Annotated in this window: 67 protein-coding genes, 3 pseudogenes and 2 other annotated features (1 of these 72 only partly in view); of the genes and pseudogenes, 43 read left to right on the top strand and 27 right to left on the bottom strand. The window is 41.1% G+C overall.

Translation table 11 applies throughout. From position 1 onward, the window contains the following. From LF822_RS21260 to tyrS, 4 genes are all read left to right on the top strand, one after another. Window positions 1-918, top strand: a 918-nt coding sequence (locus tag LF822_RS21260) for an HYR domain-containing protein (protein WP_253926102.1), incomplete at its 5' end; no start/stop codon positions are given. A 181-nt stretch (window positions 919-1,099) separates the two neighbouring features. Beyond that, on the top strand, window positions 1,100-1,912 hold the full coding sequence (locus LF822_RS21265) for a GNAT family N-acetyltransferase (protein ID WP_253926103.1): 813 nt from the start codon (window positions 1,100-1,102) through the stop codon (window positions 1,910-1,912). Window positions 1,913-2,043: 131 nt separating this feature from the next. Beyond that, window positions 2,044-2,718: a hypothetical protein gene (locus LF822_RS21270; protein WP_253926104.1), complete on the top strand. Its 675-nt coding sequence runs from the start codon at window positions 2,044-2,046 to the stop codon at window positions 2,716-2,718. A gap of 53 nt (window positions 2,719-2,771) precedes the next feature. After that, window positions 2,772-2,993 (top strand) — a binding site (T-box leader). A 41-nt stretch (window positions 2,994-3,034) separates the two neighbouring features. Then, complete coding sequence (gene tyrS, locus LF822_RS21275; protein WP_253926105.1) at window positions 3,035-4,279, top strand: tyrosine--tRNA ligase; 1,245 nt, start codon at window positions 3,035-3,037, stop codon at window positions 4,277-4,279. 349 nt (window positions 4,280-4,628) lie between these two features. Here tyrS and LF822_RS21280 read toward each other — a convergent pair whose 3' ends face one another. Beyond that, window positions 4,629-5,156 carry a DUF2179 domain-containing protein gene (locus LF822_RS21280; RefSeq protein ID WP_253926106.1) on the bottom strand — a complete coding sequence of 176 codons (528 nt, stop codon included), beginning with the start codon at window positions 5,154-5,156 and terminating at the stop codon, window positions 4,629-4,631. A gap of 245 nt (window positions 5,157-5,401) precedes the next feature. On the opposite strand from LF822_RS21280, the gene LF822_RS21285 reads away from it, so the two are divergent. Both LF822_RS21285 and LF822_RS21290 read left to right on the top strand, forming a co-directional pair. Then, entirely contained in the window at window positions 5,402-5,950 is a 549-nt protein-coding gene (locus tag LF822_RS21285) for a TetR/AcrR family transcriptional regulator (RefSeq protein WP_253926107.1), read from the top strand. Window positions 5,951-6,004: 54 nt separating this feature from the next. Continuing rightward, a complete protein-coding gene (locus LF822_RS21290; protein WP_253926108.1) occupies window positions 6,005-7,156 on the top strand; it encodes an MFS transporter in 1,152 nt (383 codons plus the stop codon). Between the two features lie 518 nt (window positions 7,157-7,674). Here the strand turns inward: LF822_RS21290 and LF822_RS21295 are convergent. Together LF822_RS21295 and LF822_RS21300 are read right to left on the bottom strand one after the other, a co-directional pair. Continuing rightward, entirely contained in the window at window positions 7,675-8,436 is a 762-nt protein-coding gene (locus tag LF822_RS21295; RefSeq protein ID WP_371925987.1) for an HAAS domain-containing protein, read from the bottom strand. 3 nt (window positions 8,437-8,439) lie between these two features. Next, window positions 8,440-8,781, bottom strand: a complete 342-nt coding sequence (locus tag LF822_RS21300) for a PadR family transcriptional regulator (protein WP_253926110.1) — start codon at window positions 8,779-8,781, stop codon at window positions 8,440-8,442. 371 nt (window positions 8,782-9,152) lie between these two features. Here LF822_RS21300 and LF822_RS21305 point away from each other — a divergent pair, with 371 nt between their 5' ends. From LF822_RS21305 to LF822_RS21340, 8 genes and pseudogenes are all read left to right on the top strand, one after another. Beyond that, on the top strand, window positions 9,153-9,530 hold the full coding sequence (locus tag LF822_RS21305; RefSeq protein ID WP_253926111.1) for an iron chaperone: 378 nt from the start codon (window positions 9,153-9,155) through the stop codon (window positions 9,528-9,530). A 165-nt stretch (window positions 9,531-9,695) separates the two neighbouring features. Next, complete coding sequence (locus tag LF822_RS21310; RefSeq protein WP_256522596.1) at window positions 9,696-10,265, top strand: GNAT family N-acetyltransferase; 570 nt, start codon at window positions 9,696-9,698, stop codon at window positions 10,263-10,265. 82 nt (window positions 10,266-10,347) lie between these two features. Beyond that, a pseudogene (locus LF822_RS21315) lies at window positions 10,348-10,505 on the top strand (GntR family transcriptional regulator); the annotation flags it as partial. 188 nt (window positions 10,506-10,693) lie between these two features. Then, entirely contained in the window at window positions 10,694-12,004 is a 1,311-nt protein-coding gene (locus LF822_RS21320) for an MFS transporter (RefSeq protein WP_253926112.1), read from the top strand. Between the two features lie 107 nt (window positions 12,005-12,111). Continuing rightward, a complete protein-coding gene (locus tag LF822_RS21325) occupies window positions 12,112-12,276 on the top strand; it encodes a hypothetical protein (protein WP_253926113.1) in 165 nt (54 codons plus the stop codon). A 204-nt stretch (window positions 12,277-12,480) separates the two neighbouring features. Continuing rightward, window positions 12,481-12,798 (top strand): SRPBCC family protein, encoded by a 318-nt coding sequence (locus LF822_RS21330; protein ID WP_371925988.1) that lies wholly within the window; start codon window positions 12,481-12,483, stop codon window positions 12,796-12,798. Window positions 12,799-12,933: 135 nt separating this feature from the next. Continuing rightward, window positions 12,934-13,198: a binding site (T-box leader), on the top strand. A 61-nt stretch (window positions 13,199-13,259) separates the two neighbouring features. Continuing rightward, entirely contained in the window at window positions 13,260-14,501 is a 1,242-nt protein-coding gene (locus LF822_RS21335; protein WP_253926115.1) for an MFS transporter, read from the top strand. Between the two features lie 150 nt (window positions 14,502-14,651). Next, the gene (locus LF822_RS21340) at window positions 14,652-14,951 is read left to right on the top strand and encodes a hypothetical protein (RefSeq protein WP_253926116.1); all 300 of its coding nucleotides are present in this window, start codon (window positions 14,652-14,654) and stop codon (window positions 14,949-14,951) included. Window positions 14,952-15,064: 113 nt separating this feature from the next. On the opposite strand, the gene LF822_RS21345 is transcribed toward LF822_RS21340, so the two are convergent. The 7 genes and pseudogenes from LF822_RS21345 to LF822_RS21375 all read right to left on the bottom strand — a co-directional run bounded on the left by LF822_RS21345 (window position 15,065) and on the right by LF822_RS21375 (window position 21,156). Further along, window positions 15,065-15,874: an ABC transporter permease gene (locus LF822_RS21345; RefSeq protein ID WP_253926117.1), complete on the bottom strand. Its 810-nt coding sequence runs from the start codon at window positions 15,872-15,874 to the stop codon at window positions 15,065-15,067. Continuing rightward, entirely contained in the window at window positions 15,864-16,844 is a 981-nt protein-coding gene (locus LF822_RS21350) for an ATP-binding cassette domain-containing protein (protein WP_253926118.1), read from the bottom strand. The genes LF822_RS21345 and LF822_RS21350 overlap by 11 nt, the downstream gene beginning before the upstream one ends. A gap of 199 nt (window positions 16,845-17,043) precedes the next feature. After that, window positions 17,044-17,967: a S66 peptidase family protein gene (locus tag LF822_RS21355; RefSeq protein WP_253926119.1), complete on the bottom strand. Its 924-nt coding sequence runs from the start codon at window positions 17,965-17,967 to the stop codon at window positions 17,044-17,046. 231 nt (window positions 17,968-18,198) lie between these two features. Next, window positions 18,199-18,348: pseudogene (locus LF822_RS21360) on the bottom strand (DUF6440 family protein); the annotation flags it as partial. A 52-nt stretch (window positions 18,349-18,400) separates the two neighbouring features. Further along, window positions 18,401-19,150 carry an ABC transporter permease gene (locus tag LF822_RS21365; protein WP_253926120.1) on the bottom strand — a complete coding sequence of 250 codons (750 nt, stop codon included), beginning with the start codon at window positions 19,148-19,150 and terminating at the stop codon, window positions 18,401-18,403. Next, window positions 19,147-19,998: an ABC transporter ATP-binding protein gene (locus LF822_RS21370; protein WP_253926121.1), complete on the bottom strand. Its 852-nt coding sequence runs from the start codon at window positions 19,996-19,998 to the stop codon at window positions 19,147-19,149. The genes LF822_RS21365 and LF822_RS21370 overlap by 4 nt, the downstream gene beginning before the upstream one ends. A 162-nt stretch (window positions 19,999-20,160) precedes the next feature. Continuing rightward, window positions 20,161-21,156 carry a LytTR family transcriptional regulator DNA-binding domain-containing protein gene (locus LF822_RS21375; protein WP_253926122.1) on the bottom strand — a complete coding sequence of 332 codons (996 nt, stop codon included), beginning with the start codon at window positions 21,154-21,156 and terminating at the stop codon, window positions 20,161-20,163. Between the two features lie 153 nt (window positions 21,157-21,309). On the opposite strand from LF822_RS21375, the gene LF822_RS21380 reads away from it, so the two are divergent. From LF822_RS21380 to LF822_RS21400, 5 genes are all read left to right on the top strand, one after another. After that, complete coding sequence (locus LF822_RS21380) at window positions 21,310-21,765, top strand: NUDIX hydrolase (protein WP_253926123.1); 456 nt, start codon at window positions 21,310-21,312, stop codon at window positions 21,763-21,765. Window positions 21,766-22,370: 605 nt separating this feature from the next. Further along, window positions 22,371-22,571, top strand: a complete 201-nt coding sequence (locus tag LF822_RS21385) for a hypothetical protein (RefSeq protein WP_253926124.1) — start codon at window positions 22,371-22,373, stop codon at window positions 22,569-22,571. 39 nt (window positions 22,572-22,610) lie between these two features. Further along, entirely contained in the window at window positions 22,611-22,880 is a 270-nt protein-coding gene (locus LF822_RS21390; RefSeq protein WP_253926125.1) for a hypothetical protein, read from the top strand. Window positions 22,881-22,997: 117 nt separating this feature from the next. Further along, entirely contained in the window at window positions 22,998-23,579 is a 582-nt protein-coding gene (locus LF822_RS21395) for a hypothetical protein (RefSeq protein ID WP_253926126.1), read from the top strand. 119 nt (window positions 23,580-23,698) lie between these two features. Beyond that, window positions 23,699-24,370: a DUF4937 domain-containing protein gene (locus LF822_RS21400; protein WP_253926127.1), complete on the top strand. Its 672-nt coding sequence runs from the start codon at window positions 23,699-23,701 to the stop codon at window positions 24,368-24,370. Window positions 24,371-24,565: 195 nt separating this feature from the next. Here LF822_RS21400 and LF822_RS21405 read toward each other — a convergent pair whose 3' ends face one another. Further along, window positions 24,566-25,171 (bottom strand): hypothetical protein, encoded by a 606-nt coding sequence (locus tag LF822_RS21405; protein WP_253926128.1) that lies wholly within the window; start codon window positions 25,169-25,171, stop codon window positions 24,566-24,568. A gap of 136 nt (window positions 25,172-25,307) precedes the next feature. On the opposite strand from LF822_RS21405, the gene LF822_RS21410 reads away from it, so the two are divergent. After that, window positions 25,308-25,850 carry a hypothetical protein gene (locus tag LF822_RS21410; protein WP_253926129.1) on the top strand — a complete coding sequence of 181 codons (543 nt, stop codon included), beginning with the start codon at window positions 25,308-25,310 and terminating at the stop codon, window positions 25,848-25,850. Window positions 25,851-26,266: 416 nt separating this feature from the next. On the opposite strand, the gene LF822_RS21415 is transcribed toward LF822_RS21410, so the two are convergent. Together LF822_RS21415 and LF822_RS21420 are read right to left on the bottom strand one after the other, a co-directional pair. Then, window positions 26,267-26,452 (bottom strand): hypothetical protein, encoded by a 186-nt coding sequence (locus LF822_RS21415; RefSeq protein ID WP_253926130.1) that lies wholly within the window; start codon window positions 26,450-26,452, stop codon window positions 26,267-26,269. A gap of 102 nt (window positions 26,453-26,554) precedes the next feature. Then, entirely contained in the window at window positions 26,555-26,749 is a 195-nt protein-coding gene (locus tag LF822_RS21420) for a hypothetical protein (protein WP_253926131.1), read from the bottom strand. Window positions 26,750-26,833: 84 nt separating this feature from the next. On the opposite strand from LF822_RS21420, the gene LF822_RS21425 reads away from it, so the two are divergent. The 7 genes from LF822_RS21425 (at window position 26,834) to LF822_RS21455 (ending at window position 31,919) form a co-directional block, all read left to right on the top strand. Further along, the gene (locus LF822_RS21425) at window positions 26,834-27,322 is read left to right on the top strand and encodes a GNAT family N-acetyltransferase (protein WP_253926132.1); all 489 of its coding nucleotides are present in this window, start codon (window positions 26,834-26,836) and stop codon (window positions 27,320-27,322) included. A 740-nt stretch (window positions 27,323-28,062) separates the two neighbouring features. Next, entirely contained in the window at window positions 28,063-28,281 is a 219-nt protein-coding gene (locus LF822_RS21430; protein ID WP_253926133.1) for a hypothetical protein, read from the top strand. Window positions 28,282-28,420: 139 nt separating this feature from the next. After that, the gene (locus LF822_RS21435; protein ID WP_253926134.1) at window positions 28,421-29,164 is read left to right on the top strand and encodes a hypothetical protein; all 744 of its coding nucleotides are present in this window, start codon (window positions 28,421-28,423) and stop codon (window positions 29,162-29,164) included. 4 nt (window positions 29,165-29,168) lie between these two features. After that, window positions 29,169-29,696: a GrpB family protein gene (locus LF822_RS21440; protein ID WP_253926135.1), complete on the top strand. Its 528-nt coding sequence runs from the start codon at window positions 29,169-29,171 to the stop codon at window positions 29,694-29,696. Window positions 29,697-29,707: 11 nt separating this feature from the next. Beyond that, on the top strand, window positions 29,708-29,908 hold the full coding sequence (locus LF822_RS21445; protein WP_253926136.1) for a hypothetical protein: 201 nt from the start codon (window positions 29,708-29,710) through the stop codon (window positions 29,906-29,908). After that, complete coding sequence (locus LF822_RS21450; RefSeq protein WP_253926137.1) at window positions 29,905-30,678, top strand: aminoglycoside adenylyltransferase domain-containing protein; 774 nt, start codon at window positions 29,905-29,907, stop codon at window positions 30,676-30,678. Before LF822_RS21445 ends, LF822_RS21450 begins: the two co-directional genes overlap by 4 nt. A 206-nt stretch (window positions 30,679-30,884) precedes the next feature. Further along, entirely contained in the window at window positions 30,885-31,919 is a 1,035-nt protein-coding gene (locus tag LF822_RS21455) for a zinc-binding dehydrogenase (RefSeq protein ID WP_253926138.1), read from the top strand. Window positions 31,920-32,061: 142 nt separating this feature from the next. Here LF822_RS21455 and LF822_RS21460 read toward each other — a convergent pair whose 3' ends face one another. Beyond that, the gene (locus tag LF822_RS21460) at window positions 32,062-33,102 is read right to left on the bottom strand and encodes an NAD(P)-dependent alcohol dehydrogenase (protein WP_253926139.1); all 1,041 of its coding nucleotides are present in this window, start codon (window positions 33,100-33,102) and stop codon (window positions 32,062-32,064) included. Between the two features lie 227 nt (window positions 33,103-33,329). Here LF822_RS21460 and LF822_RS21465 point away from each other — a divergent pair, with 227 nt between their 5' ends. Together LF822_RS21465 and LF822_RS21470 are read left to right on the top strand one after the other, a co-directional pair. Further along, complete coding sequence (locus tag LF822_RS21465; RefSeq protein ID WP_253926140.1) at window positions 33,330-33,734, top strand: MerR family transcriptional regulator; 405 nt, start codon at window positions 33,330-33,332, stop codon at window positions 33,732-33,734. 507 nt (window positions 33,735-34,241) lie between these two features. Continuing rightward, the gene (locus LF822_RS21470) at window positions 34,242-34,877 is read left to right on the top strand and encodes a hypothetical protein (RefSeq protein ID WP_253926141.1); all 636 of its coding nucleotides are present in this window, start codon (window positions 34,242-34,244) and stop codon (window positions 34,875-34,877) included. A gap of 98 nt (window positions 34,878-34,975) precedes the next feature. Here the strand turns inward: LF822_RS21470 and LF822_RS21475 are convergent, their stop codons facing one another. From LF822_RS21475 to LF822_RS21490, 4 genes are all read right to left on the bottom strand, one after another. Next, window positions 34,976-35,875, bottom strand: coding sequence for a sensor histidine kinase (locus tag LF822_RS21475; protein ID WP_253926142.1), 900 nt, complete (start codon window positions 35,873-35,875; stop codon window positions 34,976-34,978). A gap of 20 nt (window positions 35,876-35,895) precedes the next feature. Then, window positions 35,896-36,645, bottom strand: a complete 750-nt coding sequence (locus tag LF822_RS21480; RefSeq protein ID WP_253926143.1) for an ABC transporter permease — start codon at window positions 36,643-36,645, stop codon at window positions 35,896-35,898. Then, window positions 36,638-37,561 (bottom strand): ABC transporter ATP-binding protein, encoded by a 924-nt coding sequence (locus LF822_RS21485; protein ID WP_253926144.1) that lies wholly within the window; start codon window positions 37,559-37,561, stop codon window positions 36,638-36,640. Before LF822_RS21485 ends, LF822_RS21480 begins: the two co-directional genes overlap by 8 nt. 93 nt (window positions 37,562-37,654) lie before the next feature. Beyond that, a complete protein-coding gene (locus tag LF822_RS21490; RefSeq protein WP_253926145.1) occupies window positions 37,655-38,335 on the bottom strand; it encodes a response regulator transcription factor in 681 nt (226 codons plus the stop codon). Window positions 38,336-38,640: 305 nt separating this feature from the next. Between LF822_RS21490 and LF822_RS21495 the strand changes: the two genes are divergently transcribed. The 4 genes and pseudogenes from LF822_RS21495 to LF822_RS21510 all read left to right on the top strand — a co-directional run bounded on the left by LF822_RS21495 (window position 38,641) and on the right by LF822_RS21510 (window position 41,285). Further along, window positions 38,641-39,216, top strand: a complete 576-nt coding sequence (locus LF822_RS21495) for a LysE family translocator (protein ID WP_253926146.1) — start codon at window positions 38,641-38,643, stop codon at window positions 39,214-39,216. An 18-nt stretch (window positions 39,217-39,234) separates the two neighbouring features. Continuing rightward, complete coding sequence (locus tag LF822_RS21500; protein WP_253926147.1) at window positions 39,235-40,032, top strand: AraC family transcriptional regulator; 798 nt, start codon at window positions 39,235-39,237, stop codon at window positions 40,030-40,032. Window positions 40,033-40,047: 15 nt separating this feature from the next. Continuing rightward, a pseudogene (locus tag LF822_RS21505) lies at window positions 40,048-40,311 on the top strand (hotdog family protein); the annotation flags it as partial. 113 nt (window positions 40,312-40,424) lie between these two features. Then, a complete protein-coding gene (locus tag LF822_RS21510; RefSeq protein ID WP_253926148.1) occupies window positions 40,425-41,285 on the top strand; it encodes a PhzF family phenazine biosynthesis protein in 861 nt (286 codons plus the stop codon). A 44-nt stretch (window positions 41,286-41,329) separates the two neighbouring features. Here the strand turns inward: LF822_RS21510 and LF822_RS21515 are convergent, their stop codons facing one another. From LF822_RS21515 to LF822_RS21545, 7 genes are all read right to left on the bottom strand, one after another. Next, complete coding sequence (locus tag LF822_RS21515) at window positions 41,330-42,223, bottom strand: ABC transporter ATP-binding protein (RefSeq protein WP_253926149.1); 894 nt, start codon at window positions 42,221-42,223, stop codon at window positions 41,330-41,332. After that, complete coding sequence (locus tag LF822_RS21520; protein WP_253926150.1) at window positions 42,224-42,913, bottom strand: ABC transporter permease; 690 nt, start codon at window positions 42,911-42,913, stop codon at window positions 42,224-42,226. It abuts the gene before it with no gap. Between the two features lie 31 nt (window positions 42,914-42,944). After that, window positions 42,945-43,229, bottom strand: a complete 285-nt coding sequence (locus LF822_RS21525; protein ID WP_253926151.1) for a hypothetical protein — start codon at window positions 43,227-43,229, stop codon at window positions 42,945-42,947. Beyond that, window positions 43,229-43,525 carry a DUF2089 family protein gene (locus tag LF822_RS21530; protein WP_253926152.1) on the bottom strand — a complete coding sequence of 99 codons (297 nt, stop codon included), beginning with the start codon at window positions 43,523-43,525 and terminating at the stop codon, window positions 43,229-43,231. The genes LF822_RS21525 and LF822_RS21530 overlap by 1 nt, the downstream gene beginning before the upstream one ends. Before the next feature lie 162 nt (window positions 43,526-43,687). Continuing rightward, window positions 43,688-44,083 carry a hypothetical protein gene (locus LF822_RS21535; protein ID WP_253926153.1) on the bottom strand — a complete coding sequence of 132 codons (396 nt, stop codon included), beginning with the start codon at window positions 44,081-44,083 and terminating at the stop codon, window positions 43,688-43,690. Further along, window positions 44,067-44,300, bottom strand: coding sequence for a helix-turn-helix transcriptional regulator (locus LF822_RS21540; RefSeq protein WP_253926154.1), 234 nt, complete (start codon window positions 44,298-44,300; stop codon window positions 44,067-44,069). Before LF822_RS21540 ends, LF822_RS21535 begins: the two co-directional genes overlap by 17 nt. Window positions 44,301-45,030: 730 nt before the next feature. Continuing rightward, entirely contained in the window at window positions 45,031-45,252 is a 222-nt protein-coding gene (locus LF822_RS21545; protein ID WP_253926155.1) for a helix-turn-helix transcriptional regulator, read from the bottom strand. Between the two features lie 461 nt (window positions 45,253-45,713). Here LF822_RS21545 and LF822_RS21550 point away from each other — a divergent pair, with 461 nt between their 5' ends. From LF822_RS21550 to LF822_RS21565, 4 genes are all read left to right on the top strand, one after another. After that, entirely contained in the window at window positions 45,714-45,908 is a 195-nt protein-coding gene (locus tag LF822_RS21550; protein ID WP_253926156.1) for a hypothetical protein, read from the top strand. 74 nt (window positions 45,909-45,982) lie between these two features. Then, window positions 45,983-46,744, top strand: a complete 762-nt coding sequence (locus LF822_RS21555) for a class I SAM-dependent methyltransferase (protein ID WP_253926157.1) — start codon at window positions 45,983-45,985, stop codon at window positions 46,742-46,744. A 106-nt stretch (window positions 46,745-46,850) separates the two neighbouring features. Further along, complete coding sequence (locus LF822_RS21560; RefSeq protein WP_253926158.1) at window positions 46,851-47,273, top strand: GNAT family N-acetyltransferase; 423 nt, start codon at window positions 46,851-46,853, stop codon at window positions 47,271-47,273. A gap of 152 nt (window positions 47,274-47,425) precedes the next feature. Beyond that, window positions 47,426-47,797: a hypothetical protein gene (locus LF822_RS21565; RefSeq protein WP_253926159.1), complete on the top strand. Its 372-nt coding sequence runs from the start codon at window positions 47,426-47,428 to the stop codon at window positions 47,795-47,797. A gap of 295 nt (window positions 47,798-48,092) precedes the next feature. Here the strand turns inward: LF822_RS21565 and LF822_RS21570 are convergent, their stop codons facing one another. Further along, the gene (locus tag LF822_RS21570; protein WP_253926160.1) at window positions 48,093-49,817 is read right to left on the bottom strand and encodes an ABC transporter ATP-binding protein; all 1,725 of its coding nucleotides are present in this window, start codon (window positions 49,815-49,817) and stop codon (window positions 48,093-48,095) included. Then, entirely contained in the window at window positions 49,810-50,532 is a 723-nt protein-coding gene (locus LF822_RS21575) for a CBS domain-containing protein (protein WP_253926161.1), read from the bottom strand. The genes LF822_RS21570 and LF822_RS21575 overlap by 8 nt, the downstream gene beginning before the upstream one ends. Window positions 50,533-50,719: 187 nt before the next feature. On the opposite strand from LF822_RS21575, the gene LF822_RS21580 reads away from it, so the two are divergent. The 6 genes from LF822_RS21580 to LF822_RS21605 all read left to right on the top strand — a co-directional run. Further along, window positions 50,720-51,049 (top strand): helix-turn-helix domain-containing protein, encoded by a 330-nt coding sequence (locus LF822_RS21580; RefSeq protein ID WP_253926162.1) that lies wholly within the window; start codon window positions 50,720-50,722, stop codon window positions 51,047-51,049. 168 nt (window positions 51,050-51,217) lie between these two features. After that, entirely contained in the window at window positions 51,218-51,985 is a 768-nt protein-coding gene (locus LF822_RS21585; protein WP_253926163.1) for a tyrosine-protein phosphatase, read from the top strand. A gap of 292 nt (window positions 51,986-52,277) precedes the next feature. Then, on the top strand, window positions 52,278-52,613 hold the full coding sequence (locus tag LF822_RS21590) for a helix-turn-helix domain-containing protein (RefSeq protein WP_253926164.1): 336 nt from the start codon (window positions 52,278-52,280) through the stop codon (window positions 52,611-52,613). A 172-nt stretch (window positions 52,614-52,785) separates the two neighbouring features. Further along, window positions 52,786-53,550 (top strand): tyrosine-protein phosphatase, encoded by a 765-nt coding sequence (locus LF822_RS21595; RefSeq protein WP_253926165.1) that lies wholly within the window; start codon window positions 52,786-52,788, stop codon window positions 53,548-53,550. A 287-nt stretch (window positions 53,551-53,837) separates the two neighbouring features. Continuing rightward, complete coding sequence (locus LF822_RS21600; RefSeq protein ID WP_253926166.1) at window positions 53,838-54,608, top strand: tyrosine-protein phosphatase; 771 nt, start codon at window positions 53,838-53,840, stop codon at window positions 54,606-54,608. 35 nt (window positions 54,609-54,643) lie between these two features. Next, window positions 54,644-56,316: the 5' portion of a polysaccharide biosynthesis protein gene (locus tag LF822_RS21605; protein ID WP_253926167.1), read on the top strand. It continues 184 nt past the right edge of the window; only the first 1,673 of its 1,857 coding nucleotides appear in the window; it begins with the start codon at window positions 54,644-54,646; its stop codon lies beyond the right edge, outside the window.

Consider the following 56,316-nt stretch of genomic DNA (forward strand, 5'->3'; position numbering starts at 1 on the left):
GACAATTGTCCAGACGCTACCTCCACCTGCACTCCAGCATCAGGGAGTTTCTTTCCAGTGGGGACGACACTTGTCACGTGTATAGCGACCGATGCCTCAGGAAGTGAAAGTGACCCATGTTCATTTGAAGTCACGGTTAATGATACGGAACCTCCAATGATCACCTGTCCGGATAATATCACTGTCCTCGTCATACCCGGTGAAACGGGAGCCGTAGTGAATTACCCTGATCCGGTGGTTACCGATAACTGTCCAGGTGTGATAAGTTCCTGTTCTCCTGCCTCGGGATCTTTTTTTCCAGTAGGAACGACAGAGGTCACTTGTACGGCTGAAGACGCCTCAGGAAATATAGCTTATTGCACATTTAACATTGAAGTGGAAATTGTTAGCCAGAATATATTGCAATTGGATTTAGTATTAAACCATGAAGTTCAGGTAATTAGCGATGAGACAATAGAAGTAGAGGCTTTCTCCATTCAACAGAGAAATGAAAATGACCTTGAAGGGAAGGGCAATGTGGAATGTATAAATGTGCAAAGAGTTCATGATTGGTTGGTCTTTTGTACAGAGTTACAAACCGAAGTTGCCATTCCAGCGGCTTGTAATGTCGCGGTCTTTGAATGCACGGAGTCAGGCGGGGAAATAAGCATCCAATGTGAAGCCGTACCCAATTCTGGCCGAATTACTATTTTAGATGATGTTCGCGATGTTCCAGGAATTCCAGGAGCAAGACGGGTTCCAATACGTTTTACTATTCTTCTTCAAATTCAATACTTCTGTGGCGATGTACTCGTATGCGAATTCGAAGCCCCGGCATGTCAGGTGGAAGAAGTGATCCTCTGTTACCCAGAAGGCAGCTCTATTATTGCAGAAGTGACTGAAGTTCAATGTCTAGCTTGTCAGTATCAGCGTGATTAAGAGAGGGATAGAATTCTCTATAATATAAGCTGCTCAATGATATGAAGTTGTTGAGCAGCTTTTTTTGGCTACAGTTTTCAAAAAAAATTAATTATAAATTTAAAAAGGAATCTCTCCGCTTTTGTTTAATGTATTACACAGGAGTTTTTTTGAAAGTAGAACGTTTAGATGAGGTGAATATATGTCGTTCCTATTATCTAATGATCATGCGAGAATGGTGGAAAACGCTGAAATAAATACATTAAAGAATAGGTTGGAAAGGATAAAGGAAATAGTAGGAAATCCAATGGAAGTAGACATAAACAAGTTTGGGCATGCAGTTGCTTTTACCGTAAAAAATGTACCCGGACCTACTTTCAATATGGTCAAAGGAATGACTGAATTAGAGATAAATTTATTAGATTCTATAATAGACTTTTACAATGCGAAAGGTATTCCAGCCAGGTTTGAGGTCACTCCGGCGCAAGCCTCTAAAGAACTCTTTAGGAATTTGAGTGTAAAAGGCTTTTACCAAAGCGGGTTTCATACCTCCCTTTATGGAACATTACCTCCCCACAAACATAGACTCAAAGAACCTTCGGGAATAAAGATTGAAAAAATGAATATAGAAAATTTTGATGCTTTCGGTGAAATCTATACTAAAGGATTTAATATGCCTGTTAGTGTAAAAAATCATGTCACGAAAAACAACAGAGTTCTCTTAAATAATGAACACTGGAACTTTTATTTAGCAAGTGTAGAAGGGAAGCCTGCAGGCGTGGGCGTGTTGTTCTGTGAAAACGGAATAGGTACATTAGCTGCATCAGCTACTTTACCAGAGTTCAGAAATAAAGGGGTACACACTGCCCTTATCAAAGAACGGATAGAAAAAGCAAATGAATTAAACTGTCATTTAATTGTGGGCCAATCAGCTTTTGGAAGTGTGAGTCAAAGAAATATGGAAAAAGCCGGGTTAAAGATAGCATACACTCATGCTGTTTGGGAGGAATTGTAAACAGTGACTGTCTTAAAAGAATATTGCGGAATTAAGGTAATATTGTTAGCTAAGCAGAAAAAAATAATTGAAATAAATGGATTATTTTGGAATAATTAGTGAGGGAGAGTGACAAATAAAGGAGTGATTCAATGAAGAACCGTACAAATTGGAGTTATTTCGCCCTGCTGCTTGCACTATTACTCGCTGCATGTTCAAACGGAGCGGAGGGGAAATCAGAAACAGAGCCTGCTGATTCTGAAGAAGAAAATACTTCCTCAGAAGAAGAAAATAAGCCAAAAGATGAGGAAAGCGACGAATCAGATTCAGAAGACACGGAAGAGAAAGATGCAGAGGATACATCTTCAGAAGAAACAAACGATGACGATTCAGAGGATACATATGAAAAAGAAGAACAAGCCCTGAATGAATATTCCTCCGAAGAAATTGAGTACGCCCGCGTCTGGCGGCAGCTTGGATCGCATCAGGACATCGAACAACTAAGTGTTGAGCACATCCCGGCCGGTACACCGCTTAATCCTGATGAGGAAATAAGTCTGGACTACCCAGAGGATGTCGTTAAGCTGCGCGGCTCACGTCTGGCCGATGGAGAGGGCGTAATATACAGCGGGAATGGGGATGGAACGATTAATGTGTACGACGTGCCCATACGTTGGTACGGCGGTTTTCCTCGTCCTGATCATCTCGATGATGATGACGTTCTTGAAGACATGGAAAACATAATCAACAACACAGAAGAAGTATACATCGAGCCAGGGAATGACGAAGAGATTACAAACCTAATCGAGAAAATTGACATTCAATAAAATAAAAATTGACAGTCCGTGAAAATAAACGTAATATAATTCTAAATTTAATAAAAAAGGCAATGATGGAACGAAGTAGTATAAATATCAATGGTTCAGAGAGTCGATGGTGCTGCGAATCGATGCATATATTTATATGAATTACTTTCTGGAGCTTCTAATGCGAAACCGATAGTAGTATTAGACGGTAAACCCGATATCTTTTTTGAGTGGAAGAAGAGGTAATCTCTTTCTTTAACTTGGGTGGTAACGCGTGTTCAAGGCACGTCCCATGGCAGGGGCGTGTCTTTTTTGTATTTGAAAAGGGGGAGGATCTATGAAATATGTTGATCAGTTAACGAAACAACAGCAGGAGGAGCTTCAGAAGCAATATGAAGTCCTGTCTTATGGAGTGGATTCGATCGTTCCTGAGGATAAATTTAAAGAAAAAATCGCTAAGTCGATAAAGGAGCAACAGCCGCTAAAGGTGAAATTGGGACTCGACCCCACAGCCCCTGACGTCCACATCGGCCACACCGTAGTATTGAATAAATTGAAGCAATTCCAGCAGTTCGGGCACACGATTCAGCTGATCATTGGTGATTTTACAGGGAAAATCGGAGACCCCACTGGAAAGGCAGCTGCGCGGAAAGCGCTAACCGATGAAGATGTGCGTCATAATGCAAAAACGTACGCCGAGCAATTTGGAAAAGTTATCGATATGGACGCTGTAGAACTTCACTACAATTCCAGGTGGTTATCGAAAGTGAATTTCTCAGAAGTCCTTCAGCTGGCGAGTCAGGTGACAGTCGCCCGCATGCTGGAAAGAAACGATTTTCACACACGGTACCAAATGAACAAACCGATCTACCTTCATGAGTTTTTCTATCCTGTGATGCAGGGGTATGATTCACACGTGTTGGAGTCAGACATTGAATTAGGGGGAACGGACCAGGAGTTTAATGTACTGTTCGGCCGGCAGATTCAGGAGCAATTTAATCAGGAGAAACAAGTCGTCTTACTTCTGCCTTTAATCGAAGGACTTGACGGCAAGGAGAAAATGTCAAAATCCAAGAATAACTATATCGGCATTGATGAAAGCCCGAATGATATTTTTGGCAAGACGATGTCAATTCCCGATGAACTGATTGTGAAATATTTTGAACTGACCTCCAACCTCTCTATCGAGGAAGTAGCTCAAATAAAAACGCAGCTTACGGACGGTGCTCTTCATCCCATAGAAGCCAAAATCCGCTTAGCCTGTTCTTTCGTAGAAATGCTTTATGACAAAGAAGAAGCCAAGAAAAGTCAGGCTCATTTTGCCAATGTATTTCAAAAGAATAAAATTCCTGATGACATGCCGGAAGTCGTCTGGAATCAAGACTTAAGGGTCGGCATCGTCGATCTAATAAAGGAGCTTGGATTGCTGCCGTCTAAGAGTGAAGTGAGACGAATGGTTAAGAATGGCGGTATTCGTATTAATCAGGAAAAAATAACGGATCCTTTCACAACGGTAGATGTAGTTGATGGCATGATTGTGCAGGTGGGGAAACGGAAATTTGTTCGATTAAGGGTAAAGTAAGGAAAGTGAGAAGAGCTTCAAAAAGTAGAGAAAAAGGGGAAAAAGCGCCGCTTTTAAGCGGGACAGACGGAAAGTCCCCTCGGTCACGACAGTTCACTTTTCGCAAATGCCCATAAATTTGTCTATTTGCCCATAATTTGAAATTATCGCCCGTAAAATATAATTATAGCCCATAATATTGTGAAATGACCCATAAACGGCGATAAACGCCCATAAATCGAGGACGCTCACCTCCGTTTGTGCACGTGCAGAGATCAGTGGAGGTAAGATAATATTAAAATTGGGCTGATTTCTGCAGTGCTTTTCTTCTCGGTTGTTATTCTATTAAGGTTTACAGGGGGGTATTTAATTATTTTCTCCTCTTTGTTTTTTTCATAGAACTTAAAAGGTAGCCTCCCTTGAACTTACGCGGCTCGTAGGAAATGACAAAGGCATTTGGATCATATTCTTCAATTGTCTTCATTACATTTTCTTCCATATTTCTTTTTGTCAAAATCTGAAGCTGATAACGGACCCCGTCTCTTCCCATTCCTTCAAATACGGTGACGCCGTACCCATTGTTCCGCAGTGTAGAAACCAATTCAGAATTCTTGTTGAGTAAGTTAACCGTAAGAGTGGTATATCCTAAAGCCAATTTGTTTTCAATGTAATTTCCTAAAAATATTCCTGCGGCAAAACCTAAGGCATAAACAAGCATTTCTGGAATACTTTGCTCACCGCTAAGGACAATGGATAAACCAAATACATAAATTAACGCTTCGAGAAATCCAAAAATAGCAGCAAGCATGCTCATGTTCTTTACAACAAATATAATTCGAAGTGATAAGGTTGGCACTAAAATAATTTGTAATATAAAAATCAATAGGATGTTAGGCATAGGGAAAACCTTTCTAATGATAGATTTCTAATAATGATCTACCTTTCAATTTACCAAAAATAAGAAAATGTGCAAAGCATCTTGTCTTAAGGTCAAACAGGTCTAATGAGCGGTAACTGGCGATAATGAAGCATGTCAGGGTGCAGCGTTAGTCTCGCAGGTGAAAAAGGTTGACGGCATATTGAATGAATAGTATTCTCTTAGTAGAAAGGTCATTCTATCTAATTTAAAAAGGAGTAATTGAAATGACTGTAAAAAAAGACACATTACTTCAAGCAGCTGAACGCTTATTTTATGAGTACGGATTTCGCGGCGTAGGACTAAAGCAGATCATCTCTGAAGCGAACGTGGCCACAATGACGCTTTATAACCATTTTTCCTCCAAAGACAATTTAGTCGAAGAAGTACTGAAGCAGCGGGAAGAACGCTATTGGTCTTACCTGGATGAACATGTAGAAATGGATTCAGAGTCGCCGTTCATCTCTGCTGTTGAAGCTCACGGCCGCTGGTTAAAAGAACAGTCCTACAGGGGATGCATGTTTTTGCGGGCGATTGAGGATTATGCGGGAACGGATAACGAAATTGAAAGCATTGCACGAGGACACAAATCCAAATTGCTCAAATATTTTCAGCAATTGGCTCAAAACAAAGGGAAAGAGAACGAACGAGATTTAGCTCATCAATTTACATTGCTGCTTGAAGGAACTACTTCCATGACGACATTAATTGGTGCTGAGAAAGCAACAGAACATTCAATTGCGATGGCGAGGACCCTGGTCAAATATTCATCGTAATTTTTTTTAACAAAAAATTAGAAAGGTCGTTCTATATAAAAAAAGGAGGATCCTATGAAATTTTCCAGATTAGTGTTACCAGGAGTTATGATGATTGCTGCTACTTATGGATTGGCGAGGTTTAGTTTCGGTTTGCTTCTTCCTGAGATTAATCAATCGCTTAACATGTCAGAGTTCATATCAGGAGCGGTTTCATCTCTGTTTTACTTAGCCTATTGCCTCACGATCGTCTTATCCACGGTGATCACTACAAAGGAAGGACCAAGAAGGATGATCCTCGCAGCTGGTCTGTCCGCTTTTATGGGACTGCTCCTGATGGGGGTCACACCAAATGTATGGGTGCTTGCGTTAGTCGTGTTACTTGCCGGAGGCAGCACGGGTCTGGTCTCTCCTCCTTATGGCGCAGCGATTTCGCTTTGGATAAAAGAGGGGCAGCAGGGACGGGCAAATACCTGGATCAATTCAGGAACGAGCTTCGGCATCGCTCTTACCGGCGCAGGTGCGATGTTTTTAGCACAGAATTGGAGGTTGACGTATATCATTTATGCGGTCTTGACGTTCCTGGTTCTGTTATGGAATTTTAAAGCGATTCCGAATGACGGAGCAGGTGAGGGGTTGAGATTTAAAAAAGGAAACCTCTCCATACGAGGTGTAAAAGGATCCCCCTCTTTAATCATGGCTTCTCTTATTCTCGGAATTTCCACAGCGATCTTTTGGACATTTTCCAGATCATTCATTGAAGGAGCTGGGGATTATCATGAGTGGCAGCTCTCCCTATTTTGGGTCGTCATCGGACTATTTGGTGGTCTGGGAGGGTTTTCGGGTTCTTTAATTGAAAGGAAAGGTCTCTCTTTTGCATATAGGTTAGGGAGTTTGTCGATTGCTTCGGCTTCGATTATTTTACCGGTTACTGCAGGGAATTGGTTATTATCATACGTATCAGCTGGGATTTTTGGCTGCTCTTATATATTTTTAACCGGCGTGCTTCTTGTCTGGGGTATTCGCGTATTTATTACGAACGCTTCCTTAGGGATTGGTGTTCCATTTTTACTATTGGCGGTGGGGCAGGTCGTAGGTTCCGTACTTGCTGGATGGTCGATCGGAACGTGGGGTTATGCTGCTTCTTTTATACTTTATGGATTTATCGGCATGGGGGCTGCTTTTATAAGCCCGAAGAAGGTTAGAAAGTCAAACGTCAATAACTAGTGATAACGCAAATCACGAAGAGGTATTAGATATTTTGAAGGATTACGAAGAGAAGGGTTCAGGTATATAATGTAAAAAGCCCGTTTACTAGAGGGACTTTTTACATTAAGAGGAGAAAGGAGTGTAAAATATGCTGGAAGGTAAAATATTTTGGTTATTTATGTTCGTTTATATCATATTGGCGGGATTAATAGTTATGTTAGTTCCAATGGATATAGCAATCGTACCGATAGCTATTTTGCCCCTGGTGGTGTTTATTCCGTATAACGTCCTAATTCTCAGAAATAGAAAAAATAGGAATACTAATAATGAAACGTGAAAAAAAGCAGTGAGCACCAGTACAGCTGCTCGAGGTTTATTCTATAAAAAATAATAATCATAAAGGTCTGTTCAAGCTACAGGTCTTTATGATTATTAAAATAAAGGAAAGAATATGATTCTAGAAGGTGGCTGAAAAAAAAAGAAGGAACCCACCGAACTTAACGAGCTGCCGAAACAGCTCGTTAGGCAGCTAAAGATTATCTTTGCTTAGTTTTTTCTGCGGAATGTGACAACCAAAGATAAACTGCAAAGCCAGCAATAATAATCAATGGCTGAATCATGAATTGAGTGTCCTCACTAAGTGATGTGCGGCTGAGTAAGAAGTCGGGAAGTGTTACCAGGGCCACGATCATTACGAGAACCCACGATTGTGCCCAAATCGAGACTCCAATGATAATGAGCGAGGCAAGTATACCGATGATCAGGCTTCCCGTCTGGCCGAAGTGAAGGGCAGGTGTGTCTATGACTTGATTTAGATAGATGAGACCGACAAACAGAACGATGGGCAGCGTGGCGATACCGCCTAACAGGACCACCTGTTTTTTGAAGGATGTACGGTGAGCAGCCAAATATTTAAACCCTGTGAAAACAGAAGCAATAAACAGAGCAGCAATAACAAGATGCCCGATGATTTCCAGGACAGAATAGGAAAGGCTGCCTCCCATCAGGTCAGGGAAAATGGTAATAGCGAAAGAACCAAAAACGATGAGACAAATGTATGTAAACCATGTTCGATAGTCGTTCACCATTTCATTTGAAATCATCTTCATATATTCTTTCGGTGATTTCCCCACGATTTTTTCAATAGGCTTTCCATTTTTTTCGGCTTCACTTAAATGCACCTCAAGCTCTTCCGTTATTTCATCAATTTCCTCTGAATTCTTGCCACTGGAAAATAAGTAAACTCGTAAATCTTCCAAAAACTTCTGGCTTTTACTAGATAATTGAGCGTTATTCATCAATTAGTTAACCTCCTTTTGATTAGATTCGTTGTGCAGCACCCGGTTGACGTTAGATTGCAGATGGTCCCACCGTTCCGTAAAGTGATTCAATTCCAGCTCGCCCTTTGGAGTTAATGAGTAATACTTTCTTCTTGGCCCAGCAGTAGATTTCTTTAATGTCGAGGTAACGAATCCTTCTTTTTGCATCCGCAGCAGCAAAGGATAAATGGTACCTTCGCTAAAGGAGTTAAAGCCATACTCTTCAAGTTTTTGCGCTAATTCGTAACCGTAGACTTCATTATCATTGATAATGGCGAGCAAACAGCCATCAATGATCCCCTTTAGCATTTGCGTGGTTGACATATGCCCCCTCCTGTTCCAGGTAGCTTGTAATACAAGGGTTTATTCCGTGTAGTACCTTGTATTACATGATATATATTAAACATAGCATCATAAGTATTGTATTGCAAGGTAAATTAATCTATTTTGCTGGATACTTACGAATCAACTTCATTAAGTAAGGATAAGCTTCATTTATTTATAATACAGAACATTGTGTAAAAGCCGGTGTTTTGAAATAATTGGTTATAAGAGTACATATTAAGTTTCACCACTACCAGAGAATCCTCTTTCAAAAATTCACGCGCCTTTCCGTAATGTAAATGAACGATTTATTTGGTTCCTTTCAGTAACTATGAAATCCGATAAAGAAAGCTTATTAAGGAGGATGAACTATGCAATACGATGTGAATACACCACAAGAATATATGGAAGCACTGGATGATGACTGGAGAAAAGAGAAGCTGCTGGCAGTAAGACAATGGATTTTAAAGAATGGACCTGAGCTTGAGGAAGGGATCCAATACAAAATGCTTTGTTATGGCAGCGGGTCTCATACGTTATTCCAATTAAATGCACAAAAATCTTATGTAAGTTTATACGTGGGCAATATTGAAAAGATAGAAAATGCTAAAAACCTTCTATCCGGATTGAATTACGGTAAAGGATGCATACGTATTAAGAAGTCTGTGGATTTAAACACAAGTGGACTTGACGAATTTATAAAAACAACCACCGAAATGTGGAGAGCTGGCAATGACACTTCTTGTTAGAGCGACTTTGCAAAGAGTTCCTTTCAGACAGGCGATTTGAATGAGAATAGACTTGTAAACGCACTATGAATACATATTGAAAGGTGTGATGTCTTATGGCAAATAAACAAATGAATTCAACTCAAGCAGATTTTAAAAAATTAATTATGCAGAGGAGATGTCACATTGATAACAAAAGAATTTAAGATTCAAGAAACGGAACGATTGATTCTAAGACCGTTGCAGAATGAGGACTATGAACGGTGGAGAGAGGGGTTCCGCTACAGGCTTCCTTCCCAGTACAAATATGACGGCGGCAGCATAGATTTGAACGAATGGAGACAGGAGAAGTTCAACGATGTGGTTACCAGACATCAAGAATTAGCCGAGCAGGATGAAGCCTATGTTTTTGGGGTGTTTCGAAAATCGGATGGTAAGCACATGGGGAAGGTTGAGTTTAGTACGATTAGGAGAGAGGAATTTCAGTGGGGGATGCTGGGGTATCGGATTCATAACCAATTCTGGGGAAGCGGCTATGGTAAAGAGGCGGTCAGTTGTGGCCTGCCCATCTCCTTCAATGATCTTGGTTTTCACAGAATTGAAGCTCATATCAATGTAGATAATACCCCTTCGATTCGGTTAGCCGAGAGTGTGGGAATGACGTATGAGTGTACGAGAAAGGCATTTATTTATGAATTTGAGGAATGGACCGACAATCTAGTATATTACATGAATGCCGAATCATCTGTAACGTAAAACACGCCGATCGTGTATTTTAAAGATACAAATAGTAAAGGAAATAATAGAATTATTATAATTGCATAAAGGGGGGAGAATCATGCCGGTTAATTCTTTTGAAAATTTCCCGATGAGCTGGAAACCATCACTTGACCCAACAAAAACCCCAATTTATCAAGCACTCGCAGAACAATTGGAACAGGATATTTTAGAAGGCGTTTATTACCTGGGACAAGACTTCCTCCGCAGCGGGAGCTGAACGTTTTGTCGTAGGCAATAGCAGCCCGGAACGAGCTGTAAGAATTTCCGTCTGCGCTACAGAAACCCTCGAGGAACTGGAGCAGGGATTAGTCATTCTTAAACGATTATTACAGCAGCTTCACTAACATTGTCCGCCCATGGTACGATGGTTCTCATCTAAGCCGCATAGAAAGGAATGATCGATCATGGTACGAAAGGAAACCAAAGGATCAACTTCATCGTCCAGGATACAAAGCTACGTTAATTCATCCGAAAAACAACAGCAATTATATAAAAGAACATTACTTATTGTAGTCATCTCCCAAGTGTTCGGAGGGGCTGGACTTGCGGCAGGCGTAACCGTGGGAGCACTTCTTGCCCAGGATATGTTAGGTACAGAGAGTGTATCCGGTCTTCCTACGGCATTATTTACTTTAGGCTCCGCAGCCGCAGCCTTGCTTGTAGGCCGTATCTCTCAGCGGTTCGGACGGCGGTCAGGGCTTACAGCCGGGTTTCTAGCCGGAGGGATCGGAGCTATTGGCGTCATTATTTCCGCGTTAACAAGCAGCGTTATTCTTTTATTTATTTCACTGTTCATTTACGGAGCTGGGACGGCTACAAACTTACAAGCCCGATACGCAGGGACGGATTTGGCAAACTCTACACAAAGGGCAAAAGCAGTTAGTGTGGCCATGGTTTCCACTACATTCGGTGCTGTAGCCGGCCCTAACCTTGTCGAGGTCATGGGCGGTTTTGCCAGAGGCATAGGAGTGCCTGCTTTGGCCGGACCTTTTATACTAGCAGCTGCCGCGTACATTCTTGCTGGCTTAGTGCTGTTCATCTGGCTTCGTCCTGATCCTTTTATTATCGCCAAAGCTGCAATGGATGCTCAGCGGACAACGAATCATTCAACCACTGAGAAAGCAGCTGATGTATTTTCAAATAAGCGTGGCATTTTTACAGGGGCTGCCGTGATGATTTTAACTCAATTTGTGATGATGGCCGTTATGACGATGACTCCTATTCACATGGAACACCATCGGCATGGATTGAACGCAGTAGGGCTTGTCATTGGGTTTCATATAGGGGCTATGTTCTTACCTTCATTAGTAACTGGTTATCTTGTCGATAAAATCGGGAGAAACGTAATGGCTGTTGCTTCCTCTGTAACCCTGCTGGCTTCTGGTTTTTTGGCTGCTTTTGGACCTGGTGATTCAATGGTCGTCCTTATAACAGCACTCGCTCTGCTTGGTCTTGGCTGGAACTTTGGTTTAATCAGTGGCACAGCCATCCTTGTAGATGCCACTTCCCCATCTACTCGTGCGAAGACACAGGGAGCGGTAGATGTTTGGATCGCATTATCAGGCGCATTAGGGGGAGGAATATCAGGGTTAGTTGTGGCACAATCCAGTTTTGCCGTTCTTTCAATTGCCGGTGCTGTCCTTTCATTGATACTTGTGCCTATTGTGATAGGGTACGGTAATCATCAGGATAAGGTGAAAGAAAAGGCGAGTTAGGCTGAGCAAATCGACATGAGCTGGGCAGTCTTTACCTCGGGCTGACCTGGTGCCGGCAGCAGTATGAGCGCGCGATTACCAGCTTTAGTCAAGTGCTGAATGTAGGAATGTTCGCCCAGTATACGAAAGGGGCGGTGCTCTCCGAACGTTCCATAACGAAACTCCAGTACGTTACGTACTGCCGGAAAATTCGGGTGAAAGAACGATCGATTCTCGTCATAGGAGGTGAGCAGTTTCTCATTGATGCTGAGGTGACATTTCACCCTATATAAATTCGCATGCAAAAAAGAACTAGATCATTTTTACGATACATGTTACTAACCACCGATCTTTGGAGGAGAAGAAATGATGGTAAATGTAATAACAGAGAAAAAGATCAATAACTCCATTGAAAAAGTTTCTAAATACGCCGAAAACCATCCCATGCTCCTAAATGGTACGTAAATATTGATTCAGCCGAATGGCAGACGGAAGAAATAGTGGAAAAAGGAGCACGTGTAGCATTTAAAGCAAGTTTTCTCGGACGAAAGCTTGCTTATGTTTATGAGATTGTAGAATTTGTGCCAGGCAGCAAAATGATCATGCGGACCGTAGACGGCCCCTTTCCCATGGAAACGACTTATATTTGGAAAGCCTTGAGTGACAATCGCACCCAGATGACTCTGCAGAATAAAGGGGAGCCAAAAGGGTTTTCAAAAATGTTATCTCCTTTCATGACTTTAATGATAAAAAAAGCGAACAAGAAAGACCTTGAAAAAATCAAAAAGATACTAGAATCCAGCACCTTTGAATAAGCAACAGGACGGGCGTCTCCTTAGTAATAGGGTTAACGAACGAAAGCCTTCATACTGATCAGCACCTGCATAAACAAGGCCATTTTAAAAAAACATTTACAAAAATGACAGATTTATGGATAATATAAACAATATTAAACGGCGATGAAGAGAAGAGTAAGTAAATGAACATTCTTTGCAGAGAGCCCCTATCAGGTGAAAAAGGGCAGGAATGATTAACTGAACCAAACCTCAGAGCCTCACACGGGAACCATATTTAAGCGGGATCGTGTGACGGGAGCTCCCGTTATAGAGATAGGGTATAACCAACGATTTAGTTTACGTACCTGACAAGGTTAATATGGCGACGTATTAATAAACTGGGGTGGCACCGCGATTCAATAATAATCTCGCCCCCAAGACTGTATGTCTTGGGGGTGGGATTTTTTTATTGCAAAAATCCACAGTGAAGGAGTTTTTTTATGGATCGAAAGAAGGAGCGGAGAGATCCGATTCTCTTATTATTCAGTATCGGACTATCTAATATAGGAGATTGGATTTACTTAATTGCGTTAAACTTGATCGTTTTGGATATGACGGGCTCGCCACTCGCTGTCGCCGCTTTATATATATTAAAACCGTTAGCCGCTTTGTTCACGAATTTCTGGTCCGGCACTATCATTGACCGTCTGAATCAGCGGAACCTTATGGTGGGATTGGACATCGTAAGGGCCGTTCTCATTTTCATTCTACCTTCCTTATCATCTGTCTGGCTGATTTATACCGTTGTCTTCTTAATTAATATGGGAAGTTCAATCTTTGGACCTGCTTCTATGACCTACATAACGAAATTGATACCATCAAATAAGAGAAAAGGGTTTAATTCGCTAAGAAGTTTAATAGATTCAGGAGGCTTCTTACTTGGTCCTGCCATTGCTGGTTTGCTGTTTATGTTAGGTACTCCCGACATGGCGATCTATGTTAATGCTTTAACTTTTTTAGGTTCGGGATTCATTACCTTGCTGCTGCCTCGACTAGAGGATTTGCCTTTGGAACAAAAGGATTTTCCAGTCCTGTCATTGTCACTTCTAAAGCAAGATTGGAATGTAGTAATGCTTTTTACCAGGAACTATTCCTATGTGATGGTAATTTATTTTCTGTTCAGCCTGATGATGGTTATGGCCACAGCTCTAGACTCTTTAGAGGCTGCATTTTCCAAGGAAGTTTTACATTTATCTGATACGGAGTACGGGTTTCTCGTAAGTATCGCAGGATGTGGTATTGCAGCTGGTGCAGTGGTAAACACCATATTTGCTAAGAAATTATCGATCTCAGTATTGATTGGGGTGGGTTCATTCATGGTTTCAGTGGGATATATTATCTACTCCTATTCAACTCATTTCGCGCTGGCCGCGTTAGGGTTCATCGTGCTGTCATTTTCCCTCGCCTTTGCCAATACAGGGTTTCACACCTTCTACCAAGAAAATATTCCTGTGCATGTAATGGGCAGAGTTGGTAGTATCTATGGGTTGATCGAAGCTTTGTTTATCATCATCGCTACGATTTCTATTGGGGCGGCTGCTCAATTCGTGTCGATTAAGCTGGCTGTAATTGGTGGGGCCGTTCTCATGCTTATGGTTACTGGGGTACTATGTTTTATGAGTTTCTCTTCTTTGAAAAATTCGGATAAACAACTATGTGAGAGTGAAACTATGAAAGTGTAAAGTGAAGATGGGTTCTTTTGAAACTTCAAGAAGGTCGGTTCGTAATTTATACGAAGGGTTTTGAGCAGGCGAGAAAAACGAGCAGATTATATTAAATAAAATCTTCTTTCTACATCAAATACAATCACTATTTTAAAAAGGGGGAGAGAAATGAGGAGAATTTTTTCTGTTTTATCAGCAATATGTACTCTATTAGGACTAAGTATAATTATTTCTATTTCATATATGGGAAACCATAATGGCAGCACCCTTTATGAAACCTTAACTTTCGGAACAAAAGGTACATCGTTTATTGTATTATTTAATCTCTACAATTTTCTAGGATTTTTGTTTGCCTGTCTGGCCGAGAGGAACAAGTACAGAGTATTATTGTTTATTTGTAGTATCGCACTGCTGGTGGTAAGTCTAATATTAACTTTTGTAGGTGTTTACGGGTTTAAAGAACCTTAATCGATTCACAAACGATTTCAAAGTACTAAACAGCCCTGGTCCCATAAAGCACAGAACCAGGGCTGTTCTTTTATCATATGGAAGCAGTTGAAAACCCGCCAACTCCCAACAACTTAATTCTTATTTCTAAAAAAGTACATCGTCAGTGTACCAAACACAGCAATTAAACCTACGGAAATGTAAGTGATGATCAATAGTTCACTCGTAACGTCATAGCCATGAATTAATCCCCGGGCCGCATCGACCACGAAGGTTATCGGGTTAATGTCTACAAAGTGCTGTAACCAATTTGGCATGGTGGTTGGATCAACGAACACGCTGCTTAAGAAGGTGAGCGGGAATAACAGCATCATACTTATAGCCATGAGGGCTTTTTCTGAGCGGACAATGATGCCAAGCATCGTCCAGATCCACGATAAACTAAAAGCAAAGAATAGAATAACGAGGACGGCAAGGACGACTCCTGCGAATCCGGCTTCTGCACGAAATCCTAAAATGTAGCCAAGTGTCACCATGATGGTGGCGGCAAGTGAATAGCGCACGACATCGACGAGCAGCGCCCCTACTAAGACGGCAGGCTGCCAGATCGGCAGGGAGCGAAAACGATCAAAGACACCTTTTTCGATGTCTTTATTTAAATCCAGTCCGGTATACATCGTAATCATCGCAACCGTCATCACTAAAATTCCCGGCAGGACAAAGTCTAAGTATTCTCCTGTTGATCCCGAAATCGCTCCACCGAATAAGTACGTAAACATCAGCAAGAAGATAATCGGGAATACCGTCACATCAAACAGCTGCTCGGGAACATAGCGGATCCGTAATAATGCCCGCCATGCAAAAGTCAGGGCGGCATTCATCGGCGAAGCTTTGGATGGGCGTTTCTCTAACGTGATTGATTTTTCTAATGAATTATTCTCCACTAGCTTCCCCGCCTTCCTGTTTCGCCGGCTTTCCGGTAATCGTTAAGAAGACATCATCTAAACTCGGCTGCTGCATAGAGAAGTCTTTCACGGCTATCTTTTGATTCGCGAGTTCTCCAATCGCCTGCGCAGCCTTTGACTGGTCTTTCATCGTAACGGAAATGGATAAATGCTCGCGATTTACTTCAGGTGCCTGTGTGAACATCCCTGCAAAAATTGCCGCGGCCTTGTTCAAATCATGCTCATCTGCGAATTCAATAATCAAGCTTCGAACTCCAATCGATGATTTCAACTCTGCGCTCGTACCTTCAGCGATTAAAACGCCCCGGTCAATGACCCCGATCAGATCAGCCAGCTGATCGGCTTCTTCTAAGTATTGTGTCGTCAGAAATACCGTCGTTCCATTCTTAACTAATGCGCGGATGATCCCCCACACTTCATTCCGGCTTCTTGGATCAAGACCGGTGGTGGGTTCATCCAGAAAGAGCAGCTCTGGTGAAGTCACAATACTTGCGGCAATATCAATTCTTCTTCTCATGCCGCCGGAGTATTTCTTCACCTGGCGCTTCGCAGCATCCTCTAATTTAAAAGCGGCTAATAATTCATCGGCACGCGCCCTGGCTTCTTTACGGGTAAAACCAACTAACCTGCCGATGAAAACTAAATTCTCCCGGCCGGATAATTCTTCATCAACCGAAGCAAACTGTCCCGTAAGACTGATCGCTTGCCTGACATCATCCGCTTCCTTCGTGAGATCAAAGCCCATGACCTTCGCCTGGCCTTCTGTTGGTTTCAGCAGCGTGGCCAGCATACGGATCATCGTCGTTTTCCCAGCTCCGTTAGGGCCAAGAAATCCATAGATAATGCCTTTTGGCACCTTTAAGCTAATGCCATCCACAGCTCGTTCTTTTCCAAAAGCTTTTACCAATTGATCGGCTTCGACTGCATATGTGTTATTGGATTGATCCATTCACTGACCTCCCTATTCTCTTTCATTTTACCATAGGACAGAAGTCTTGCTATTCGTCTAAAGGATGATTTTAAATGAGGTTAATAAAATAAACCTGTGTGCATCAATGATATCAGCGAAAATAAAAATATATCAGCGTTTGCTTGATCAGATAGTCAATTACAATTTCTATTACCCTCTGCTAGTTCTATCAGTAGAACTAAGGAGTCGTAGCGGGAGTGAGAACAGTCAGGGTATTATTGATTGTATTCAAGTTCACCGTTGCCCCAATTGGAATGGCCGTTTTATAGGTGTCGTGTCCTGTGGTTAAATTAGTCATCAGCGGCTTTCCTAATGGTACTATAAATTTATTAATCAAGTCTTTGTAAGTCCTCCCATAAGATTCATCACATTCTGTGCACTCTCCCATAACGATCCCGATACAGTCCCTGAATTTTCCGGCCATTCTTAAATGCTCGATATACCTGTATACGGTGTTGATAGGTTCGTGGGTATCTTCGAGCAGCAGGATTTTTCCCCGGGTATCGATTTCAAATGGAGTACCGATCGTGCCAACTAAAGATGTGAGATTTCCACCGACAATCGGTCCGGTGACGTCCCCGGGTACCCAGCTCTCTACTGGTATACCAGGGGGTGTTTGTATTTGTCCAATAGGGCCAGGGGAAGAAACCGCGTTAAAAAATTGATTAAAATTATATTCTGGGGTATCCGGGTTAAAATCAACAAGCAAAAGACTGTGAAAAGTGGTTAAATCGACAAATTGATACAAGGTGTTCAACAATACTGTAATATCGCTGTAGCCACTTATGATCTTTGGATTTTCCGCTATTAATGGATAGTCAAGAAGGGGGAGAATCCCAGCAACTCCCACTCCTCCCCTGGTAGGTAAAATCATTTTCACCTCAGGATTAGCAAACATATCCATTAAATCCGCCGCACGATTCTGCCTTGTACCTGCTAAGAAACCATCACGCGAGTACACGCTGCGGCCGAAAAAGACATTAAATCCCATTTCTTCCAGCATTTCCACTCCTGTCTCAACCTCAATCCTTTCGGGCGGGCTCCCTAATGTAACAATACCGATCGTATCTCCGGGTTCTAAAGACAACGGCCTTATGGGCATTGAAAGTAACTCCTTTCGAGGGACGAAACGTCACTTTAGAAATAGTGTATTAATGAAGTCACGCCGGCATACTAGGAAGGGTTAAAATAGCTAGGAGAAAACCCTTATTTTTCAAGGGAGCGGACTTTCTTTTATCAGCGTTTTTGGCATTTTATCCGCGCTTTTCTGTTTATATCTGCGCATTTTTAAATATATCAGCGATTCAACGTCGAGCATAGGTCAGTGCTGCTATCAGTCACCTTTCTCTATAACTACTTCGCCGTTCTCATCTAATAACGGGGTATGCGAAACACCTTGTGGAGCCCAGGTATGCAAATAGTGGACACCGGTGGCAGTATCCACTAACACTAGTATCAGTCCATACTGATAATGTTGAACAGATTTTTCTTCAAATCCTTTTTCTTATTTCTAAACATTCTTTTTCACTCCCTTCTTACTCATGATCCAGCCCATTTTTCTTATAAACATAGACAAAAATCCCGAGAGAGATGAAAAGCGAACCAAGGAGCACGCTGGTATCTGTTACGTTCCACTGATACTCATTATTGAAGGACAGGGATTCAGCCAGATTTGCCAATACTCCTCCATACGTGTAGTCTAGAATCTCTGCTAAGTTCTCATTAAAAGTGCGGAGGACAGGGGTTGATGTTAGGATAAGTAAAATCGGTGTACTTACCAGCGAAGCCTGTGCCTGGTTTTTTGAATAAATTCCGATAATATATCCAATTAAAATACTGACTAAGCTTGCCAATGTCGTAATGACAATGTAAGTAGGCAGAGGGATTTCTCCAAATGGCACTCCACTTGCCGGAATCAAAAGGATATTGGTCGTGATTAAGATCAGTAACGTTGGAATCATACTGCCTATAAAATATTCTCCTCCTTTAACTGACGATGTCATTAACACTCGTAAGGTATGTTTCTCTTTTTCTTCAGCAATAGGAGAGCTGCTCATCGATATACCGGCGATAGCTACATTAAAAATCAGCCCGAAGCTTAGTAGAAAGCCACTTGTGGAAAACGGCGCTCCAGCCTCCCCAGTCTCTACCTCGGGCATAAGGCTGCCCATAACAATTACAAATCCGATTGCAAATATAGGTGTGAAAAGGATGCTCATATTACTCAGCATCAATTTTAATCTCAATTGAAGTACGGCATTTATTTTTCTAAATGAAAGTTTCAAACCAATTCCCTCCCGGTAACTTCTAAGAATACTTTTTCTAAATTGGGTTCACATGAATGAATCGTCAATAGTTCATCGTTTAACAGCCAGTGGTGGATCTGTTCAATTGCCTCAGTCGAATGATGTAAAATAAGCTCCCGTTCATTCCTCAACAGGATCTGGTAACGTTTATCCAGGTTGTACTTAAGAGTCAGAGCCTTGGGTGAGTCATGTTCGACAATAAGACCATCATTTAAAAGGGCTACGTGATCACATAGCTTAGTCGCTTCATCCATATTATGGGTGGTCAGAAATATGGCTGTGCCATTTTCTTTTAATTCCTCAAGTAAGGCGTGAATGGCTTCCGTTGTCACGGGGTCCAGTCCACTGGTAGGTTCATCTAAAAAAAGGACCTTCGGCTGATGCAGCATCGCTCTAGAAAGAATCAAACGCTGCTTCATTCCCTTAGACAAATTTTTGGCCAATTTATTTTTATGCTCAGCTAGTCCGACTCTTTGGAGGAGAATGTCAATCCGCTCTTTCTCAACATTCAATAACTTAGCGAACGCAGTTAAGTTATTATAGACCGTTAATCTTTCATATAAACCACTGTTATCAGTCACAATTCCTATTTGCTCATAAATACTTTCATCAATTTGTTCCACAGGATTCCCTAAAACAAAAGCCTGGCCGGAGGTTTGTGCCAGCTGGCCCGTCAGGATTTTTATCGTCGTTGTTTTCCCTGATCCCGAAGGACCTAAGAATCCAAAGATTTCTCCTTCATGAACTGAAAAATTTATATTCTTTAGAGCCGATTCGTCCTTGAACTTTTTTGATAAATGTTCTACCTGGATTAATTTTTTGTGCATTTACCTCTCTCCTTCATTAACCGTGTAATGGGCGCCTCATCCAGCATTAACTTTATAGAACCCAAGGAGGAATGTCGTGAAAACCCGTTGAACAGTACCATTCAAAAGCCCAAATGTAACAAAAAAAGGCTGAAATCATCCTATTTCAACCTCAAATGTACTCTAAAATTCTATTAATGTTTTCATTTCTTCAAGACGACTTCTTGACAGCGGCAATTTCACATTAGGGTGGCCTTTCAGAATTAACGTATAACTGTTTTTTGAGTAGCTCACTAATTCCGATACACGCTGTAAATTAACTAAGTAAGATCTGTGGCACCTAAAGAAACCAAAATGAGTCAGCTTCTCTTCCAATTCATTCATCGTTAAATCAGTAGGGAAATATTCCTCTCCAATTCGAAGATTACTCACACTGTTTATACTTTCGATAAAATCAATCTCGTCCGGGCTGAAGAAAATGGTCTTATCCGCCATCTTACTAGTAACTTTGTAGACGTTGTTCGGCTTAAATCCCGTCTCGGTTTTATCATTCGGCGTTAATTGGTTTCCATTCGAAAGATCAGTCTTTTCCAACCCGATATATCGGTTGTATCGGTAAATATCATTGCTTAATAACAACAATTCTTCTAAGAAATGAGAGGTGAATAAAATAGCAGCGTTATTGGATTTAAGATGTTCTAACGCTTTTATGTATAATTCAGTTCCCTCAATAGTTGAGTTGCTTAAAGGACTTTGAATTAATAATAAATCCGGCGAAAATAAGGACATCCGTAATAAGCTGACCCTTTTCTTCTGATCCAGGGATAACCGGCTGATCTTTGTATTCCATATATCAGATAAAGAAAAAATGCCAATAAACTCCTCCAAAGGATTATGGAAACCGGCAATTTTTTTAAAGATAGTTAAATAGCTCGAAATCGTTAAGTCTTCGTATAAACCATCCTCAGTTAATTCCGTGGCTATGCAGCTGCTTCCTTTTTCAATACGGCCGCTCGAAGGAGTCACTTCCCCAGTGAGGAGTTTAAACAAGACGGAACTTTCATTGTTCGTCATCTTAATACCAATTTGGGATTTTTCTTTTATAATTAAATTAAGGTTTTTAAGAACTGTGCGAGTGTCTTCCTGTTTCATCACATTTTCTAAAGTTATCAATGACAAGTAGAACACGCCTTTCGTTATTTAGTGCTCACCAAGTATATTATCGTCAAATTAAACGGAAAAGAAAAGGATCGTTATCATCCTTCATTGAATTAAGTTTAACAAACATTACATAGCGGTATCAGTTAAATCATGAGAAGGGGGTTTAAATGAATGGCAAAAACAACAGGCTGTTTTACGATGATCTTCAATAAAGAAGGCCAAATCTTATTAGCTAAGCGAAAAGATTACCCTCTTTGGGATTTCCCGGGAGGTACCTTGGAAGACGGGGAGTCACTAGAACGGTGCGCAATTAGAGAAGCGGAGGAAGAAACAGGCTTTATTGTTTCAATTACTCGGAAAGTTGGAGAATATGACCAACCTCAATATGAGGACAAACAGTACATATTTTTAGGAGAGATAGAAGGGGGTTCACCGATAAAAGACGGTCCTGAAACAGAACGGATCGAATGGTTTAATCCCAACCGATTGCCGATGATGATGATTCCAAATCGAAAAAAGCAGATTAAAAATCATCTAAGACATCAAGAGAAAATGATCAAAGACTCCATCACGGTTTCTCCTCTTAAAATCTCGTTGTTAAAAGTGCTTATAAAAATTGTTGGATAATTTCAAGGGTTTATAAAACTAAATTTCCCCATAGGGAAGAGGTAGTTATTGCTCTAAGTTGAACGTGCACCAGAAGGTCAGGGGCTGCAGCAGTTTGTGAAATAGTTAGATCTACTTTTCTGGGCAGGAACGATAACCGTAAGAACAGAGAGATTCAATTAAACTGACTCTCTCTGTTTCTTTTTATAATTTCGTCTATAAAAGTAAACGATTGTAAAGAAAATCCCTAAGTATGTCCCAATTCTTATGGAATAATCAATATTATTAGTGAAGGATACTCCTTTTATTAGGTTTTCTATGCCTGATACAACAATATTAAGAAGTAATGAAAAAGAAATAAGCCCTAACGTAATTCCTATTTTTATAAAAATATTCATTGTACCACTCCACCCTGACAAAACTATTTTAATGTTGAAGTAAATGTCTTTTCCCTGATGTTAGGATATAAAACATTGTCGGTACCTGACCCCGCTCTGCTGAAGTGGTAACGCACTGGGGGACAGGCGCCGACATTATTAAATTAATTATTGGAAAATGAAACCATTTCAGAGTGATTACGTAGTTTAAGTGAACGTTTTATTCTCAATTACAGAGGTGAATATGAAATGACTCATAAAAGTTGTCCAAAGTGCGAGGGGGAAATGATTTTATGTTATGTGGACCAGGGTTCAAAAGGGATTTTAGTTAAGAATGCTGACGGGGACAAGCTTTTTGGAAATAAGAAAAACACTCGAATTAATCCAAATATCTGCGCCGATTGTGGCTGGGTGGAATGGTATGCGGTGGAACCCGGCAACTTAAAATAAGGAAACCTAACCCAAGTACCAGATAGGAGGAATTTATTGTTGAAGGGAGGGATAAAAGTGGTTTTTAAGGTGGTACTTCTAATTATTCTTCTTTTACAAGTCATATACTTACTGATAAAAGTTAAAAAGGTTAATAAATGGAAATATTATATTCCTGCCTTGATTGTAAGTGTAATTACAGCCTGGTTTATTTATAAAACCTTAACTATGAGTGGGTTTGCAGCTATTAACTTAACTATTTTTTCAGCTGTTGGTCTTCTTATTTTATTCATCATTACAAAATATCCTCCGTTTTTAAAAGAAAATTAAGAATTAGAAAAACATATTGGAGAGCAGTCAAGCAGGTCTAGGATATCTCGGCTCTGAGGTTTATTTAATTGGAAACGAGAGCTAAAGACCAACTGATTACATGGGGGGGAGTTCATATTGAATGGAAAAAGCCATCGAATAATAACATACCTTTTACTCTTAGGAGTTTGTTTAGCTTTTACTGCTTGTGCTTCAGTCAACACCTCGGAAAGTGATTCAAAAGATCAAAATATTAATGTTATAGAAAGTGTTTTAAAACAACAATTTACAGGACCTGATCAAGAGTTAATGGATCTGTTAGATGACCCTCAAAATTCAACAATTATTGGAAATGGAGAACCATCAAATTCAGAAGAACCTACCTGGCTGGACATATATTTAGAAGAAAAATACCAGACCTATTTTAGTGAAAGTATGTATGATGAATTTATTGGAACTTATGCCATGGGATATCATGTAGTTGCATATAATAATGACTATCAATTTGAAGCTGAAAAAGTAGATATTAAAAAAAATGATGACGCTGAAGGAGCCTACGATTTCACAGTAAATGTACTGTTTAAGAAGGAGAAGAACGGTACGGAAGAAAAAAGCTCTAAAGTTACTGGCAGAATTAACATCAATGAAGAAGGTAAAATAACGAACTTTAGACTTATGGGTGACGACGACTTATCCAAAACATTGACATCCGATAGTTGAGTTAATTAAGAAATTTGTGGGAACAAGTAGCTTTTACAACTGAAGAACATGCAGATGCAATGGAGATGTAATAATCATTTTTATTTCAATAGTTGTAAGCATTGGGAGGGATCTCAGAAATGCTCATAAAACGGATTTGTTGCAGTTTAAAAGAAGGGAAAAAGCAAACATTTTCTCAACAGCAGAAACAGTGGAACACCCTGTGTAAGATGGATGGCTTTTTAGGGCAGATCGGCGGCTTTAGCATCAATGAACCAAAGACGGCATGGATCTATTCTTTTTGGAATAAGGAAGAGGATTATCGGAAGTTTATGGCTGAGATTCATGACACAATTGCTGATCACTCTGGACAAGCAAACAGTTACACAACAATAGAGGTGGCGTTGTTTCAACTCAAGTCTAAGGTGGTCGGTTCAGAAAAAGAAATAGCTCATATGATTAGAAGAGCAGCGTACATACGAACGGCTTTTTCAAAAGTTAAAGAGCAAAGAATCGATCAGTTCATTGAGAAGCAGCAGACGGTGTGGAATACGGGAATGCAGCGATCTGACGGTATAATAGGCGGACTGTTTGCGCAATCCAATAAGCTGAGTAATGAGTATATGGTCGTCACTGGCTGGGAGAGTGAAAAGCATCATCAAGAGTATGTAGATGAACACTTTCCTGAATTGTTGAAACAAGCAAAAACAGGTGAGGATGTATTGGAGCTTTCAGGTGACCAATTCAAAGTTGAAGAATCATGGCGGATCTATCCTGAAATAGATATAGGGATCAGAGAGCAGCGTACATAGACGTAAAGGATTTAAGAAAGAGTGACTTAACAAGCATCTGGATGAAACGATCAAGGAAGGGAGTAAGAAAATATGCAAGATGTTACTCCTTCTCGATGGACTCTTAGTTGATATTCTTTAACGGCATTCATTGGGGGAACAATAAGAAGTATGTATCTTTATAGAACATACTCCTTATTAAAATCACCCTTCAAATTACTTATTTGACTTCTCCACCCATAAATTCACTTGTAAATTAGTAACCGTCACCTCTACGGCAGGCTCTTCTTTTGAATCGATATTTTTCATTTGTTCTGGAGGAATTAAATAAAATCCAAATTCGTCCCCATCGCGATAATTTAATCCAGAAGATTCAGAAGGAGATAAATCAAAAGTTTCGCCTTTATACACGGCCTCCGCTTCCGCATTGAAATGACTAGTAAAACCGTTATTATTATGTACGTGTTCCAAACCAGAAACTAATGTCGCCCCATCCTTGTCATAACTCCCGCTTGATCTGAAAGTTACTTTGTATTCTGAACCACTATGCGTTACGTTCGTTACATAAATTTTATTTTCACTATCCTCAAAGAGCACTTTTCCTTCGTTACTCTCTAAATCACTTAAATCAATTTCAACGGTATGTTCTCCTTCCTGAGGAAAGGTCTTATGATAATAATCCTCTATGTTACTAGTTATATAGCTGATACCTTTGGATTGTAATTGGTAGCCCTCAATTATTCGTGGGATCAGCAGGATGCCAACTGCGATAATTGCCATCAGGATAAATAACGTATTTAAACTAAATAATCTTCTTCTCATATATGTTCCCCCTTATAAAATCCGATTCGTAATCTATTAAACTAACATGATAAGCTATTATAAGCTTATTCATGAAAGAGAAGGGTATTTATTCCAAATATAATGGTTAGGTTTATTTTACCATTTTTGTCTATTTATGTTACTTGGGATTTTTGAGGATGATAGAATTATTAGACAAATATTTTTTGGAGGGATTTATATCTTTAAAAAAGGACTAGTAATTGGGATTATTGGACTGCTTTTAGTATTTTTTACTACTATGCCAGTATCTGCTCTAAGTCAAATTCTTGTTATAGGGCCTGAGCCTGGGGTGGATGATGTTGGACCGGAATTTACAACGACAGAAACAGTTAGTAGAAGTGAAGTAGTAGATTTTCATGATGATGTGGAATATGCAGAAGCAAGGGAAGATGATTTGAATTCTCTTCGCTATGCTTTAGCTTCAGCTGCAGTAACTCACCCAATTACTAAATCACTTGGAAAGACTCTGACAGCTGCTGGTGCATCACAGATTGTTTCAAGCTTAATACTCAATAGAGGTTTAGCGTCAGAAAACATTCAAGATGTTTTAAATAGTTCTACAGCAAACGAATTTGATGTTAGTATAAAGTATGAAAAAAAGACTCGTGGTCAAGATAAGTGGTATGAGCCTGCTGCGATGAGTATCAATCCAGCGTAAGTTTAAATAAGGCTGTTTTTTAACAGCCTTATTATCTTTTTTTATTTTTTCCAGAACCAAATATCTCATAAAGAAAGATACAAAAAGCAGCACTTATCCCTAAAATTATAAAGTTGCTTACTTTAGGTAGATTTAAGATAGATATCAGAAGTATGAAAATAATAAGCACTATAATAAATCCTAAGTAATCTTTTTTTCTCTTTGACATATTATCACTCCATATTTATTTCTTCTAGGAACTCCTCAAGATGTTAACATGGTTTTAGTTTTATTACTATAATTCAATTTCTTTTAGGTTTTCAATGTCGGTACCTGCCTCCCGCTCTGCTAAAGTGGTAACGCACTGCGGGTCAGGCGCTATGAAAATGAAGATAGCAGCAAACGGGTTGACGTACTAGTCGACTTGTACTAAGATTCTACAAATCTTTACTTCTCCTGTTTTGGCTTGGAGCAATCAGCAAACCACTCAAGAAGCCTCCAGTTGCTGAACCAGCTAGGGCAATCCAATTTGGAGGTTCCCCTTTTAAAAGTAAAGATAATAAAATCCATACAATGGGATATAGAATTGTAGCTGCGGATGCCCAGATAAGTCGGTTCCTCAATTTAATCCTCCTAGTTTTAACTCCTATGTACCTTCTCGGTAAAAATTAGTACCAAATAAAACAGATTTTTTGATTTACGGGGGAATCATCTCCAATGCTTTGCTATGATCCAGCCATTAATTGAAGAAGGACAAAAGCTATTAATGGAATCGCGATCCCCACACCTCTGTAAATGAGTAATTGATTTTCAGAAACTTGTTCACCTTTTTGCTCTTTCCACACAGGATAAAAATATGCAATGACGACTGCAGCTATAAGAGTGATTGACATTATGATCGTGCCTGCGATAAAAAACATTTAATTACCTCCAATTTTGTGAAATATTCCTTAGTAATAATATTTCAAAACAAAAAGTGGTGATCTCAAGGGGGAGTATAATGAATGAGGTCAGATAGAACATGGATTAATGAAATTCAGGAATCAGATTTTAAATATGTAAAAGAGCTTTACGTGGATCCGACAGTTAGAAAATATCTTGGAGGACCTCCTAAAGAAGAGATGGTACCTTCAATATTTGATGACATGATAAATTCAGACAGAAATTCTTTGTATTGGGTGGTTCGGGAGATTGAGTCAAGTGGATTTATTGGGTTAGTTTCACTAGGTCCGCATCATGATGGGGAAGATGTAGAGATTTCATATCAATTATTACCTCCTTGGTGGGGGAAAGGCTACGGTACGGAAGTGGTCAAAGAAGTCATAGATTATGCATTCAATGAGCTAAATCTAGTAAAAGTCATTGCTGAAACCCAAACCGCAAACATTTATTCTTGCAGGCTCTTAGAAAAAGCAGGGATGGAATTAGACAAAATAATTACTCGCTTTGGTGAAAAACAATCTATTTATTCTTTAAAGAAACAAAATACATAACAAATTCTTTTCATCCCACATTCCATAGCGTTATTTGCCAATAGAAGAGTAATTTTATTAGTGGCACTTCCTTAATGTGTGGGGCTTGCTTAAGTTATGTATAAATTAATAGGAAACAGGGTACCTGTGATAGAAATTTAAAATTAATCAGGGGACTTTCTCTTACGCTTAAATTCAATGGTAAATATCTCAAGCAGTAACGTAGTAACTAATGCAACAAGTAGGTAATCTGGTAATTCTGTTAGAATGATAACTGAAAAAAAGAGAACGAAAACCATTATAAGTTCTAAATATTTCTTCTTCCTTTTACTCAAGTACTTTTCCTCCTCCAACATTCGATTCAATACATGTCTTTACCCTAAATCCCCTATTTTCAAAATAATAGGAGAAAGGTAAAGTCATTCTAATGCTATTCAGCAATTGGGAGGTGGTTTGATTGGCTTTAACGAACATAACAATAAAGATTTATAGTCTGTGCTCTCTATTCTCTGGGGTAGCGGGTATGTTCTTTATCATTACGCCTTTTGTTAGGAATCTTTCAATTCAGCGAGGTTCTCTTCGCAGGACTGATTCTGTACATAGCTTCTTTTATTTTTTCTATAAAAGCTTTGATCCGAAAAGAGAAAAGTATTATGAAGTACGCTCCTTTTATTTTACTTGTTCCGTTTATCTTTTTGATCATCAGTCTGGGGCCAATGATTGGAATTACTGTTTAGAAATTGATAAATTGGAGGATTTTTATGAAAGTTAATATTTTTAAAGGAATTGCATTATTCAGCCTAGTTCTAATTATCATAGGTTATTTTATGGATTTGACGTATTCACAAGATTTGCTAAGTATACTAACAACAATAATATTGTTATCCCTGGGTACTGCATCTTTTCTCAAGGAAGAAAAAGTGTTTGGAGGAATAGTAATTGGTCTAGGATTGCTTTTTGCAATATACATAATTCTTTGAAAAATTTGATGGTGTCCTCTCCCGCTCCGAATACGTAAAAGAGCAATATATAAATCCGATGGTAAGAAAATATCTTGAGGAACACGTAAAAAAGAGATTGTACCTCTAGAAAATGATATTTCGCAAGGAGAAATCTTTAATGAGACACATCTATGCTTTCGAATCCAGATCAGAATATGACCAACATGAAGCCGCCATCGAAGAATTTAAAAATCAACTTACTTATTATCAAAAATACTTAGAAGATAACTTTGCCCTTAAAGATCTTCCTAAAGCATTCGTATGGACATCAAAAGAGGCAGCGACCAACGTATTTTCCGACCTCCCGATTCCCGCATTTACGAATAAAGATACAATTTTCCTTTCTCCTGAGGTATCAGCGTGGAGGGAGCTGTTTCTCGATCAGTTGGAGGACAAAAAGAATGCTTCGATTGAAGCATATTATCATAACCTGCCACTCAATCAAATACTTACCATCGCGGGTCACGAGTTAACCCATCACATAGATTTGTTTGTCGATGAGTTTGATGAAGAGCGGGCGGACAGCATCTGGTTTGAGGAGGGGGTGTGCGATTACTTAGCGAGAAAATACATGCTGAGTGATTCAGAGTTTCAAGAGATCGTACAGGTAGAATCACAATTAGTCGAAATGTTTAAGGACAGGTACGGCGATCATTCCCTGGACGATTTTGGCCATGCAAGTTATCAAGGCAGTTTGACAAGCATTATGTTCGACTATTGGCGCAGCTTCCTCGTTGTAAAGGATTTAGTTGAAGTTCAGTTCAGGAACGATATTCACCAGGTGTTTAAGACCTATCATAAATGGCACCAGGAAGGAAGAAAAGTCCCGTTAACTCACTTCTTTAACAAGGAAGAAAGGTGATCATTTGAGAAAAGTCGAAGTTGAACCTTATCAGGAAAAATGGGCAGCGATGTTTTTAGACGAAGCGAAAACGCTGCGAGAGATTTTTACGGAGGAACTACTTGAGATTCATCACATTGGCAGCACCTCTGTGCCTGGATTACTGGCTAAACCCGTTATTGATATCATGCCGGTCATAAAAGACATAACAAGCGTAGAGCAACATAATGTGGAAATGAAGCAGATGGGATATAATCCAAAGGGTGAGAATGGCATTCCGCAACGGAGATATTTTGAAAAAGGCGGCGATCGACGCACGCATCATGTTCATTTTTACCAGGCGGGGAGCCCTGAAATTAAACGACATCTGGCGTTTCGTGATTATTTGCGAACGCATCCCCAAGATAAGCAGCAGTATGGAGAATTAAAAAAGACGCTGGCAAAGCAGTTTCCCTACGACATAGCGGCTTATATCCACGGTAAAGAACAGCTGGTGAGAGAAATCGAAAGTAGAGCACTGATCTGGCATGCCAGGGAGCATGAGAATAGATAGGAGTGTTTCGTATGAGAAATCCTGACAGCTTACCGAAAAAGAAACGATACCAGCAGGGCTTCTCCGTCATATATTTAGTGGCAGCAGTGGTCCTGGCTTCCACTGTTTTTGATGACTACAATGTCTTTTTAGTGAGTGCTGTTATGTTGACGGTTTACTGCCTTCTTAAATTTCTTGTGGGCGTTTATGTAGGAAGAAACGATAATTTATGACCAACCCTATAAATATAGAGCATTTTGTTTTGAATCTACTAAATGAGACGAAGCAAATCATTGGTAATGAGATCATCGGCTTTTACCTGCACGGCTCATTAGCAATGGGCGGATTCAATCCCGGCAGCAGTGACATTGATCTATTAGTGGTCACTAACCATTGGCTGGGTGTCGAAAAAAAGAAGAGACTGGCTGAACTATTTCTAAGATACTCCGGTGCTCCTTACCCCATAGAAATTAGCTTTTTACATAAAGAGCAAGTACTTAAAGGCAGCCATCCTTTTCCTTTTGACTTTCACTATAGTGAATGTTGGAGGGAGCGCTATGCCGCGGCTTTATCCAATGGTTCATCTATATACATAAATGAAGAAGTAAGCACAGACCCGGATTTAGCTGCACATATTCAAGTGCTTCGTCACCGGGGTGTTTGTCTTGAAGGCGAACCAATTGCTGAGGTCTTTCCTGTGATCCCGCCCGAAGACTATTTATCCTCCATTATGGGAGATTATGAAGAATGTGTAGTAAATATAGAAAGAGATCCTATTTACTGCACGTTAAATATGCTGCGAGTCCTGATGTATTTGAAAACAGGGGCTGTAGTGTCAAAGGAAGAAGCGGGTGAATGGGGGATGTCGGCTTTCCCTGAAGAGCTTGTCAGGACTATTGAGAAAGCGGTAGGTGGTTATCGGGGGAATCCAGCGCTTTACTCGTTTGATCGAAACGAACTTCTTTTGTTAAAGGAACATATACAGAACTTAGTATCAAGATAAGGCAGGAAATGATTGTTATTCTTGATGGTTAGTATGAGTGTGATTAATGATGGTATAGTTAATGGACTATACAGCATTGAAGAGAAAGCCTCAGCCAACCTTAACAGCTGCAGGCATCAAATTTGAACTTTTGATAATAATAGAAGATTGAAGTGCCCTATTTTTGGGATCTTACATGCTGCCACAAGTGAAAAGGGGATGATGTAATGAGAGCGGTACAAGTAACAGGCTATGGGGACGTAGATAGATTGAAGGTAGTCGACATTCCAACACCGGAACCGAAAGAACATGAAGTGCTGGTGAAAGTAAAGGCATGTGCCATTAATAATACGGAAATCTGGATGAGAGAAGGCGCCTACGGAACCGGTTCTAAGTCTGGCTGGCGTCCGGAAGGCGTACAATTCCCTCGTACTCCCGGATCGGACATAACTGGAGAGATCGTTCAAGTCGGCACCCAGGTGGACGAAGGGTTGGTAGGGAAAAATGTAGTTCTGTTTCCTTTTACCTCTAGTGGAAAAGAAGGAACTGAACATATTTCAGAGGATATGTCTTTTATCGGGTCTGAATATGAGGGGGGTTATGCTGAATACGTCGTGTGGCCGGCAGATCTTTGTTTTGATATGCCCTTATCAAGTTATTCAGAGAGCGCAGTTTTTTCCGTTAGCGGACTGACAGCCTGGCATATGAACAAACAGATTGATGTGAAGCCTGGAGAAACAGTTATGGTCACAGGGGCCAATGGCGGCGTCGGATCATTAAATGTGCAAATTGCTTCTAAAGTCTTTGGAGCTGAGGTAATTGCCCTCATTGGTGATTTAGAGAGTGAAGAAAGATTGAAAGAATTAGGGGCCTCCCACGTACTATCTTACAGATCAGAGCATCTTGCAGAAGAAATTTTAGAAGTAAATGGGGGACCTATTGACTCGGTCTTAGATGTAGTTGGAGATGCTTTGTTTTCCACATCGCTTCAGGTTCTGAAAAAGGGAGGAAAGTTCTGTATTTCCGGGTCTGCGGGCGGCCAGAGGACGGATCTTGATTTTAGAACCTTATATTTGAAACATATCACGATGTACGGCTCTGTGCTGGGGACTAGAGCAGAGTTCAAAGATATGCTTCATGCGATCTCCGAAGGCAGAATCATGCCAGTCATTGATAAGAAATTTCCTTTAGAAAAAGCGCGGGAAGCTCAAGTTTACTTTAAGAATAAAGGGAAGTTAGGTAAGGTACTATTACTCCCTTAGTGAATAAACCAGGATTGTAACCTATAGAAAAAAACACCCCCAAGTGTAAAAGTAATTTTTATTAATTGGGAGGTGTTTTATTCATTCTCAGACCTTACTTATTGTATGGTGACGGGTTGCTGCATGATGATCAGCGATTACCTTAGATGGTGCTGGTGTCAATGACAAACCGATACTTCACATCAGAAGCTAATACACGTTTGTAGGCTTCATCAATTTCATCAGCTGAAATCACTTCAATTTTCGGCACTGCATTATGCTCCGCACAGAAATCCAACATTTCCTGAGTCTCTCGGACGCCGCCAATCAACGAGCCTGCGAAGGAGCGGCGGTGAGGGATAAGCGAGAACGCCTGAACGGCCAATGGTTCTGCCGGCGCACCCACATTCACTAACGTACCATCCAGTGTTAACAGGGAGAGGTAAGCATTAATGTCGATCTGTGCACTGACTGTGTTAATGATCAGGTCAAAGGAGCTGGCGAGTTTAGTAAAGGTTTCCGGGTCAGTCGTTGCATAATAGCCTTCTGCCCCAAATTGTAAACCATCTTCCTCTTTGTTCAATGTGCGTGAAAGTACGCTCACTTCGGCACCCATCGCGTGTGCAATCTGGACAGCCATATGACCGAGTCCGCCCATACCGACAACAGCCACTTTCTTACCCGGGCCGGCATTCCAGTGATTTAACGGCGAAAAAGTCGTAATCCCGGCGCACAGTAATGGGGCAGCGACATCAAGCCCAATGTTGTCTGGGATTCTAAGAACGAAATCCTCTGTTACGACGATGTGAGTGGAATATCCACCTTGAGTGGGCTCGCCGTATTTGTCAACGCCGGCATAGGTAGGAACATTTCCTTTAAGACAGTATTGTTCCTCCCCTTTTTGACAGTTCTCACATTCGCCGCACGAGTCAACCATACATCCGACGCCTACGCGGTCGCCGACCTTATACTTCGTTACTTTAGTTCCTACGTCAGTAACAATTCCTGCAATCTCGTGTCCAGGGACGAGAGGATAGTTCACCTCACCCCAGTCTCCGTGAGCCGTATGGATATCGGAATGGCATATGCCTGCATATTTAATTTCAATCAGCACATCATGTAAATCCAGATCGCGTCGCTCAATTTCGGCCGCTCGAAAGGGCTGGTCTGAACCGTCAACAGCTCTTGCTTTAGCAGTTATCATTCAAAAACCTCCATCAAAAATTATAGTATTCCAAAGAAAATAATAGAATTCCATTCATTCTTTTTTCCCTTACAAAACCATGTTAATCCTTAGAGTTAACTCTAGGTCAAGCGATAACATTATATTTTTAAAAGTGCCGACGACTTTGACATCCAGCATACACCATGCTAAGTTTTTTATGAATTTAGAGTTAACTCGAGGTCTAATCGAGAAAGGAAGATAAAAAAGTGAAAACATATTCGATCAGCGACGTTGCGAAAGAATTAAATCTTACGGTGTATACTTTGCGTTACTACGACAAGGAGGGACTCCTGCCATTTGTCGAAAGGACAGACAGCGGAAGACGCTTGTTTAAAGAAAACGATATCGAAGCTTTGAAAGTGATTGAATGTCTCAAATCTACCGGAATGCCTATTAAAGAGATTAAAAGTTTCATTGATTGGTGCGGGGACGGGGATGCCACGCTGCAGCAAAGATATAACATGTTTATCGAACGCAAAGCGACGGTGGAAGCCCAGCTTGCAGAATTAAATAAGACGATGGAAGTGATCGAGCATAAATGCTGGTACTACAAGACAGCTTTGGAAGCTGGCACGGAAGACATTCATAAAGACGATAAAATAGAGGTTTAGTATACTCATTGATTGAAAACCATTTATCATTCATACGTCATATGTATGATAAATGGTTTTTATTATGGGCACTTATAAGGGGAATAGAAAAACAACACTTAAACGGGCAGCCGACTTATAACAATGGTTTGATTCCTTTTGTGTTTGTGAAATAGGGGGATATTACTTTCTTTTTCACTGGAAAAACCGCTATAGAATTGGTTGAAGGTTTACTTAGTAAAATAAACTCTATGGAAAATGAAACCATTTACGTTTGCTTCCGTAATTGAAGTGAACGTTTTTTCTTAATAGAAGATAAGACTTTAATAAAGTTACCAAACAAGAGAATGCTCATTCACCTTTGTCGCTTTATCCGATGTTGAGGGGAGGATTAAATATGCGTTTATTGTTCTCTCCGGGTAGTTTTCATGTAGGATCTTTCAACTGGTTTTATTAGTCAGTTTAATTGCTTTAGTGTACGAATTGGGTTCTTTATTTTAATGGTTAAACGAATGAAGGGGAGAGGATATGAAACGAGGGATAATGGTTTTTTTAGCTGTGCTGGGAGCTATAGTCTTACTCATTGGCGGCATAATAGTTGTGTTTATAATATCGATGACTCCGGATGCAGAGAAAGAAGAAAAAGTAACAAAGCAGGCCGAGGAGTACATGAGCAAGCACTTTGATCATGAGTTTAAAATCTACGATACGTTGTTTGACAACATGGGGAATTTCGAGTTTGAGTATGCAGCAAAGGTAAGAGACATAGAAGATGAGATTGACTTTCTTGTCTATGAAAGTGGAACGACTTCATCGATGACGGATACATATGCTTCAGAAAAATGGACGAAACAGTTAGAAGAGGAACTGGAACGTGATGTGCGTGAGACCTTTAAGGATTCCCACCGTTTTTTTGTGTACCTGGATCCGCGAGAAGGGCCAAAGTTGAGTTTAGAGCATCCAGGCACATATGAAGAGGCTGAAATTGAACCAGCCATCCATATTGAGGTAGCTCGTGAAAGAAATGATGAAGATGAAGAGCTGGTGAATGGGTTTGTCGATGTAATGAAGGAGCGAGATCTCCTAACAGATGGGAAGGTGTTCCTGGACTATATTGCTAATGGCGGAGAAATCCTGGATGACTCCTTAATTGTAGAATTTTAGTTGTTTTAGTCCGGTGGTTTTTGATGGAGATGACGGTAAAAAGAAGGATGTTAAAGCCAGCCATGGAAGATAGAAGAATCAGGTCAATTCCTCATTCTCTATTCATACTTCCATTCACACGTCATTAATAGCTGGTTTTCCTTTAATTCCGCAGAAAGGCTGCCATTCATTTTTTCCATGAGACTTTTTGCAATAGGTAAACCGAGCCCTGTGCCTTTCTCAGCTCTTGTATGATCTGCTTTATAGAAACGGTCAAATAGGTGCTGCACATCTTGTTCTTTCAAATCCTTCACGGTGTTCCTGACGATCAGCTGAACAGACTGATCCACCTGTTTCAGCTCGACTGAAACGTGGCCGGTGGAATGCCTGATGGCGTTAACAATTAAATTTTCGAGTACTCGTTTGACCGCCGATGGGTCTGTAGTCAGCAAGAAGCCGTGATCTGGTATATGAATGGCAGGCTCTAGGTTTTTTTGATGGAACTCTTCGTAAAACCCTAATAATACTTCTAATGTCAACGAATTTAAATTGATCTCTTCCAACTTTAAAGGGTAATCGATTTGGTCGATCACAGATAACTCAAAAAATTCCTCAAGTAGTGTCTTTAATCTTTGTGCGTTAGCTTTAATGATGCCTGTGTACTCTTGCTTTACTTCTTTGGTGATTTCATCCGATTCAAGGAATTGGATATAACCGAGGATTGAAGTGGCAGGCGTACGTATGTCATGTGAAATATAGGAGATGGCCTGTTTTAATTCGTTTTCAGAGGACCGTTTTTCTGCTTCTGCTTTCTGGGTTAAGTCAATTTGTTTATTTATTTCGACTGCCAGCTGCTCTACTTCTTTATCATAGTAGCTGATGTCTATTTTCTTAGAAGTTACTTCATTGTTTAGTTCACTGAGCTGGCGGGCGGCACGTTTAAGTTCCCTTTTTAATAAATAGCAGCGGGTGAGCAGCACGAACAATACCACTAATAGTAAAATTGTTATAAACATCATATCCTCACACGCTGCCTTTCTTATTTGATTTCTTTCTTATGAAAAATGTAGCTTCCTATAATGCCGGACGTAATAAACGTTATGACTGGAATGAGTACCATTATAAATACTTCCTTGCCGTCCAGCTGACTGATGTTAACAATATCATAGATCAGTCTGAATACTGAATGATTAATGATAGGTTCTAAGAAAGAGACTTTAGCAGCTAATACCTGCAGGGGCCAATCCACCAATAAGAACATAAACAGTAAGAATCCAATCGTTTTTCCACTATCAGAAAAAATCGTAGCAAAAATAGCCATGATGGAAGCAAAGGCTGCTCCGTAGAGTGCAATCAGGCCGCTTGTTTGTAAATAGAAAGCCAAATCAGGCATACCGGCAAACCCAAAATAAACCGTGCTGGCTCCTGTCATGAATAAAGGTAATAGTAATGATAGGATGACGGCACCCACGGAAAACATAGACAGCTTAGCGAAGTAAATCCGCCCCCTGCTGTTACCTGAAGAGACAATGCTTTTCATCGTACCCATCGAGTACTCACTTGTGATAAAAAATCCTGCAAGAATGCTTGGGATCAGTTTTATGATGTCCGTATGAATTCCAAGCACATTATTGAGGTGGTACTCGCTGACGGTAGGAAGGCCAGTATCTGTATTGTCAAACTCCAGAAGAGGAAATAGGACCGCAACACTGATTAACAGCAGTGTTAGTACCCGAAACGACTGATCTTTCGTTAATTTAAACCATTCAGATTTGATTAAATTACTCATGGGGCACACCCTTAACCCGGGTGGAGAAATAAGACTCAAGATCTTCTCCCATCGGCATGAATTCTTCGATAATCAGATTTTGGCTGGTCAGCGTCTGAGAAATTTCACCTGGAGCATCGAGGAAGTCAAACAATTTAATGGCCCCATCCGGCATCACTTCAAAGTTCTTTGTTTTAAGGTGGCTTTCGATTACAGCTGCTGCTTTGTTTGGAGCATTTACCTTAATATGAAGGTATTGCTGGCATTTTTTATTCAACTCTTTAAGGGACAACTGTTCGATCAATTTTCCGTTATGAATAATTCCGTAATGAGTGGCTAGTAAATGCAGCTCACTCAATATGTGGCTGGAAATTAAGATCGTGATACCGTGTTCCTGGTTAAGTTTCTTCAGTAAGCCTCGTATTTCAACGACGCCCATTGGATCTAGTCCATTAATAGGTTCATCAAGAATGAGGAATTCTGGATCTCCCAGTAAAGCAATGGCTATTCCTAATCGCTGCTTCATCCCTAATGAGAAGTTTTTAGCTTTCTTCTTCCTTGTCTCCTGTAAACCTACGAGAGTAAGTGTTTTTTCTACACAATCTTTCCCTGGGATGCCTTTTAACAAACGATGGGCTTCTAAGTTTTCAGCTGCCGTCATATTGGGATATAAAGCTGGTCCCTCAATGATTGTACCGATTCGCTTTCTCGCTTGGATCAAATCGCTCTCACTGCTCTGCCCAAATAACTCCACGCTGCCATTGGTCGGTTTGGCCAGCCCGCATATGAGCCGGATCAAGGTCGATTTCCCAGCTCCATTTTGTCCGATAAAGCCATAAATGTCTCCTTGCTTAATCGAAAGGTTCACTTTACTCACTGCCAGATTATCCTTGTATTTCTTTGACAAATCGTTGGTCTTAAGTACATATTCATTCATCGAGCTTTTCCCTCCTGTTCTTTTTCTACGTGTACAACATTTACTATACGGAGGAAAACATAAGAAAAGCTTAAGATAATTCTTAAGAAAACCTTAAGATTTAAGCTTGTAGCCCATCCCCCAAACCGTTTCGATATACTCTTCTTCGGGAGCGGCCTTTAAGAGCTTACTTCTTAGATTACTCATATGAACATTAATTGTATTATCATCCCCGTAGAATTTCTCATTCCATACGCTTTCGAATAGATTGGCTTTAGTAAACACCTTTCGCGGCGAGGAAATCAGGAGTAAGAGAATGTCATATTCCCGCATGGTTAACTTCAGTGTCTTCCCATTCACTGCAGCGGTCTTAAGATCCACATCAACTACAAGGTTTTTGTGAACCAATTGCTGGGAGGCTTGTACGTCCATTTGTTGATATCTTCTTAAGCAAGAATCAATCCGGGCAGAAACCTCATCTACATCGAAGGGTTTGGTTATATAGTCATCTGCTCCCGCCCTTAAAGTGTCAACTTTTGTTTGTGTTTCCTGTTTGGCAGAAATGATAATAACGGGAACGTTGTTTAGTTTCGTAAGGATTTCTTCACCAGTCAGGCCGGGAAGCATGAGATCAAGCAGAACCATGTCCCAGTTCTGTCTTTCTAAATACAGGACGGCCTCCGTACCTGAATAGGCCGGCTTTGGGGTATAGCCATTTTTTAAAATAATATTACACAGTAATCGATTAATATCGTTATCGTCTTCTACTACTAAAATGTTGATCGATTCATTCATCTTACTTCATCCTCACAGTAGATATAATCATTTCAATCTTAATTATAATCGAACACTCGTAGGTGTAAAACTAGCATAATTAATATAGGTATGGATGTTCTTTAATCCATTATGTCCATTTGGATTTGGGCTTTAGATAACCTTTATAATTCCTACAGACGGCAGCTTCAAGTCTACTTCATTAAAAATTTTGCAGCTGATGCCAACTGCTGTGTGCACTTTGATCAGAGGCTGCAATAATATACTATATAGAAAATGAAGTCAGATGTAAGATGACTGAAGAACACTGTGAAAGGAGTTTCTTCATGAATTTTACATCTTTCTTATTGTACTGTTTTGTAATCACGTTTACCCCAGGCCCTACCAACATTGTCATCTTGTCCACCACTCACAATTTAGGGACGAAAAAAGCAATGAACTATACGTATGGTGCAACGATGGCGTTTGGGCTGCTGCTTGCGATATCAGCGATGCTGAATGCGGTCCTCATGACGATCATACCTAAAATTCTAATTGTTATGCAGATCCTTGGAAGCGTCTATATGCTTTATTTAGCTTATCAAATCTACAGGATGGATGCCTCGAAGCCGTCAGTCCAGCAGACGGGTACCTTTATGTCGGGATTCCTGATGCAGTTCCTCAATCCTAAGGTGATTCTTTTTACAATGACGGTGCTTCCCAGCTTTATTTTGCCGCACTATATTTCAACACCTGCTGTGACAGTAAGTGTTATAGTTATTACAATCATTGGTTTCATGGCGTTTACGACGTGGGTCCTGTTTGGTACGATTTTCAAAAGAATGTTAAGCAAATACAACAAAGCTGTGAATGTACTTATGGCGCTGTTTCTAGCTTATTCAGCCGTCATGCTGTGGATTTAGGGGAGAGAGGTGAGTGAATTGGAGAATTTCATATATAAGAAATCAGCAGATATTACCGCGTTATCCGCGAGTATTCATGAGTTCACTTATAAGAAGCACGCGCATGAAGAGTATGCCATCGGCGTCACTCTCCGCGGTATCCAGCATTACCATCTCGACGGAAGTCTGCAATTGTCCTACCCGCAGGGCGTGATGCTTTTTAATCCGGAACAGGCCCATGACGGAATGGCCCATGATGAGACCGGACTGGATTATGTAATGTTATATATTAAGCCGGAGATGCTGTTGGAAGCTCTTGAGACGAAGGACATGGTGCGTTTTCCAGCGCCGATTGTGTATGATCATCGGCTGGAGCAGAGGATTGTAAACCTGGCACATGCGATATTAGGGGAAAAGGATGAAGCTTTGTGCAGTGAATTATTTTTATCTCTCACAGACGGTCTTACGCAAACAAATTTCACGACAGACTATGCGAATGAAAGCTCAAGAATAAGTAAATCCAAAGAGATTATTCATGCCAGCCTGGAAACAGGGCTGAAGCTTGAGAAAATCTCTCAAGAGCTCGGCTTGTCCAAATACCAGTTCATTAGATTGTTCAAGACTCACACAGGAATTTCTCCCTACCAGTACTATCTTAATGGGAAAATTGAACGGGCCAAGCAGATGATTGAGAAAAGCGGGGATATCTATTCAGCCGTAGCTGAGTGTGGTTTTGTCGATTTAACTCATTTAAATAAGCACTTTAAAAGCGTGTACGGGACCACAGCTTTTGAATATAAATCGTATGTCCATGGTGGACACATTGAACTTGTTTAGAGAGGAGAACGGAGGATGGCATTAGAAAAAGGGGATACGATCACATTTGAACGAACGTTTACGGAAGAAGATGTAGAACTGTTTACTAAAGTTTCTGGCGACGCAGGCACGCACCATATGACCCCGGATGAGCAGGGGAGGCTCGTCGTCCAGGGACTGTTAACGGCGACCCTGCCGACTAAGGTAGGCGGCGATCATAATGTACTCGCACGTACGATGAACTTTGAGTTTCTACGTCCCGTTTTAACTAGCGACACGATCCTTTGTAAGGTGACTATTTTCGCTTCACATTCCGGCCATAATTCGGAACGGTAATATCGTCAAAATTCTGGACCAGCTTTTCTAATCTGTTTTAGCAAAGAGAAGTAACTTCATACAGGAGGGAATACATAATGAACTTATCAGTACCATTTCAACAAGTAGACGTATTTACAGCAGTACCATTCCAGGGGAACCCTGTAGCGGTTGTCCTCGATGGAAATAATCTATCATCAGAAAAAATGCAGAACATCGCCAATTGGACGAATTTATCAGAAACGACCTTTGTGTGTGAACCAACTGATCCTAAAGCCGATTATAAGCTGCGCATTTTCACCCCAAACAACGAACTGCCGTTTGCGGGTCACCCGACGTTAGGGTCCGCTTACGCTGTGCAAAAACACGGACTGAGCCCAAAGACAAAGGGACGTTTCGTGCAGGAAAGCGGCATTGGACTGGTCACCATTGTTCCAGATGGCGATCAAATGTTTATTACCCTGCCTGAATCAAAACAAACACCCATAGACTCACAGAAATTAAATGAACTTGCAGCTGCCCTGGGGGTAGAGCCGAGCAACATAAAAGCCGGTCTCACGATCGATCTCGGAGCCGTCTGGATGACGCTGCAGCTTACTGATGCTGAAGTGGTGCTGAGTCTGCGTCCAGACATGGAGAAGATCACGGCTTTAACCCCTGAAGGAGTAACAGGAGTGACCGTGTTTGGAAGCACAACGGAGGGTTCAGAGGCAGCGTTTGAAGTCCGCTCATTTGCCCCGAATGAAGGAGTACCAGAAGATCCGGTATGCGGAAGCGGAAATGGCTGCGTTGCGACAATGGTCAAACAGTTACAGCTTACAGAGGGAACGGACTACGTGGCGAGTCAGGGATCCTGTATCGGACGAAACGGCCGTGTGGAAGTACGGTTTGACGATGATGGAAGCATCCTGCTTGGAGGACATGCCGTAACGTGTGTGGAAGGGCAGTTGAATGTATGAATGAATAAAAGCAACAGCTGAATTGAAAACAGCTGTTGTATTTTTTATGCCCCCGTACTTAGGAAAATTTCTTCCAGGGAGGGCTCATCTACTTCGATTCTAAATACGTCAATGCCCGTGTCTATAAAATGCTTATTGATAACAGAAATCGTTTCTTCATCAGGAACGACTAGTTTTACATAATTTCTCCCCCATTCGATCTCGGTCTCATAAGCACTTAATTCTTTTTCTAATGTAGGAAACTTTTCATCTGGAATCTCCCCGTGTTTAAAACGGACAGTGAGGTTATTTTGAAATTCGTTTCTTAATTGGGTAATGGTTCCTTGTTTTTTAATGCAGCCTTTATCCATTATGGAAATCTCATCACACAGCTTCTCCACTTCATCTAAGTTGTGTGAGGTGAGAAATATGGTCGTTCCCTGGCTCGCTATATTCTTGATTAAACTATGTATATTTAAAACCGAATTGGCATCCACACCGGAAGTAGGTTCATCCAGGAAAAGGATTTCCGGATTGTTTAACAAGGCCTGGGCGATGCCAAGCTTCTTCTTCATCCCAAAAGATAGTTTCTTCGCTTTTACATTGATGGCATCCTCCAGCTCCACACGTTTCAGAATTTGAATCATTTCCTCTTTGGGCAATTTCAACCCCATAATTCTACTGAAAAATTTCAAATGGCCGAGCACCGTCATATCATCATAGAAAGTAGAGTAGTCTGGAAGCACTCCTATATTAACCTTCTCTGCAGGAGATAATGTAAAAGATCCTTCTGTTGGAATGGTTAACCCTGTAACCATGTTTATAAATGTTGATTTCCCGGCCCCGTTTTTACCTAGAAAACCGAAAATCGTTCCTTTTTCAACCTTTAGACTTACATGATCCACCACAGTATTATTGCCATATTTTTTGGTTAAGTTATTTGTTTCTAAAGCATACATTTATAAATCCCTCTTTCTCATGATCATTAAGCTTATTACTAGAAAAATCACAGGGAAGATCAACACGAAAAAGCTATAGAGTTCCTGTTCCTTGCTAAAGTATAAGTATGGAGTAAGATAACTGAAAACCTTTAGAAAAAAGTTATCGGAAAACACGCTCCACAAACCTAATATAGGAAATACCAGCGCTAATGCAATTCCTGTAAGTATCGACAGCGAAGGTTTATGTATAAGCGTTGAGAGTAAGATCGTTAAGCCGACAAAGTAAGAAATAAACACGATAGATTGAAAGAATTCTGAAATAGGAAAGGTCTTAGAGAACGGGATCGTCAAAAGTAAGGCAACGAATAAGCATAAACTCCAGAATAATAAAATCCCCAGAAATTTACCGGCTATTATGCGGTTACGAGAAATTTTCGTAGCGATAAAACGAATCGTTCTCGATTTCAGCTCCTCATTTATTACATTATGAGATAAGCTCGAAACAAATAAGGGACTCGCTATTATAATAATGAGCATTAAACCGGCTGCATAAGCGCTGCTCCCTAAATCGAATTGGGCAAGTTCTGCCTGAAACGTATTGATCAATTTGGCTGAACCCAATGTAACTCCAAAAATAATACTGATTATAATTATCGAACGAATGCTCTTAAACAAGCTAGTAAATTCCTTCAAGCTGATCGTTATCATAGTGGCTTTGCTCCTTTATAAAGTTTATATGTTAGTTCATATCATAGGTTTTCATTTTTTCCAGTTCTTTGTTTCTTCTATTAATGAGGGATTTTCTCCCTCTCTTCCATTCTAAAACGAGGAAAAACAGCCCTAATAACACGTACAGAATCACAGCAATTAAACTTTCTATGACGCCTGCTATGTACATCCATATAAAAGCCCCCGTATATACTACTGGTATAACCACGCCCCAATACACATTTTCCCTGGTCGATAAAAAATATTGTAGACCAAGGGAGCCCGCAATTATAAATACCATGTAAAAATCACTCATCAACTATCATTCCTTTCTTCTTTATATTTTTCTATGATTAGTTTTGCATCTTCCAAGCTTATGCGGTCATCAATGGATAAGTTTTTAATGAATTTTACAAACTCCTGGTTTTCTATCGCGTCATTGATTTTTATTTTTTCGATTAATCGATCCAACCTGATCCTGACGGTTGGATAAGAAACTTCATAAACCTTGGATATTTCTTTTAAAGAACCTGAATTCAGGACGAATTTCTTGATGAATTCTAAATCTTCATCCTCCAAAGACAAAATCCAGTTCGGAACATTATTATTCAAGCCATACCCTCCTTCACATTTCTTTAATTCAAATTTATATTAACATAAATTTGAATAATGTTAAACATTATTTTAAATAAATTAAAAGGTGGTGGTTTTTGCTTAAATAATCGGAAGAGAAAGAGCTTCCTAAATGGAAGCCCTCATAGCTCATTCAGCTGTCTACTCGAACTTTTCACGGTTATTTAAATAGTCTCGAATCAGCCACCTGACAGCAAAGCTGCCTAGAATGGTGTAGCCAATTAACTTCGGAAAGGTGAGAGGTAAATCAGTGTTCATAAGGAGAATGGCCCCTGCAAATAGGGTGATCAGCATCAGCCAATACGTGATATATCCAGCAAAGTGTGCGTTAGCCCTGGTGCGCTGGTCATGCTTTAAATTTGTTTTGTTCCACTTGTTATTCTTATGTATTTCTATTCCTGAAGATATGACGAGTAACGTTGCAAGAATAGCTGCGACTAATGTAGTTGTGGAATGGGAAATGAAAAAATAGCTTACAAACAAAATGATCGGGATTAACATTTTTAATAAAAAATTAGTTCTATAGGTCGTGTTCATCCTTCTTCTTCCTTTCTTCGATCCAAAATAATTTCTCTATTGGACACTCAAGAACAACTGACAGTTTAAGAGCAGTTCCTATTGCAGGTTCATACCTCTGCTTCTCAATAGCTATAATCGTTTGCCTCGTTACAGCAATTTCTTCAGCCAGCTGTCCCTGAGTTAAATTCTTGTCCTTGCGAAACTCCTTGACTGCATTTTTCACTCCTTGTTTCATTAAAAAACTACCTTTCAAAATGTAATGTGCACCTTACATAATTACATTATATTGGAAATTAAATGTAATGTAAACATTACATTAGGAATTTTTGTATTAAAATTAATTTGTGTAGTTGGAGAAGAAAAGAAATTGCTTCAGATGAAATGTTTTGAAATAATTGGTAAATAGGATATTAGATAATTTTCAGTGGGAGGGATCAAGTGGAGCCTATTAAGGATGTAATGGAAGATTACTTTGAGACTTGGAATAAAGGACTTGCCACAAAAAAATGGGGATGACATTAGGGGCTATATGTCCAGAGACTTTGTAGGATACTGGGCTCATTCAGGTATCATAGACCACGACCGTACTATTATGATTATGATCTTGATACAGTATTAAAACAAATGGATAACGCTCGAAAATCATTCGAACCTGTTTCAATAAGCAGAAGAAAAGCTGGAGAAGAATGTTTAGTGTTAGGTAAAGAAACAAACATGTTTGATGGAAAACCGTATACTGCGCAGTGTATGTTTGTGTGGAGAAATGAAGAAAGTGGATGGAGGCTGTTGAAAAAGTATATTGAACTGGAAAAATAAATGATTGTTGATGGTACATATGAGAGTTGAAATTCCTGGCTGTTTATTTACTCAACGTCCCAACCAGGAAATCAAAACGCAGTATATCCTAGAATGTTAAGCTGATTTCCGCCCAACCAAAGGTAAACTACCTGGCGTGAAAGACTCGCCTATTCATCATCCGATTCAGCGGTGTCACTGAACAGGTTATCAACAGTGGTACTCAGGCTTCTTGCTAAAGCGAATGCTAAGGATAGGGAGGGGTCATATTTATTGTTTTCAATAGCGTTTATGGTCTGCCTTGATACCCCACATAATTTGGCAATTTCATTTTGTGAAAGTTTCTTGCTCTTTCTTAAATAACGAATTTGGTTTTTCAATTTAATCACCATATTTTCTTTTATTAAGTAGAAGACTAATCAGAAAGACTACAGATATAACAAACAGAAGAATAAACGGACTGTTTTTTGTTATGCTGCCGTCATTAATTGTTACATTATAGACGGTAAATAGGATATCTATAATCAAAATTCCAACTGTAATTAGGAAAGTATCTGCCATCGTTTTCATTTGAATAAAATTTCTTCGTTCGTCTCCTCTTTTAGATAAAGAATACAGCAAGCTACCAATAACCAAAACCATTAGAACATTCAGGATTAAAAATGATATTACGATCCATTCCATTCGCTTCACCTCAAAAGTAAAATGTTTTTTACATATTTATCTTATTTCTTTCAGGCTATTATGTCAAACTTATTTTACATTTTTTAATTGAAAAAAGGCATAGGCAAACCTGTTACTGGTATTATTTGGATGATGGCTGGTATAATTAAATAACTAACAAAATGGAGGGATGTCGGTGGGGACCTTCGCAGCTTTATTAATTGTTGTTACAGCAGTAGTCGTCGATTTCTTCTGGCTGGATGTAGACCGAAAACGGTGGGGCTGGATGAAGAACTGGACCAGGTTTCAGAAAGTATTATTTTTCTCTGCCTTTTTAGTAGTTTCAATCTTAATCTACGCAGGGCTTAGTCTCGAGTATATCTAAACCAATTACTTGAAAGCTGACGTTAGTCACCGCGCTGGACAGGGAAGATTCATTATCTAAGAAAGAGGGTTGTTATGAAAATTACAGATTACGAGAAAGTCGCTCATGTATATGATAAGAATCCATTCCGATTTGAAGAAGTCGAAACTGATTCAGACTTAATTAATCTTATAAATAATACCCCTGGATCAACTTACAATATTCTAGATCTAGCGTGCGGTACAGGGATTTACCTCAAGCATCAAACCGAAACCTTCAAGGCATATAACATTCACTGGCATGGGTTCGATGCTTCTCAGGGCATGCTTGCTAAAGCAAAAGACAAGGTTAAGAATGTAACATTTGTGCATGGCCGTGCAGAGAGCATGCCTTATGAAGACGAGGCCTTTGATTACATAACGAATCATTATGCCTTTCACCACTTCGTGGAAAAGGATAAAGCTCTCGATGAAATCCACCGGGTGTTAAAGACTGACGGAGTTTTTAAACTACGTAATATCAATATCTATGGAATGAAGAATTGGTGGGTCTATCATTACTTTCCTTCTGCCTTGATGGAGGATTATAAGAGGTTCTGGAGTCATGATATGCTATTTAGAGAGCTGTCGAGCAGAGGGTTTGACGTTCGGATAGAGTGCAGCTATAAGATGGAGAATATAAAAGCTGCTGACTATGTACATCATGTGGCGAACAGAGATATATCTGTCCTTACCCTGATTGATGACGAGGAATATGAGCACGGCTTTGATAAGATGAAACAGGATATAAGACACGACCCTGGAATAAAGGTGATCAATGACTTTTCAGAGCTCGTTTGTACGGCTCGAAAAGATTGAGGCAATAAAGTGATAGCTGTTGAAGGTTTTTTGGAAACCTTCAACTTTTCTTTGTGCCGTCAGTTAGGTATAATACACTTCCAATCATAGGAAGGGAATGGAAAATATGAAGATCGTTCAACAGTGGAAGCAAGACGATAGTGATTTTATCAGGAAAAAAGTAATAGAGCATAATATGACAAAATTACCCGATGAACTTAAAACTCCTAATGAGGATATCAGCTTTGTCATCAGAAATGACCTGGAAGAGATTATTGGAGGGATTACGGCTAATATGTTCTGGCATCATATGCATATTGAATTCCTGTGGGTAGATGAAAGTGTTCGAGGTAAAGGGTATGGCCGCACACTTTTACAAAAAGTGGAGAGCTTTGCAATAGATAAAGGCTGCCGCTTTATCTACCTGGATACGTTCAGCTTTCAAGCTCCACAATTCTATAAAAACAATGGATATGAAGTGTTCGGGGAAATAAAGGATCATCGAAAAGGGTTTAATCAGTATTTCTTACATAAGAAATTCGATATTTAATTAATAGCAAATGAGATCAAGTATATTTGTACAGGTAAAAAAGAAACAACCACATCCTGATCTGTTATTTTGAGTTGAAGGGTATAGAAGATGAATAATGTTTCTTTCCAAAGCGGAGGCTGATTCCTATAAAGAAGAAAGTGATCTTATTTGTGAGCCTGGCCATACTAGTCATCGTGTTATTGTTAATAATGTTTCAATCACCTGAAAGTACAGGTAACCCCACAGCAAAAGAGATATTAACAGATAACCCTGACGCTGATATTCTTCAATTTGATGCCAATGTTTCTAACGAAGAGTGGATTAAAGTCAATGTGTATTCCAAAAACGAAGCAATTGGCGAAGTGAAAAAACAAACGACGAACACGTGGTGGTATCGAAACTTGTACGCGTCAAAACTTCCAGAAGGAACGAAAATCTATTCAGTCAATGACAGCGAATACTCAAAAGGGGAGGCTCCTGCATTCATTATGGTTAAGAAAGGTAATGATGAGTTTATCTATCAATCCTTAGTTGAAGGGTAGTCTAATGAATGGAGAACAGAAAAAATTACCTCTTTAAAGCGGAGCATGACGGATAGCCTGTTTGGTCAGTGACTTGCAGGACCTCTCTTATCTTCTCGTGAGAAGAGAGGTACTATTTTTAGGTAGTGCCATGCTGCTATTATCGCAAAGGGTTTTAGGAAACGGCGACACTCCTGTGGGAGAGACGAATAAGGTGTGACCCCGGAAGGCTTCAGCCTGAGGAGGCACACCATTCGCCCACGAAAAAGGAGTCGCTTCCTAAAACCCTTATTCTATATAACAACAGGACACCAATCTAAAGCATCTGCTGATCCACCAGCTCCCGATACCGCCCATTCCCTTCATACAACTCCGCATGCCGCCCGCGTCCGGTTATCATCCCGTCCTCAAGCATGAGCAGCTGATCGGCATCGACCACCGTCGACAGCCGGTGCGCAATTACCAGCGTCGTCCGGCCTTCCATCAGCGTTCGCAGCGCTTCTTGTACAGCCGCCTCAGACTCCGAATCCAAATTCGATGTCGCCTCATCTAGCAAAAGCACCACAGGATCGCGAAGCAGCGCCCGGGCAATCGCAATCCGCTGCCGCTGTCCGCCGGATAACTTCACGCCGCGCTCACCGACGCGCGTATCCAACCCGTCCTCAAGCGCACTCACAAACTCAAACGCATTCGCCTGCTGCAGTGCCGCTTCGACCTGCAAGTCAGATGCCTCATCCTTTAGCCCGTAGCACACATTATCGCGGATCGTTCCCGACATGACCGGGCTGTCCTGCGAGACGTAGCCGATCGACCGCCGCCATTCCTCTAATCCAATTGAAGCCAGCGGCACATCACCAACCATTATCGCTCCGTCTGACGGCGCATAAAACCTCTCAATCAAAGAAAACACCGTCGTTTTCCCCGCGCCGCTCGGACCGACGAGCGCAACCGTTTCCCCGGGCATGACGGCAAAGCTGACTCCTTTTAAAATTACACGCTCCGACCCCGCATAGCCAAACGACACATCGCGGAACAACAGTTTATCGACTTCAAACCGCCGCCCGCCAGCTTCTTTTTCCACACCAATCTCATGCAAAAATTGAATCCGCTCCGTTGCTCCCATCGCTTTCTGGAACGCCGTAAAGAACGTCGCCATCTGGCTGAACGGCACGATAATTTGAAACACATAAATGATCACAGCCACGAGCGACCCCGCACTCAAAGCACCAGACGCCACGCGCACGCCGCCGTAGCCGATCAACACCACAAGCACGACCATAATAATCATCGTGACAAAAGGGGAGATGATTGCCTGAATCCGCGCTTCCTTCAATCCATATGTAAACAGTTGTCCGATCCCGTACGCACCCTTGCGACTTTCCGCTGCCTCCGCATTCGACGCCTTCACGAGCCGGATTTCACTGAGCACCCGGCCGAGGTTCGCACTGAAATCCGCCATCTCATCCTGCAGCCGCCGCGACACCCGATACATGATCCGCCCGAGGGGCATTAAAACGAACAAAGCGACAGGAACCGACAGGAGCATAATCACCGTCATCCGCCAATCAATCGTTAACAGAATCACGACGGCCCCAATGATCGTAATCACACCTGTTACAAACGACACTAAGTGGTTCGAGATTAAGTTCTTCACGGTCGTCGTATCCTGGGTAATCCGGCTCATCGTCTCGCCTGATTCATGCTCGTCAAAATAGCCGACAGGCAGGCGCAGAATATGATTCCACAGCCCCCGGCGGATATGCGCCACGATATGCTCGCCTATATACGCGAGAATATAGTAAGAAAAGCCGCCTGAAACCGTCTGGACAAGAAATGTGACCACAAGAAATGTAATCAATCCCGCACTCAATCCGCCGCCCGCCAGTTGATCGACTAAATCCCGCGCAAACAGCGGAACTATCAGGCTCGCCGCCGTCTCCAGCAGACTGAGTACGAGTGCTGCAGCCACCAGCCATTTTGCCGGCAGCCCGGCCCGTACATATCGAAAAAAGTCCATCACCGAACGCTTCTGATCACTCATCCTCAGGCTCCTCAGCATCGACCTTAATTAAATCCCACGTCGTCACAATCCCAAGCGGCGAGCGGTCCCACTCGCCATCCTTCGTCACGATCACGGCCTTCAGCTTCTGCCCAGCCAAATGACTGTCCTCAAACACATCCTCCACGTCAAACACCGTCGCGCGCTCCGGGATAAACTCGACGTTATGCCCGCCTTCATGCTCCAGCACATCCCTGACACGCACGCCCTCAACAGCGACCGTGCCATTCTCCGCATGCCCGCTAATCCAGCGCACAACCGCCGCATCCGTCACGAGCCCGAGAAATCGTCCCCCCGGCCCGGCATAAATCGGAAACTGCGACACGCCGTGATTCCGAAACGCCTGCATCACCTCAAGCAGCTCCGAGTCCGCATAGAAGAACATTACCGGCCGCGTCGCGATATCAAGGGCTTTTGGAGGTTGATCAAGCGTTTGTTTAATATACTCAAGCTCCTCCACCACCTCAAGGTGCGGCGACGCAATATAATACCCGTCCCGCACGCGCTCATGCACGATCGCATTGCGAAGCTTCGCATACTGCCGCAGCGCATCGAAGTGCTCCTTAATCACACTCCGCTCCTTCGACCGCTGCAGCAGCTCCACGAAATTATCGTTCTTTGGATAACGATTCATTTCCTTCAATAGCTGATGAATCTGATTAAACGCCAGCTCAAACCGCTCCACTAATTCACTCATCCGAACACCGCCTTTATCGTCTTCCTTCTTATTATAGCTTAAAATCCTCACTCTCACTCAACTTAGACCTTAGTTAACCATTACAAAAAATAGGTAACAACTACTATCAATTTTTATGTGCTTAATATAGAACACGACGACAAAATATGCTACACTTAACACATATACGACGAAAGAAGGTGATAGGATGATCGGTGATCGCATCCAACACGTCCGAAAGAACCGCCATTTATCATTATCAGAGCTAGCCGAACGAGCAGGGGTCGCCAAGTCCTATTTGAGCTCAATAGAACGAAATCTTCAATCCAACCCCTCCATTCAGTTTCTGGAAAAGATATCAAGAGAACTCGACGTTTCCATGAACTACCTTCTCCACGGTGACTCTGCCGACAAAGATGTCCACCTCGACAACGACTGGCTCGAGCTCGTCCAGGAAGCTCAGAACTCCGGACTCTCCAAAGAACAGTTCAGAGAATATCTGGAGTTTAACAAATGGAGAAGCAACCGCAACAACTAAAGCAGACCTAAAGAATCACTTCCGACCATCAGGAAGTGATTTTTTTGTGCTTTCATTCGACAAATAAACAGAAAAAAATCATCCAAGTTATGACAAAATGTTCAGCCCTCCAGATGCTAGTATATATCTACTAAATAAATATAGAGATAAAGGGGAAGTCAGGCATCAATGATCGATATTCATACGCATATACTACCAGACGTGGACGATGGCATTCAGTCAATAGAAGACAGCATCACATTAGCTGAGAAGGCTGCCGCAGAAGGCATTCACACACTAGCAGCCACACCAGCCTACCGGGAAGGACTCAACCTTTACAGTAAAAAAGAAATCATCACCCAGGTTCAAGATGTAAACAAGCACCTGCAGCGGAGGAGCATCAACATCACCGTCCTGCCCGGTCAGGTGATCAGCATTCACGGCGATTTACTCGATGACCTGAAGCACAACCAACTCATGACCATTAATGAGGATACACCCTACCTGCTGTTAGAGCTGCCGAAAGACCACGTGCCGCAATATATAAGCACGCTGCTGTTTCAGCTGCAAATGGAAGGCTATATTCCAATCATCGCACAGCCCGAACATAACGAGCAGGTTCAACACAACCCAAACGTCCTATATTCACTCATAAAAAATGGAGCCAAAGCGCAGCTCGCCTCCGGAAGCCTGTGCGGTAAATACGGGAAGAAAATTAAGAAGCTCTCCCACCAGCTCATCGAAGCCAATCTCGTGCACTTGATCGCGTCCGATATGAAGCTCGAGAAGAAGCGCAAGTTCTACATGAAGGAAGCCTTTCAGCTGATCAAGAAATCATACGGCCCGGACATGGAAGAGCAACTCGCTTACAACGCCCGGCTCGTGATTGAAGGAGAGCCGATAGTGGGCGATCTGCCGGAGCATATAAAGAAACGTAAGTTCATTTCCATTCTTTGAATAAAACAGGCTCAACGAAAAGGCTGATTCGACAAAGAAATCAGCCTTTTTTCTCATGAAAAAAATAATAGAAATCATCCATTTTATGTTTAATGACTCTATCGGGTAACGAAAGACTGCTTTATAATGCACGTTCAGCTTTTATCGTTCACTATATAAAATGTGTTTTCTATATATTGGATTTTAGTGCGTCTTGTGGTATTGTTATACTCAAATAGTCTTACATAATTACCATTCGATATTCTGTCTAATCATCAGGAGAACGCACATTGACAAAAGAAGAGGTGAAGAAATGATCGGGGACCGGATTCATAAAATACGAAGACATCGAGGACTTTCAATGGCTGAATTAGGCGAGCGGGCAGGATTCGCCAAGTCATATGTAAGCTCCATTGAAAGACAGAAGCAGACCAATCCCTCGATTCACTTCATTGAGCAGGTTGCCAAAGTGCTGGATGTCTCAGTGAATTATTTAATCAGCGGAGAAACCTCAGCCGATGACCAACCGTTAGACGAAGGATGGGTTCAGCTCGTCCGGGAAGCTATGGAATCCGGATTGTCTAAGCAACAGTTCAGAGAATATTTAGAATTCAATATATGGAAAGATCAGAATAAGAAGAAGGAATAGGGCTAATTCAGCAGGAGCCTCAGGTCAAATTAAGAGGTTCGACCCGTTTCAATAAACTCGCGTTTAGAAGACAATGTGAAGTGGTAGGGTCAATTAACCCCTAGAATGTACAAAAAGAGAAATTCTAGGAAACGGAATAGGTATAGACTTAGTAAAGGGAAGGGATAATCTTATGATTGATATTCACAGCCACATACTACCCGGAGTCGATGACGGCGCACAATCCATGGAAGAAAGCGTAGGCATGGCGCAAGCTGCAGTTGAGGAAGGAATCGATACCATAGTAGCGACACCTCACCATCAGAACGGGGAATACAATAATTATAAACACGACATTCTCATTCAAGTCAGTGAATTAAACCGTGTTCTTGAGGAGCGGGAGGTTCCATTAACCGTGCTACCAGGACAGGAGTCAAGAATAAGCGGAGATATGGTCGAAGGCATTAAGAAGGAAGAAATCCTGACCATTAACGAAGGACACTATGTATTCGTGGAATTTCCTCACGATCAAGTGCCGAATTATGCCTCCAACCTGTTATTTAACCTCCAGGTCGAAGGCTACCAGCCAGTCATCGTGCATCCCGAACGAAACGAACAATTACAGGATAATCCAAACCTGCTTTACTCATTTGTGAAAAAAGGAGCATTCTCACAGGTAACAGCTGCAAGTATCGTCGGCAAGTTCGGCCGCCCAGCGAAGAAGCTCTCCCACCAGCTGATCGAAGCGAACTTAGCTCACCTGATAGCCTCCGATGCCCATAAGTCAAAAGGGCGCACGTTCTATATGAGAGGAGCCTTCAGTGAAATCAAGAAGCAGCACGGCCAGGAGATGGTCCATTTCTTCTCCGAAAACGCACAATACTTAATCGATAGCGAACCACTGGCAAGTGAACCGCCCGAACATGTGAAAAAGAAAAAAGTGTTAGGCATTTTTTAAACCCATTTATTTAAAAAATAACTAAGCCTTTTCTGCCGGCTTAGTTATTTTTTTGTGAATATTCAGTCAATGAAAGCGGATTCTTACAAAATAATTCAAAAGACCCAAAAGTTTTTTAAGAGAAATATACCTTGTAATATCGGCATATTTCGTTAAATCTTTACAAAAATAGTGTAAATATCATAAATGCGACCTTCAAATCACAGGAAAAACCTGCTATACTTGTACCAATCTAAACCATTAAAGTGAACGAAATGTGAATGTGAGATAGAGAGGAGCTAGAATACTTGATTGATATACACAGCCACATACTCCCCGGAGTCGATGATGGTGCGCAAACGCTTGAACACAGTGTGGAAATGGCGAAAGCAGCGGTTGAGGACGGCATACATACGATCATCGCCACCCCCCACCATCAGAATGGAAAGTACAACAACGACAAACATAGCATCCTACATCAAGTGGGAACCTTAAATGAAAATCTTAAAAACTATGATATCCCTTTAACCGTACTGCCAGGTCAGGAAACGAGAATCCACGGAGATATGATTGACAGCCTGCAGGCAGACGAAATTCTATCATTAACTAACCAGGGCAAGTACATATTCGTAGAATTTCCTTCCGACGCCGTACCGAGATACTCCAAGCAATTACTATTTGATATTCAACTCGAAGGCTACCAGCCGATCATCGTTCACCCGGAACGCAACCGACAAATCATCCAGCATCCAAGTCTACTCTACAACATGGTCAGCCGGGGAGCCTACACCCAAATTACAGCCGCCAGTCTCACTGGCCGATTCGGTAAAAATATTAAGAAATTCACCCACCAATTAATTGAAGCTAACTTAACCCACCTGATTGCATCTGATGCCCACAACACCACAAGCCGCGGGTTTTGTATGACAGATGCATACGACGTACTAAGGGAAAACTATGGATCATCCATGGTTTATTTGTTTGCAGAAAATGCAGCGTACTTAGTTGAAGGGGAAGGGCTTGCAGCGGATACACCGTTAGAAATTAAAAAGAAGAAAAAACTTTTAGGTCTATTCTAAATTCTATTAAATAAATGAAAGGGGAGTGATGAATTTTGACTACAGCCTTTAGGAAAAGACTGATTCTATTAATTTTAATCGATTCAGCCATTGTATCCTTTTCTATTTATTTCTCTCACTTTTTCTTAGGTCCGTCTGATACTGCATTTGACTTAATGATGTTTGTCTCAGCATTGACATTATTAGCAACCCACCATTTATTCTCAAGCGTATTTGGAATGTATAGAAGAAAATGGCGCTATGCCAGCATGGAGGAGCTCACTGGGATCCTCGTAGTTGTCTCTTTATCTATTGTATCGGCAGCGATTGTTCAATTATTAGCATTTGAATTAATCTATCAAAGAGCACTAATCATCACATGGATGCTACATATTTTACTAATCGGAGGCGTACGATTTGCCTGGCGCTATTATAAAACATATGGACTGACACTCAATCCAAAAGGTAAAAAAGCCAAGCTTATTCGCAATAACCCGAATGCCAAGCAAACATTAATTATAGGTGCCGGATCAGCAGGGCAGATGCTCGCTCGTCAAATGAAGAATTCTAACGAAGTAAATTCGAATCTAGTCGGGTTTATCGACGATGACTTTACGATGCATCACTTAACGATAGCAGGACTGCCCGTGTTAGGGAGCACAAGAGATCTCAATGAAGTGGTGAAAAAACACCACATTAATCACGTCGTTATCGCAATGCCATCTACAGAACAATCAAGAATGAAAGAAATCATCCAAAGCGCTCAGGGCATCGTTAAGAATGTGCAAACGCTCCCGATGATCGAAGACATTGCCTTAGGAAACGTATCCGTAAACAGCATTCGAGATGTGTCCATTGAAGATTTATTGGGACGTGAGCCTGTTGAAATGGACATTCAGTCCATTTCAAGCGAAATCAATGGTCAAACGGTGCTTGTCACAGGAGCTGGCGGATCGATTGGTTCCGAAATCTGCCGACAGCTGATTAAGTTTGGTCCGAGACAATTGATCTTATTAGGCCACGGCGAAAATAGCATTTATACCATTCATATGGAGTTAAAGCAACTCGATACGGAAACGGAGCTTGTGACGGTGATTGCCGATATCCAGGATCGGGACCGCATCTTTGAAATTATTCATGATTACAAGCCGTCTTATATTTACCATGCCGCTGCTCATAAGCATGTGCCACTCATGGAAGCGAATCCGAAAGAAGCAGTTAAAAACAATGTATTCGGTACAAAGAATGTGGCTGAAGCTGCTGATTCAGCAGGAGTACCCAACTTTGTATTAATTTCGTCTGACAAAGCTGTAAACCCAACTAACGTGATGGGTGCGACAAAACGAGTGGCTGAAATGGTGATTCAATCACTAAGTCAGGTAAGCAAGACAAGATTTGTAGCAGTGCGCTTCGGCAATGTGCTAGGCAGCCGCGGAAGCGTCATACCTTTATTTAAGAAACAAATTGCCAACGGGGGGCCTGTCACAGTGACTCACCCAGAAATGACACGATATTTTATGACCATTCCTGAAGCATCGAGGCTAGTAATTCAAGCTGGAGCATTAGCGCGTGGAGGCGAAATATTTGTCCTTGATATGGGCGAGCCTGTAAAGATTGTAGACTTAGCTAAGAATCTGATTTCATTATCAGGCTTTACAGAAAGAGATATCCCTATTGAATTTAACGGAATTCGACCTGGGGAGAAAATGTACGAAGAATTATTAGGAGA

The organism is Halobacillus sp. A5 (genome assembly GCF_024189315.1).
Taxonomy (GTDB): domain Bacteria; phylum Bacillota; class Bacilli; order Bacillales; family Halobacillaceae; genus Halobacillus_A.

Excerpts from the sequence above, each read along its gene's own strand:
- LF822_RS21265 (WP_253926103.1), top strand. The coding sequence starts at position 1,100 with ATGTCGTTCCTATTATCTAATGATCATGCGAGAATGGTGGAAAACGCT.
- LF822_RS21510 (WP_253926148.1), top strand. The coding sequence starts at position 40,425 with ATGAACTTATCAGTACCATTTCAACAAGTAGACGTATTTACAGCAGTA.
- LF822_RS21335 (WP_253926115.1), top strand. The coding sequence starts at position 13,260 with ATGGATCGAAAGAAGGAGCGGAGAGATCCGATTCTCTTATTATTCAGT.
- tyrS (WP_253926105.1), top strand. The coding sequence starts at position 3,035 with ATGAAATATGTTGATCAGTTAACGAAACAACAGCAGGAGGAGCTTCAG.
- LF822_RS21580 (WP_253926162.1), top strand. The coding sequence starts at position 50,720 with ATGATCGGTGATCGCATCCAACACGTCCGAAAGAACCGCCATTTATCA.
- LF822_RS21585 (WP_253926163.1), top strand. The coding sequence starts at position 51,218 with ATGATCGATATTCATACGCATATACTACCAGACGTGGACGATGGCATT.
- LF822_RS21545 (WP_253926155.1), bottom strand. The coding sequence starts at position 45,252 with ATGGTGATTAAATTGAAAAACCAAATTCGTTATTTAAGAAAGAGCAAG.
- LF822_RS21340 (WP_253926116.1), top strand. The coding sequence starts at position 14,652 with ATGAGGAGAATTTTTTCTGTTTTATCAGCAATATGTACTCTATTAGGA.
- LF822_RS21535 (WP_253926153.1), bottom strand. The coding sequence starts at position 44,083 with ATGAACACGACCTATAGAACTAATTTTTTATTAAAAATGTTAATCCCG.
- LF822_RS21475 (WP_253926142.1), bottom strand. The coding sequence starts at position 35,875 with ATGATGTTTATAACAATTTTACTATTAGTGGTATTGTTCGTGCTGCTC.
- LF822_RS21280 (WP_253926106.1), bottom strand. The coding sequence starts at position 5,156 with ATGCCTAACATCCTATTGATTTTTATATTACAAATTATTTTAGTGCCA.
- LF822_RS21400 (WP_253926127.1), top strand. The coding sequence starts at position 23,699 with ATGCTCATAAAACGGATTTGTTGCAGTTTAAAAGAAGGGAAAAAGCAA.
- LF822_RS21350 (WP_253926118.1), bottom strand. The coding sequence starts at position 16,844 with ATGGATCAATCCAATAACACATATGCAGTCGAAGCCGATCAATTGGTA.
- LF822_RS21420 (WP_253926131.1), bottom strand. The coding sequence starts at position 26,749 with ATGTTTTTTATCGCAGGCACGATCATAATGTCAATCACTCTTATAGCT.
- LF822_RS21490 (WP_253926145.1), bottom strand. The coding sequence starts at position 38,335 with ATGAATGAATCGATCAACATTTTAGTAGTAGAAGACGATAACGATATT.
- LF822_RS21385 (WP_253926124.1), top strand. The coding sequence starts at position 22,371 with ATGACTCATAAAAGTTGTCCAAAGTGCGAGGGGGAAATGATTTTATGT.
- LF822_RS21560 (WP_253926158.1), top strand. The coding sequence starts at position 46,851 with ATGAAGATCGTTCAACAGTGGAAGCAAGACGATAGTGATTTTATCAGG.
- LF822_RS21485 (WP_253926144.1), bottom strand. The coding sequence starts at position 37,561 with ATGAATGAATATGTACTTAAGACCAACGATTTGTCAAAGAAATACAAG.
- LF822_RS21450 (WP_253926137.1), top strand. The coding sequence starts at position 29,905 with ATGACCAACCCTATAAATATAGAGCATTTTGTTTTGAATCTACTAAAT.
- LF822_RS21555 (WP_253926157.1), top strand. The coding sequence starts at position 45,983 with ATGAAAATTACAGATTACGAGAAAGTCGCTCATGTATATGATAAGAAT.
- LF822_RS21470 (WP_253926141.1), top strand. The coding sequence starts at position 34,242 with ATGAAACGAGGGATAATGGTTTTTTTAGCTGTGCTGGGAGCTATAGTC.
- LF822_RS21435 (WP_253926134.1), top strand. The coding sequence starts at position 28,421 with ATGAGACACATCTATGCTTTCGAATCCAGATCAGAATATGACCAACAT.
- LF822_RS21590 (WP_253926164.1), top strand. The coding sequence starts at position 52,278 with ATGATCGGGGACCGGATTCATAAAATACGAAGACATCGAGGACTTTCA.
- LF822_RS21540 (WP_253926154.1), bottom strand. The coding sequence starts at position 44,300 with ATGAAACAAGGAGTGAAAAATGCAGTCAAGGAGTTTCGCAAGGACAAG.
- LF822_RS21355 (WP_253926119.1), bottom strand. The coding sequence starts at position 17,967 with ATGCCCATAAGGCCGTTGTCTTTAGAACCCGGAGATACGATCGGTATT.
- LF822_RS21410 (WP_253926129.1), top strand. The coding sequence starts at position 25,308 with ATGTTACTTGGGATTTTTGAGGATGATAGAATTATTAGACAAATATTT.
- LF822_RS21595 (WP_253926165.1), top strand. The coding sequence starts at position 52,786 with ATGATTGATATTCACAGCCACATACTACCCGGAGTCGATGACGGCGCA.
- LF822_RS21370 (WP_253926121.1), bottom strand. The coding sequence starts at position 19,998 with ATGCACAAAAAATTAATCCAGGTAGAACATTTATCAAAAAAGTTCAAG.
- LF822_RS21480 (WP_253926143.1), bottom strand. The coding sequence starts at position 36,645 with ATGAGTAATTTAATCAAATCTGAATGGTTTAAATTAACGAAAGATCAG.
- LF822_RS21445 (WP_253926136.1), top strand. The coding sequence starts at position 29,708 with ATGAGAAATCCTGACAGCTTACCGAAAAAGAAACGATACCAGCAGGGC.
- LF822_RS21300 (WP_253926110.1), bottom strand. The coding sequence starts at position 8,781 with ATGTCAACCACGCAAATGCTAAAGGGGATCATTGATGGCTGTTTGCTC.
- LF822_RS21270 (WP_253926104.1), top strand. The coding sequence starts at position 2,044 with ATGAAGAACCGTACAAATTGGAGTTATTTCGCCCTGCTGCTTGCACTA.
- LF822_RS21550 (WP_253926156.1), top strand. The coding sequence starts at position 45,714 with ATGTCGGTGGGGACCTTCGCAGCTTTATTAATTGTTGTTACAGCAGTA.
- LF822_RS21460 (WP_253926139.1), bottom strand. The coding sequence starts at position 33,102 with ATGATAACTGCTAAAGCAAGAGCTGTTGACGGTTCAGACCAGCCCTTT.
- LF822_RS21425 (WP_253926132.1), top strand. The coding sequence starts at position 26,834 with ATGAGGTCAGATAGAACATGGATTAATGAAATTCAGGAATCAGATTTT.
- LF822_RS21495 (WP_253926146.1), top strand. The coding sequence starts at position 38,641 with ATGAATTTTACATCTTTCTTATTGTACTGTTTTGTAATCACGTTTACC.
- LF822_RS21575 (WP_253926161.1), bottom strand. The coding sequence starts at position 50,532 with ATGAGTGAATTAGTGGAGCGGTTTGAGCTGGCGTTTAATCAGATTCAT.
- LF822_RS21405 (WP_253926128.1), bottom strand. The coding sequence starts at position 25,171 with ATGAGAAGAAGATTATTTAGTTTAAATACGTTATTTATCCTGATGGCA.
- LF822_RS21320 (WP_253926112.1), top strand. The coding sequence starts at position 10,694 with ATGGTACGAAAGGAAACCAAAGGATCAACTTCATCGTCCAGGATACAA.
- LF822_RS21285 (WP_253926107.1), top strand. The coding sequence starts at position 5,402 with ATGACTGTAAAAAAAGACACATTACTTCAAGCAGCTGAACGCTTATTT.
- LF822_RS21515 (WP_253926149.1), bottom strand. The coding sequence starts at position 42,223 with ATGTATGCTTTAGAAACAAATAACTTAACCAAAAAATATGGCAATAAT.
- LF822_RS21570 (WP_253926160.1), bottom strand. The coding sequence starts at position 49,817 with ATGAGTGATCAGAAGCGTTCGGTGATGGACTTTTTTCGATATGTACGG.
- LF822_RS21525 (WP_253926151.1), bottom strand. The coding sequence starts at position 43,229 with ATGAGTGATTTTTACATGGTATTTATAATTGCGGGCTCCCTTGGTCTA.
- LF822_RS21455 (WP_253926138.1), top strand. The coding sequence starts at position 30,885 with ATGAGAGCGGTACAAGTAACAGGCTATGGGGACGTAGATAGATTGAAG.
- LF822_RS21325 (WP_253926113.1), top strand. The coding sequence starts at position 12,112 with ATGTTCGCCCAGTATACGAAAGGGGCGGTGCTCTCCGAACGTTCCATA.
- LF822_RS21295 (WP_371925987.1), bottom strand. The coding sequence starts at position 8,436 with ATGAATAACGCTCAATTATCTAGTAAAAGCCAGAAGTTTTTGGAAGAT.
- LF822_RS21430 (WP_253926133.1), top strand. The coding sequence starts at position 28,063 with ATGAAAGTTAATATTTTTAAAGGAATTGCATTATTCAGCCTAGTTCTA.
- LF822_RS21305 (WP_253926111.1), top strand. The coding sequence starts at position 9,153 with ATGCAATACGATGTGAATACACCACAAGAATATATGGAAGCACTGGAT.
- LF822_RS21520 (WP_253926150.1), bottom strand. The coding sequence starts at position 42,913 with ATGATAACGATCAGCTTGAAGGAATTTACTAGCTTGTTTAAGAGCATT.
- LF822_RS21290 (WP_253926108.1), top strand. The coding sequence starts at position 6,005 with ATGAAATTTTCCAGATTAGTGTTACCAGGAGTTATGATGATTGCTGCT.
- LF822_RS21380 (WP_253926123.1), top strand. The coding sequence starts at position 21,310 with ATGGCAAAAACAACAGGCTGTTTTACGATGATCTTCAATAAAGAAGGC.